This is a genomic window from Pseudomonas sp. AP42, assembly GCF_001728935.1.
In the GTDB taxonomy this organism is placed as follows: Bacteria; Pseudomonadota; Gammaproteobacteria; order Pseudomonadales; family Pseudomonadaceae; genus Aquipseudomonas; species Aquipseudomonas lactis.
Window position 1 is genome coordinate 1 of record NZ_LYSO01000009.1, and the last position, 56,658, is coordinate 56,658.

52 protein-coding genes (1 of these 52 only partly in view) are annotated in these 56,658 nt (G+C 60.6%); 23 read left to right on the top strand and 29 right to left on the bottom strand.

Features of this window, described 5'->3' with window-relative positions; all coding sequences use genetic code 11:
- Window positions 1-336 precede the first annotated feature (336 nt).
- The 4 genes from A7K61_RS30980 (at window position 337) to A7K61_RS05305 (ending at window position 5,970) form a co-directional block, all read left to right on the top strand.
- Window positions 337-525: a hypothetical protein gene (locus tag A7K61_RS30980; RefSeq protein ID WP_003193064.1), complete on the top strand. Its 189-nt coding sequence runs from the start codon at window positions 337-339 to the stop codon at window positions 523-525.
- A gap of 186 nt (window positions 526-711) precedes the next feature.
- Complete coding sequence (locus tag A7K61_RS05295; RefSeq protein WP_069557103.1) at window positions 712-2,637, top strand: IucA/IucC family siderophore biosynthesis protein; 1,926 nt, start codon at window positions 712-714, stop codon at window positions 2,635-2,637.
- A complete protein-coding gene (locus tag A7K61_RS05300; protein ID WP_069557104.1) occupies window positions 2,627-3,847 on the top strand; it encodes an MFS transporter in 1,221 nt (406 codons plus the stop codon). The genes A7K61_RS05295 and A7K61_RS05300 overlap by 11 nt, the downstream gene beginning before the upstream one ends.
- Before the next feature lie 2 nt (window positions 3,848-3,849).
- Complete coding sequence (locus tag A7K61_RS05305) at window positions 3,850-5,970, top strand: TonB-dependent receptor (RefSeq protein ID WP_069557105.1); 2,121 nt, start codon at window positions 3,850-3,852, stop codon at window positions 5,968-5,970.
- 66 nt (window positions 5,971-6,036) lie between these two features.
- Here the strand turns inward: A7K61_RS05305 and A7K61_RS05310 are convergent, their stop codons facing one another.
- From A7K61_RS05310 to A7K61_RS05340, 7 genes are all read right to left on the bottom strand, one after another.
- Complete coding sequence (locus A7K61_RS05310) at window positions 6,037-6,582, bottom strand: DUF2058 domain-containing protein (RefSeq protein WP_003193073.1); 546 nt, start codon at window positions 6,580-6,582, stop codon at window positions 6,037-6,039.
- Window positions 6,583-6,607: 25 nt separating this feature from the next.
- Complete coding sequence (gene mazG / locus A7K61_RS05315) at window positions 6,608-7,441, bottom strand: nucleoside triphosphate pyrophosphohydrolase (protein WP_044275008.1); 834 nt, start codon at window positions 7,439-7,441, stop codon at window positions 6,608-6,610.
- Between the two features lie 153 nt (window positions 7,442-7,594).
- On the bottom strand, window positions 7,595-9,838 hold the full coding sequence (gene relA, locus A7K61_RS05320) for a GTP diphosphokinase (RefSeq protein ID WP_003193076.1): 2,244 nt from the start codon (window positions 9,836-9,838) through the stop codon (window positions 7,595-7,597).
- Window positions 9,839-9,959: 121 nt separating this feature from the next.
- The gene (gene rlmD / locus A7K61_RS05325) at window positions 9,960-11,312 is read right to left on the bottom strand and encodes a 23S rRNA (uracil(1939)-C(5))-methyltransferase RlmD (protein WP_032895882.1); all 1,353 of its coding nucleotides are present in this window, start codon (window positions 11,310-11,312) and stop codon (window positions 9,960-9,962) included.
- The gene (gene cysM / locus A7K61_RS05330; RefSeq protein ID WP_003193080.1) at window positions 11,312-12,214 is read right to left on the bottom strand and encodes a cysteine synthase CysM; all 903 of its coding nucleotides are present in this window, start codon (window positions 12,212-12,214) and stop codon (window positions 11,312-11,314) included. The genes rlmD and cysM overlap by 1 nt, the downstream gene beginning before the upstream one ends.
- A gap of 105 nt (window positions 12,215-12,319) precedes the next feature.
- Window positions 12,320-12,919 carry a tRNA-uridine aminocarboxypropyltransferase gene (locus A7K61_RS05335; RefSeq protein ID WP_069557106.1) on the bottom strand — a complete coding sequence of 200 codons (600 nt, stop codon included), beginning with the start codon at window positions 12,917-12,919 and terminating at the stop codon, window positions 12,320-12,322.
- A 7-nt stretch (window positions 12,920-12,926) separates the two neighbouring features.
- Window positions 12,927-13,820: a LysR family transcriptional regulator gene (locus A7K61_RS05340; RefSeq protein WP_032895879.1), complete on the bottom strand. Its 894-nt coding sequence runs from the start codon at window positions 13,818-13,820 to the stop codon at window positions 12,927-12,929.
- Window positions 13,821-14,077: 257 nt separating this feature from the next.
- Between A7K61_RS05340 and speB the strand changes: the two genes are divergently transcribed.
- Both speB and A7K61_RS05350 read left to right on the top strand, forming a co-directional pair.
- On the top strand, window positions 14,078-15,028 hold the full coding sequence (gene speB / locus A7K61_RS05345; protein WP_069557107.1) for an agmatinase: 951 nt from the start codon (window positions 14,078-14,080) through the stop codon (window positions 15,026-15,028).
- Between the two features lie 134 nt (window positions 15,029-15,162).
- On the top strand, window positions 15,163-16,545 hold the full coding sequence (locus tag A7K61_RS05350) for a sodium:solute symporter (protein WP_069557108.1): 1,383 nt from the start codon (window positions 15,163-15,165) through the stop codon (window positions 16,543-16,545).
- Between the two features lie 177 nt (window positions 16,546-16,722).
- Here A7K61_RS05350 and A7K61_RS33535 read toward each other — a convergent pair whose 3' ends face one another.
- The gene (locus tag A7K61_RS33535) at window positions 16,723-16,845 is read right to left on the bottom strand and encodes a PA1414 family protein (RefSeq protein WP_256557706.1); all 123 of its coding nucleotides are present in this window, start codon (window positions 16,843-16,845) and stop codon (window positions 16,723-16,725) included.
- A 142-nt stretch (window positions 16,846-16,987) separates the two neighbouring features.
- A complete protein-coding gene (locus tag A7K61_RS05355; RefSeq protein ID WP_069557109.1) occupies window positions 16,988-17,881 on the bottom strand; it encodes a LysR family transcriptional regulator in 894 nt (297 codons plus the stop codon).
- Between the two features lie 104 nt (window positions 17,882-17,985).
- On the opposite strand from A7K61_RS05355, the gene A7K61_RS05360 reads away from it, so the two are divergent.
- Window positions 17,986-19,164, top strand: a complete 1,179-nt coding sequence (locus A7K61_RS05360; RefSeq protein WP_069557110.1) for an MFS transporter — start codon at window positions 17,986-17,988, stop codon at window positions 19,162-19,164.
- Here the strand turns inward: A7K61_RS05360 and A7K61_RS05365 are convergent.
- Complete coding sequence (locus A7K61_RS05365) at window positions 19,108-19,506, bottom strand: DUF2177 family protein (protein WP_044275016.1); 399 nt, start codon at window positions 19,504-19,506, stop codon at window positions 19,108-19,110. The genes A7K61_RS05360 and A7K61_RS05365 overlap by 57 nt on opposite strands.
- Before the next feature lie 111 nt (window positions 19,507-19,617).
- Window positions 19,618-20,454, bottom strand: coding sequence for a S1 RNA-binding domain-containing protein (locus A7K61_RS05370; RefSeq protein ID WP_044275017.1), 837 nt, complete (start codon window positions 20,452-20,454; stop codon window positions 19,618-19,620).
- A 323-nt stretch (window positions 20,455-20,777) separates the two neighbouring features.
- Here A7K61_RS05370 and A7K61_RS05375 point away from each other — a divergent pair, with 323 nt between their 5' ends.
- The 3 genes from A7K61_RS05375 (at window position 20,778) to A7K61_RS05385 (ending at window position 22,825) form a co-directional block, all read left to right on the top strand.
- Window positions 20,778-20,957, top strand: a complete 180-nt coding sequence (locus A7K61_RS05375; protein ID WP_003193095.1) for a hypothetical protein — start codon at window positions 20,778-20,780, stop codon at window positions 20,955-20,957.
- Window positions 20,958-21,169: 212 nt separating this feature from the next.
- The gene (locus tag A7K61_RS05380) at window positions 21,170-21,892 is read left to right on the top strand and encodes a TorF family putative porin (RefSeq protein ID WP_044275019.1); all 723 of its coding nucleotides are present in this window, start codon (window positions 21,170-21,172) and stop codon (window positions 21,890-21,892) included.
- Between the two features lie 66 nt (window positions 21,893-21,958).
- Window positions 21,959-22,825, top strand: coding sequence for a DUF6279 family lipoprotein (locus A7K61_RS05385; protein ID WP_069557111.1), 867 nt, complete (start codon window positions 21,959-21,961; stop codon window positions 22,823-22,825).
- 13 nt (window positions 22,826-22,838) lie between these two features.
- On the opposite strand, the gene A7K61_RS05390 is transcribed toward A7K61_RS05385, so the two are convergent.
- The 3 genes from A7K61_RS05390 to A7K61_RS05400 all read right to left on the bottom strand — a co-directional run bounded on the left by A7K61_RS05390 (window position 22,839) and on the right by A7K61_RS05400 (window position 25,914).
- Complete coding sequence (locus A7K61_RS05390) at window positions 22,839-23,666, bottom strand: copper resistance protein B (protein ID WP_069557112.1); 828 nt, start codon at window positions 23,664-23,666, stop codon at window positions 22,839-22,841.
- A 10-nt stretch (window positions 23,667-23,676) separates the two neighbouring features.
- Window positions 23,677-25,398, bottom strand: a complete 1,722-nt coding sequence (locus A7K61_RS05395) for a copper resistance system multicopper oxidase (RefSeq protein ID WP_069557113.1) — start codon at window positions 25,396-25,398, stop codon at window positions 23,677-23,679.
- Between the two features lie 126 nt (window positions 25,399-25,524).
- Complete coding sequence (locus A7K61_RS05400) at window positions 25,525-25,914, bottom strand: transcriptional regulator (RefSeq protein ID WP_069557114.1); 390 nt, start codon at window positions 25,912-25,914, stop codon at window positions 25,525-25,527.
- A gap of 153 nt (window positions 25,915-26,067) precedes the next feature.
- Here A7K61_RS05400 and A7K61_RS05405 point away from each other — a divergent pair, with 153 nt between their 5' ends.
- Complete coding sequence (locus A7K61_RS05405; protein ID WP_044275027.1) at window positions 26,068-26,343, top strand: hypothetical protein; 276 nt, start codon at window positions 26,068-26,070, stop codon at window positions 26,341-26,343.
- Window positions 26,344-26,390: 47 nt separating this feature from the next.
- Here the strand turns inward: A7K61_RS05405 and A7K61_RS05410 are convergent, their stop codons facing one another.
- Window positions 26,391-27,737, bottom strand: a complete 1,347-nt coding sequence (locus A7K61_RS05410; RefSeq protein ID WP_003193110.1) for a DEAD/DEAH box helicase — start codon at window positions 27,735-27,737, stop codon at window positions 26,391-26,393.
- A 192-nt stretch (window positions 27,738-27,929) separates the two neighbouring features.
- Between A7K61_RS05410 and A7K61_RS05415 the strand changes: the two genes are divergently transcribed.
- Window positions 27,930-29,222, top strand: coding sequence for a mechanosensitive ion channel family protein (locus A7K61_RS05415; protein ID WP_047711535.1), 1,293 nt, complete (start codon window positions 27,930-27,932; stop codon window positions 29,220-29,222).
- 16 nt (window positions 29,223-29,238) lie between these two features.
- Here A7K61_RS05415 and A7K61_RS05420 read toward each other — a convergent pair whose 3' ends face one another.
- Window positions 29,239-29,805, bottom strand: coding sequence for a TetR/AcrR family transcriptional regulator (locus tag A7K61_RS05420; RefSeq protein ID WP_032895860.1), 567 nt, complete (start codon window positions 29,803-29,805; stop codon window positions 29,239-29,241).
- Window positions 29,806-29,930: 125 nt separating this feature from the next.
- Here A7K61_RS05420 and A7K61_RS05425 point away from each other — a divergent pair, with 125 nt between their 5' ends.
- Both A7K61_RS05425 and A7K61_RS05430 read left to right on the top strand, forming a co-directional pair.
- Window positions 29,931-30,719 (top strand): SDR family oxidoreductase, encoded by a 789-nt coding sequence (locus tag A7K61_RS05425; protein ID WP_047711536.1) that lies wholly within the window; start codon window positions 29,931-29,933, stop codon window positions 30,717-30,719.
- A gap of 61 nt (window positions 30,720-30,780) precedes the next feature.
- On the top strand, window positions 30,781-31,809 hold the full coding sequence (locus tag A7K61_RS05430; protein WP_069557115.1) for an NADP-dependent oxidoreductase: 1,029 nt from the start codon (window positions 30,781-30,783) through the stop codon (window positions 31,807-31,809).
- On the opposite strand, the gene A7K61_RS05435 is transcribed toward A7K61_RS05430, so the two are convergent.
- The 3 genes from A7K61_RS05435 to A7K61_RS05445 form a co-directional block, all read right to left on the bottom strand.
- Entirely contained in the window at window positions 31,766-32,635 is an 870-nt protein-coding gene (locus tag A7K61_RS05435; protein ID WP_069557116.1) for a carboxylate/amino acid/amine transporter, read from the bottom strand. The two genes, A7K61_RS05430 and A7K61_RS05435, sit on opposite strands and share 44 nt — an antisense overlap.
- 203 nt (window positions 32,636-32,838) lie before the next feature.
- Window positions 32,839-33,438 (bottom strand): FMN-dependent NADH-azoreductase, encoded by a 600-nt coding sequence (locus A7K61_RS05440; protein WP_044275035.1) that lies wholly within the window; start codon window positions 33,436-33,438, stop codon window positions 32,839-32,841.
- A gap of 151 nt (window positions 33,439-33,589) precedes the next feature.
- A complete protein-coding gene (locus A7K61_RS05445; RefSeq protein WP_044275036.1) occupies window positions 33,590-33,904 on the bottom strand; it encodes a 3-phosphoglycerate kinase in 315 nt (104 codons plus the stop codon).
- 49 nt (window positions 33,905-33,953) lie between these two features.
- On the opposite strand from A7K61_RS05445, the gene A7K61_RS05450 reads away from it, so the two are divergent.
- From A7K61_RS05450 to aqpZ, 5 genes are all read left to right on the top strand, one after another.
- Window positions 33,954-34,877 (top strand): LysR family transcriptional regulator, encoded by a 924-nt coding sequence (locus tag A7K61_RS05450; RefSeq protein WP_003193120.1) that lies wholly within the window; start codon window positions 33,954-33,956, stop codon window positions 34,875-34,877.
- Between the two features lie 14 nt (window positions 34,878-34,891).
- On the top strand, window positions 34,892-35,695 hold the full coding sequence (locus A7K61_RS05455) for an alpha/beta fold hydrolase (protein ID WP_069557117.1): 804 nt from the start codon (window positions 34,892-34,894) through the stop codon (window positions 35,693-35,695).
- A gap of 3 nt (window positions 35,696-35,698) precedes the next feature.
- Window positions 35,699-36,262 (top strand): peptidylprolyl isomerase A, encoded by a 564-nt coding sequence (locus A7K61_RS05460; RefSeq protein WP_014719428.1) that lies wholly within the window; start codon window positions 35,699-35,701, stop codon window positions 36,260-36,262.
- A gap of 82 nt (window positions 36,263-36,344) precedes the next feature.
- On the top strand, window positions 36,345-38,177 hold the full coding sequence (locus A7K61_RS05465; RefSeq protein ID WP_003193125.1) for an ABC transporter ATP-binding protein: 1,833 nt from the start codon (window positions 36,345-36,347) through the stop codon (window positions 38,175-38,177).
- Between the two features lie 175 nt (window positions 38,178-38,352).
- Window positions 38,353-39,054 (top strand): aquaporin Z, encoded by a 702-nt coding sequence (gene aqpZ / locus A7K61_RS05470; RefSeq protein WP_044275039.1) that lies wholly within the window; start codon window positions 38,353-38,355, stop codon window positions 39,052-39,054.
- A gap of 148 nt (window positions 39,055-39,202) precedes the next feature.
- Here aqpZ and A7K61_RS05475 read toward each other — a convergent pair whose 3' ends face one another.
- From A7K61_RS05475 to A7K61_RS05485, 3 genes are all read right to left on the bottom strand, one after another.
- On the bottom strand, window positions 39,203-39,451 hold the full coding sequence (locus A7K61_RS05475; RefSeq protein ID WP_032895852.1) for a BrnA antitoxin family protein: 249 nt from the start codon (window positions 39,449-39,451) through the stop codon (window positions 39,203-39,205).
- Window positions 39,429-39,707 carry a BrnT family toxin gene (locus A7K61_RS05480; RefSeq protein WP_003193132.1) on the bottom strand — a complete coding sequence of 93 codons (279 nt, stop codon included), beginning with the start codon at window positions 39,705-39,707 and terminating at the stop codon, window positions 39,429-39,431. Before A7K61_RS05480 ends, A7K61_RS05475 begins: the two co-directional genes overlap by 23 nt.
- Window positions 39,708-39,784: 77 nt before the next feature.
- Entirely contained in the window at window positions 39,785-40,909 is a 1,125-nt protein-coding gene (locus A7K61_RS05485; RefSeq protein ID WP_044275043.1) for a GNAT family N-acetyltransferase, read from the bottom strand.
- Window positions 40,910-41,193: 284 nt separating this feature from the next.
- Between A7K61_RS05485 and A7K61_RS05490 the strand changes: the two genes are divergently transcribed.
- Window positions 41,194-42,516: a putative porin gene (locus A7K61_RS05490; protein ID WP_003193136.1), complete on the top strand. Its 1,323-nt coding sequence runs from the start codon at window positions 41,194-41,196 to the stop codon at window positions 42,514-42,516.
- Between the two features lie 118 nt (window positions 42,517-42,634).
- Here the strand turns inward: A7K61_RS05490 and A7K61_RS05495 are convergent, their stop codons facing one another.
- From A7K61_RS05495 to aceK, 5 genes are all read right to left on the bottom strand, one after another.
- Entirely contained in the window at window positions 42,635-42,868 is a 234-nt protein-coding gene (locus tag A7K61_RS05495; RefSeq protein WP_044275044.1) for an anti-sigma factor, read from the bottom strand.
- Window positions 42,862-43,476 carry an RNA polymerase sigma factor gene (locus tag A7K61_RS05500; RefSeq protein WP_069557118.1) on the bottom strand — a complete coding sequence of 205 codons (615 nt, stop codon included), beginning with the start codon at window positions 43,474-43,476 and terminating at the stop codon, window positions 42,862-42,864. Before A7K61_RS05500 ends, A7K61_RS05495 begins: the two co-directional genes overlap by 7 nt.
- A gap of 145 nt (window positions 43,477-43,621) precedes the next feature.
- Window positions 43,622-44,743, bottom strand: coding sequence for a beta-ketoacyl-ACP synthase III (locus tag A7K61_RS05505; RefSeq protein ID WP_069557119.1), 1,122 nt, complete (start codon window positions 44,741-44,743; stop codon window positions 43,622-43,624).
- A 306-nt stretch (window positions 44,744-45,049) separates the two neighbouring features.
- Window positions 45,050-48,961, bottom strand: coding sequence for an ATP-dependent RNA helicase HrpA (gene hrpA, locus A7K61_RS05510; protein ID WP_044275046.1), 3,912 nt, complete (start codon window positions 48,959-48,961; stop codon window positions 45,050-45,052).
- Between the two features lie 208 nt (window positions 48,962-49,169).
- Window positions 49,170-50,879, bottom strand: coding sequence for a bifunctional isocitrate dehydrogenase kinase/phosphatase (gene aceK / locus A7K61_RS05515; RefSeq protein ID WP_069557120.1), 1,710 nt, complete (start codon window positions 50,877-50,879; stop codon window positions 49,170-49,172).
- A 161-nt stretch (window positions 50,880-51,040) separates the two neighbouring features.
- Between aceK and A7K61_RS05520 the strand changes: the two genes are divergently transcribed.
- Window positions 51,041-51,922, top strand: a complete 882-nt coding sequence (locus A7K61_RS05520) for a DMT family transporter (protein ID WP_044275048.1) — start codon at window positions 51,041-51,043, stop codon at window positions 51,920-51,922.
- A gap of 136 nt (window positions 51,923-52,058) precedes the next feature.
- Here A7K61_RS05520 and A7K61_RS05525 read toward each other — a convergent pair whose 3' ends face one another.
- On the bottom strand, window positions 52,059-52,919 hold the full coding sequence (locus A7K61_RS05525) for a DMT family transporter (protein ID WP_069557121.1): 861 nt from the start codon (window positions 52,917-52,919) through the stop codon (window positions 52,059-52,061).
- A 421-nt stretch (window positions 52,920-53,340) separates the two neighbouring features.
- On the opposite strand from A7K61_RS05525, the gene A7K61_RS05530 reads away from it, so the two are divergent.
- Together A7K61_RS05530 and A7K61_RS05535 are read left to right on the top strand one after the other, a co-directional pair.
- On the top strand, window positions 53,341-54,132 hold the full coding sequence (locus A7K61_RS05530) for a CPBP family intramembrane glutamic endopeptidase (protein WP_069557122.1): 792 nt from the start codon (window positions 53,341-53,343) through the stop codon (window positions 54,130-54,132).
- Between the two features lie 204 nt (window positions 54,133-54,336).
- Entirely contained in the window at window positions 54,337-55,902 is a 1,566-nt protein-coding gene (locus A7K61_RS05535; RefSeq protein ID WP_032895841.1) for a PAS domain-containing methyl-accepting chemotaxis protein, read from the top strand.
- A 77-nt stretch (window positions 55,903-55,979) separates the two neighbouring features.
- On the opposite strand, the gene A7K61_RS05540 is transcribed toward A7K61_RS05535, so the two are convergent.
- Window positions 55,980-56,658: the 3' portion of an alpha/beta family hydrolase gene (locus A7K61_RS05540; RefSeq protein ID WP_044275050.1), read on the bottom strand. It continues 14 nt past the right edge of the window; 679 of the gene's 693 nt are visible here — the last part of the coding sequence; the start codon falls outside the window, past its right edge; the stop codon is at window positions 55,980-55,982.

Sequence of the window (56,658 nt, forward strand, 5' to 3'; positions counted from 1 at the left end):
CGGGGCGCTTAAGATCAAAATCAAAAGCAGATCAAGAGCGGCTCGCTTCGCATCGTGGTTACCGTCTGCTGCTACAGCCTACAAAGTTGTGTAGATACCTATGGCTTGCCTGCGATGGCGGTGCCGAGGTCAACCTGGCCGCCCGGAACATGAAACTTTTGTCATAAAGCCCCGGTGGTGGCGACGCAATGCCTCGGTTTACGCGGCCTCCAGCATTGTTGCGCTTCCTGCAATGAATTATTGCGCGCAAAATCAGTTTACTTAGCAAGCTAACAAATCATATAACAGAGGCCTGCGACGACTTGCCGCAGATCAACCAGAGATTGGAGCAAGCAGATGACTGTAAAAGTAACTGAACGCGACGATGAACATATGTCCCATGAGGCCGTAGGCCACGGGATTCACATCTGGGATGTCCATCAGCAAGACGTATTGGTCGGCATGTTTCACAACGAGAGCGACGCCCATAATTATAAGAACGAGCTCGAAACTCTCGAACTGCAACGCCAGGCAAAAAGCTCCTGAAGCTCTGAAATCATGTTGACGCCCGGCCCACGCAGCCGGGCCGTCTACAAGAAACCGCGCCTTTGGAGCGCGGTTTTTTTGTCAATAATCGCCAAAAATTAATGTAACAAAAACACACACAAATAATGATTCTCGATATCATTCGTTCGCTTTTCATTCAGGCTCACGAATCAGGGAATCAATTTGATGCATGGAAACAGCAGCAAGCCGGAAAACGCGTTACTGAAACGCTGGAGCGAAGCACTTGCCACCGCGCAATTTCAGGCCAGCCACATCAGCCTCCAAGCCCTGATCAAAACGCTGGCACCCGCCGCCGAACGTAGCTTCCAACGCCTGATCCAAGCTTTGTTTCGTGAAAGCCTGCTGGACCCCAGCACCCTCATTTATGACGAACATGGGCATTGCTCACTGACACTGCCTTGCCAGGCCCGACTGCGTTTCGAACATTTGCGTCCTGGCCGCATGGCAAGCTGGGACCTGCGCGGCGAAGTCATCCTGTTGCGCCAAGGCCAGCCCGAACAGAAAATCCAGTTCCCCTCACAGTTGTTGACGTTGCTTAACGCCAGCCTTGAGTCGCCTGCCGACCGGGAAGTGCTCAACCGCCTCAACGTTGAGATCGACGACAGCTTCATCAACGACACCTTGTGCCTGGCCTTCCATGAGCAATGGACGCTCAAGTTGCAGGCGTCCATGGACCCGGTGCATCAAGACAACCTGCTGAGTCATCTCAAAAACAGCCCGAGCGTTATCAACCCGACTTCCGTGCTTGAACAGTGGGGAACATTGGGTCACCCATGGCACCCCAACTACAAGACCAAGCTGGGCCTGAATACCGAGCAAGTCATCGACTATTCGCCAGAGTTCGAAGCACGCTTCCCGGTGCTGCTGTGTGCGCTACATCGCCAGTTTGCCCATGTCGAAAAGTTGGCCGGTACCGCCGATTACTGGCAGTGGTGGAACGAGCACTTCCCGCAAGCGGCACAGCAATTGACCGCAGCCCTGCAAGCACAGGGTCTTGAGGCAGGCGATTATCTGCCATTGCCCGCCCACCCTTGGCAGGCACGCCAGGAGCTGCCCCAACTGTTCGCCAACGAAATCGGCGACAAGCTGCTGGTGCTGACCGATATCGTCGCGTTTACCGCCCACCCCACCATGTCATTCAGGACCGTGTTACCTGAGGGCCGTCGCGATGCGCCGATGGTCAAGCTGCCCGTGTCACTGCGCCTGACCAGCGTACAGCGCACCGTATCGCCGCGCTCAGCGCGCATGGGTCCACGGATCAGCCATCTGCTGCTGAGCATCCTGGAACGCGAACCGGTCATTCAAAAACGCCTGAACATCGTTCCCGAGCGGATCGGCGTGCATTTCCAGCCACAACCGGCCAATGATGAGCACGCTCGCCACCTGGCGGTGCTCTATCGCGACAATCCCCAGAGCCAACTCCAGCCGGACGAAATGGCCGTACCGGTGGGCAGCCTGTTTGCCATTGATCAACACGGCCAGCCACTGCTACGCCAGTGGGTGCGCCTGAGCCAAGGCAAGGATGACGCGGCGGCCATGCTCGCGTTCTTCCATGACTACGCAGCGATCACCGTGCCAGCACTGCTGGGCATGTATTTGCGCTACGGCATCGCTTTTGAGGCCCATCAGCAAAATTCCTTCATGGTGATGGCCGCAGACGGACAATTGAGCCGCCTGTTGCTGCGCGACTTCGGCGATATCCGAATCGACCGCAAGACCTTGCACGCCCACGGCCTGGACATTGAACTGCACGACCCGAAGATGACGCTGTACGACGACGCCGGTTTCGTACGGGACAAACTCCTGCACACCGTATTCATGTGCCATCTGGGCGAGCTCATCCTGCTTGCCGCGCGCCACTTCGACATCCCCCAGGCGCTGCTCTGGGATGAACTATCGGCACAGGTCAGCCAGTGTTTTGACGACCTGCGCTCGCAGGTTGATCCGCAGCGCTGGGCCACCGAACGCGAAGCACTGCTGGAGCACGCGTGGCCGGCCAAGTCGTTCATGCGCATGCGCCTGCTGGAGAGTCATGCCGATATCGTCGGGCGTCTGCCTAACCCGTTGAGCGCGGCCGCCAATGCCGACTAACAACACAGCGCTGCGGCTGCTGGTGGTGATTCAGTTGGTGTCGATGGGAGCGATGGAAATGAGCGGCCCGTTCTGGCCGCTGCAAATCCAGAAGCTGCTGGGCGTTGCCAATGCTCAGTACACCGGCCTGCTGTCTTCGCTGGTGTATGCAGGGCCAATGATGGCGGCGATGATTCTCACACCCATGTGGGGGAAACTGGGCGACCGCACCGGCCATAAGCTCATGATTATCCGCGCGCTGCTGGCGTTAGCGGTGTGCCAGGCGCTGGCTGCAATTACGCCTGATCCATGGTGGCTGGTGGCTATCCGTGTAGTACAAGGCGCATTGGCCGGTTTCATCGCCGCAGCCCAAGCCTACGCGCTGGCCTGCTGCGGTGACGGCGGACGGGGGCACATTCTTGCCCGGCTGCAATCAGCCACCGCCGTAGGTTCCCTGGCCGGGCCGGTGTTGGGCGGCTGGCTGATGGACATATCCGGTTTCGCATTGCTGTGCTACAGCGCCACCGGCGTCTGCCTGTTGTGCGCGATAATCAGCGCGTTCTTACCCAGCGACTCACCACGATCGAGACCCGCCCGCACGTCCCAGCCTGCCGCACTCCCCAAAGGCTGGATTGGCGCGATGCTGGGGATCATCGTATTGATCCAGGCAGCCAGGATGATGCCGCAACCGTTTTACGCCCTGTATGTCGCCGAGGTTTTGCACGCACCCGCGTGGCTGATCGGCGCCAGCTATGGCGCCAGCGCCTTGACCCTGGCACTGTCCGCGCCGTTGTGGGGCCGCCTGTTCGATCGGCATCAGCCAGCCCATACGCTGCGCATCATCGAGTGGGTCACCTGGGCCTGCGCGCTCACGCTGGCCTGCACGGCACTGGCCAGTGAATGGTCGGGTTTTATCGCCAGCCGGCTGCTGTGGGGCGTGTGGCAGGGTGCTTTGTTGCCCGTGGCCTACACACTGATCGCCACTACCGTAGCGCACAACCAGCAGGGTTTTGCCCTGGGCATGGGCAACAGCGCCGCCAAAGCCGGTGCACTGTGCGGCGCACTGTTGGGCGGTATCGGCATGGGATGGGTGGGCCTGGCGCACAGCTTCTGGCTGGTCGCACTGACCTACGCCTTGGCCGCCGTGAGTATCCGCGCCATCCGTTCGTTTGCGCGAGCGCCTGAGACATCCGATTTTTCTGTCAATACTTCTAATAACTCTGAGACATGATCATGAACACATCGCAATGGGCAGTACTGCTGCCACTTCTTGGGTCGATAAGCGCCCCTGCCTGGGCCGATCAGACCGAGCAGACACCGGCAACGCCGACCAGCCTGCAACTACAGGCGACAGTGGTTTCGGCCACGCGCAGCGAAACCAGCATTGCGCAGATTCCAGGCTCGGTGCAGGTGATCAATCAAGAGCAGATCCGCCAGCAGACGGGTGCAGGACGTCGGGTCGCCGATATCCTCGGCCAACTGGTGCCTGGCATTGCGCCTTCCAGCGGCGGCATGAGCAACTTCGGTCAGACGCTTCGCGGGCGTAATACCCTGATCCTGATCGACGGGGTTTCGCAAAACGCCACGCGCGATAACTTCCGCCAGCTCAACAGCGTGGCACCAGAAAGCATCGAGCGTATCGAAGTGATCTCTGGCGCCAGCAGTGTCTACGGCGCAGGCGCATCGGGCGGCATCATCAACATCATCACCAAACGCAACCAAGGTGAAGACCTGGCGTTCAGCAGCAAGATCGGCATGACCGCCGGCAACAACCTCAGCCACAAGGGGTTCGCTTACCAGGCGTTCCAAAGCGCCACCGGGCGCAAGGGCCCGGTGGACTGGTACCTCTCGGGCAACACCGTGCAGCGCAACGATCAGTTCGACGGTAATGGCAAGCGCATTCCCCAGGACACGTCCCAGGGCAGCAACATGGACACCGATACCTACGACCTGCAAGGTCGCTTCGGCTATGAGCTTGATGATGACAAGAAGATCAGCCTGTCGCTGCAAGACTATAAAGACGAACAAGACACCCGCTACACCAAGAACCCACGCATCACCAGCGACGCAGTCGCCGTAAAAGGCCTGGACCTGGGCGACCAACCCTACACCCATAACCAGGCGGTCAACCTCAACTACGCCGACAAGGATTTCTACGGCCAGGGCCTGCAGGTCGAAAGTTACTGGCGGCGGGCCGACGCCCTGTTCTTTCCAGACCTGTCCCGAGGCCGGGCAGGCGTGTCAGACAACAACAGCGTGCAGGACGTCTACGGTCTGCGTGCGGCGATCGATACCCAGATGCCAGACATCGGCCCAGCAACGGGCAACCTGGTATGGGGCGCGGACTACGACCATGAAACCTCACGCCAGCGTGGCGACCAATACCGGGTCAATGGCCTGACCTACACCAAAACCGGTACCACGTTTGAACTGGGCCCAGATATCGAGACCACCACCAAAGCCATCTTTGGCCAACTGTCCTACGACATCGACAACTGGACCTTGCGCGGTGGCGTACGTCGCGAGTGGATTGAGAGCAAGGTCTCCGACAGCATCGCGTACGGCGAAATCGTCCAGACCGGCAACCGCGCGACACTGCCCGGTGGCACGCTCAAATACGATGACACGCTGTATAACCTCGGGGCGGTGTACCACCTGACCGACAACCAGGATGTGTTCGTCAACTTCAGCCAGGGCTTTTCCCTACCGGATATCCAGCGCTTCCTGCGTGATGTGAGCAGCAAATACGATATCCAGGACCTCAATGCCCAGGCCCTTAAAGTCGACAGCTACGAGCTGGGCTGGCGTGGCGATTGGGACAAGTGGCAGGCCAGTGTCACCGCGTATGAAAACACCTCGGATGTCACGCAGTTCTATGATGCCAATGATCGTGTGCTGCGCCTGATCAATCAGAAAGAGCGCGTGCGTGGCGTCGAAACCGGCCTGACCTATAACATCACCGACCAATGGTCCGTCGGCGGTACTTACGCGTACGCCAAAGGCGAGACCCAGCAGAACGGCAAGTGGATCGACTTGCCTGCCACCCGCATCTCTCCCGCCAAGACCACAGCCTTTGTCGGCTATGAGCGTGACGACTACAGCCTGCGCTTGCAGGGCATGCGCCTGGCCAATTACGACGCGGCGGCCAAGGACAACAACGGTCGCGATATCCAGGGCTACACCCTGGTTGACCTGCTCGGCTCGGTAAGGCTACCGGTAGGCCGCCTGGAAGGTGCGGTGTACAACCTCACCAACCGCAACTACCAGAACATGTTCGCCCAGGCCAACGCCCGCGCACCGTACCCGAATGCCGAGGGTCGTACCTTCAGCCTGAGTTACGCCGTGGATTGGTAACAGGCTGACGCTGAACGCTTAAAACACAAACCCCGCCTTTTGGCGGGGTTTGTCGTTTCTAGATGCTTACCACATCAGATCATCAGGGATCTGGTAAGCGGCGTACGGATCGTCCTCATCCGGCACCTGGCTTTCGGTGAGGATGTTGAGCTGCACGATACGCTCCGGCGCGCGCTCCTGGATCTTCAGCGCGGCCTCGCGCGGGATCACCTCGTAGCCGCCACCGTGGTGCACGATCGCCAGGGAACCGTTGCTCAGCTTGTTGCGCATCAGCGTGTTGACCGACAGGCGCTTGACCTTCTTGTCATCCACGAAGTTGTAGTAGTCCTCGGTGGTCAGCTTGGGCAGGCGTGAGGTTTCGATCAGTTGCTTGACCTGGGCGGTACGCGCCTTGGCCTCGGCTTTTTCCTGCTGCTGACGGTTCAGCTCCTGGTCACGCTTGACCTTCTCGGCCTGGGCCTCGGCGGCCAGGCGCGCCTGGGTGTCATCGACTTCGGCCTGGCCTTTGTGGACCAGGCGCTGCTGTTTCTGTTTCTCTTTGCCGACCTGCTTGGCCTGCTTTTGGTTGACCAGACCTGCTTTGAGCAACTGGTCGCGAAGGGAAAGGCTCATGGTGCTTACTCACTTAGGCAACTGCTCAACCGCAGTTGGACACATTCTTTTCCTGACGTTTGGCTTCACCCCAGAGGGCGTCCAACACTTCGAGGGTGCAATCTTCTATGGGTTGGTGTGTATCGCGCAATGCCTGTTCGATAAATCGGAAACGTCGTTCGAACTTGGCATTGGCGCCGCGCAAGGCGGTTTCCGGGTCGACCTTGAGGTGACGCGCCAGGTTGACCGCGGCAAACAGCAGGTCGCCGACTTCATCGGCAATGGCTGCCGAGTCGTTATCGGCCATGGCTTCGAGCACTTCGTCCAACTCTTCGCGCACGTTGTCCACCACCGGCAACGCGGACGGCCAGTCGAAACCGACCTGGCTGGCGCGCTTTTGCAATTTGGCCGCACGGGACAACGACGGTAAGGCGGTGGGCACATCATCGAGCAGGGAGAGTTGCTCGGGGGCGTCGGACTTTTCTGCGCGCTCCTCAGCCTTGATCTGCTCCCAGCGCTGCTTGACCTGTTCTTCGCTCAACTGCGGGATATCCAGCGGCGCGTACAGGTCGCCGGTTGGGAACACGTGAGGATGCCGGCGAATCAACTTACGGGTAATGCTGTCGATCACGCCGGCAAATTCGAAGCGCCCTTCTTCGCGGGCCAGTTGGCTGTAATACACCACTTGGAACAGCAGGTCGCCCAACTCGCCTTGCAGGTGATCGAAATCGCCGCGCTCGATGGCGTCGGCCACTTCATAGGCTTCTTCCAGCGTGTGCGGGACGATGGTGGCGTAGGTTTGCTTGATGTCCCACGGGCAGCCGTACTGCGGGTCGCGCAGGCGGTTCATCAGGTGCAGCAGGTCTTCGAGTGAATACATCAATCTCTTTCCGCTGGAGTGAAAACACTGAAAATCCAATGTGGGAGCGGGCTTGCTCGCGAAAGCGGTGGGCCAGTCGACACATCCGGCACTGACAAACCGCATTCGCGAGCAAGCCCGCTCCCACAGGTTACTGCGTGTTCATTCAGATTTTCATGGTGTGCGGTTGCGCCGGGTTTCGATGATGTTCGGCAACTGGGAAATCCGCCCCAGCAACCGCCCGAGTGCGTCCAAACCCGGAATCTCGATGGTCAGCGACATCAACGCAGTGTTGTCTTCCTTGTTCGAGCGGGTGTTGACCGCCAGCACGTTGATCCGCTCGTTGAGCAGCACTTGCGAGACGTCACGCAGCAGGCCGGAACGGTCGTAGGCACGGATGATGATGTCCACCGGGTACGTGAGCACCGGCACCGGGCCCCAGCTGACCTGGATGATCCGCTCCGGTTCGCGCCCGCCCAATTGCAGCACCGAGGCGCAATCCTGGCGGTGAATGCTCACGCCACGGCCCTGGGTGATGTAGCCGACAATCGCGTCGCCCGGCAACGGCTGGCAGCAGCCGGCCATCTGCGTCATCAGGTTGCCCACGCCCTGGATCTGGATATCGCCACGCTTGCCCGGCTTGTAGCCCGTGGCTTTGCGCGGGATCAGCTCCAGCTGTTCGTTGCCGCGCTCCGGCTCGACCAGTTGCTGGGCCAGGTTGACCAGTTGCGCCAGGCGCAGGTCACCGGCACCGAGGGCGGCGAACATGTCTTCGGCAATCTTCATGTTGGCCTTTTCGGCCAGCTTGTCGAAGTCCACCTGAGGCAGGCCCAGGCGCGCCAGTTCGCGTTCAAGCAAGGTCTTGCCGGCGGCGACGTTCTGGTCACGCGCCTGCAGTTTGAACCAGTGGACGATCTTCGCCCGCGCCCGCGAGGTGGTGATGTAGCCCAGGTTCGGGTTCAGCCAGTCGCGGCTCGGCGTGCCGTGCTTGCTGGTGATGATCTCGACCTGTTCACCGGTTTGCAGGCTGTAGTTGAGCGGCACGATGCGCCCGTTGATCTTGGCGCCGCGGCAGTTATGCCCGATTTCGGTGTGCACGCGGTAGGCAAAGTCCAGCGGCGTGGCGCCCTTGGGCAAGTCGATAGCGTGGCCGTCAGGGGTGAAGATATAGACCCGGTCCGGCTCGATGTCCACCCGCAGCTGTTCGGCCAGGCCGCCGATGTCGCCGAGTTCTTCGTGCCATTCCAGCACTTGGCGCAGCCAGGAAATTTTCTCTTCGTACTGGTTGGACCCGGCCTTGACGTCGGTGCCCTTGTAGCGCCAGTGCGCGCACACCCCCAGCTCGGCCTCTTCGTGCATGGCGTGGGTGCGGATCTGCACTTCCAGCACCTTGCCTTCAGGGCCGATTACCGCCGTGTGCAGCGAGCGGTAGCCGTTTTCCTTGGGGTTGGCGATGTAGTCGTCGAACTCCTTGGGAATGTGCCGCCACAGCGTGTGGACGATACCCAGCGCGGTGTAGCAATCGCGCATTTCCGGCACCAGCACGCGCACCGCACGCACATCGTAGATCTGGCTGAAGGCCAGGCCCTTGCGCTGCATTTTGCGCCAGATGGAATAGATGTGCTTGGCGCGGCCGCTGATATCGGCGTCCACGCCGGTGGCCTGCAACTCCGAACGCAACTGGCCCATTACGTCGCTGATAAAGCGCTCGCGGTCCAGTCGCCGCTCATGCAGCAGGGTGGCAATCTGTTTGTATTGGTCGGGTTCCAGGTAGCGGAAGGACAAATCCTCCAGCTCCCACTTGATATGGCCGATGCCCAGGCGATGGGCCAGCGGCGCGTAGATGTCGAAGACTTCGCGGGCCACGCGGTTGCGCTTTTCGTCATCAGCGGTCTTTACCGCCCGGATCGCGCAGGTGCGTTCGGCCAGTTTGATCAGGGCGACGCGCACGTCGTCGACCATCGCCACCAGCATTTTGCGCAGGTTCTCTACCTGGCCCTGGGTGCCCAGCACCATCGACTGGCGCGGGCTGAGGCTGGCGCTGATGGCCGCCATGCGCAGCACGCCGTCGATCAGCTTGGCCACCACCGCGCCGAAACGCTGGCTGACCAGCGGCAACGCAATGTGCCCTTCGCGCACGCCGCGATAGAGTACGGCGGCGATCAGCGAATCCTGGTCCAGCTTGAGATCGGCGAGGATCTCGGCGATTTCCAGGCCGGTGCGAAAACTTGAAGTGCCTTCGGCCCACAGGTTCTTGGCCGCATTGTCTTGCTGTTCAGACTCACGAGCGAACTCGCAGGCTGCTTTCAAGGCTTCACGGTCCAGTGCCGGGTCGACACTGACGGCATGATCCAGCCATGCCTCGAGATTGATACTGCCGTCGGTGTTGATCGGCTGGTGTGCTCTCACCTGTACCATCTTGCTTACCTTCCCTACGACGCACCTTGGATGCGCCAAAATCATCGCCGACTTTTACTGCGAGCTCCGTGGCAGTGTTCAGGCCCTGGAGAACGCAGGCCAGTCGGATTAAACGGGCATCCTAGCCCGCTTCAAATAACGCCATGGCCTCGACATGCGCGGTCTGCGGAAACATATCGAGGATCCCGGCACGCTTTAGCCGGTAGCCTTGCTTGACCAACTCAACCGTGTCCCGCGCCAGCGTGGCTGGGTTGCAGGACACATACACCAGGCGCTTGGCCCCCAAGGCTGCAAGTTTGCGCACAACCTCCAGGGCACCATCGCGGGGTGGGTCCAAGAGTACCGCAGAAAAGCCCTGTTTGGCCCATTCTGCGTCGGTCAAAGGCTGGGACAAATCGGCCTGAAAAAACTGCGCGTTATGCAAATGGTTGCTGACGGCATTGAGCGCCGCACGCTCCACCATGGCTTGTACGCCCTCCACCGCCACCACTTCGCGCACATTGCGAGCCAGTGGCAGGGCAAAGTTGCCCAGGCCGCAAAACAGGTCCAGTACCCGTTCGTCGGCTTGTGGCGCCAGCCATTGCAGGGCCTGGGCGACCATCGCCTGGTTGACCCCGGCGTTGACCTGCACAAAGTCACCCGGGCGGTATGCCAGCTCCAGATCCCAGGCATCCAGGCGAAAGCCCAGGGCCTGGCCCGGTTCGACGGGCTCCGGCTGCCCTTCCCCGTGCAGCCACAGTTGGGCGTCATGGAAGGCGCAGAATTCCTTGAGGATCTGCAGGTCAGCCTCGGACAACGGTGCCATATGCCGCAGCAACACGGCGATGGACGAACCGCTGAACAATTCGACATGCCCCAACGCCTGCGGTTTGCTCAAGCGACGCAGCATCGTTGGCAAACGCTGCATGATCGGTTGCAAGGCCTGTACCAGCACCGGGCAATCATCGATAGCGACGATGTCCTGGCTGGCCACGGCGCGAAAACCCACTTCGAGTTTCTTCGCCTTGGCGTCCCAACGTACGGCCACGCGGGCGCGGCGCCGATAACCGAACTCCGGCCCGCTCAACGGCGCTGCCCACTCCTGCGGCTCGACGCCGGCCACCCGAGACAATTGCTCGGCGAGCATGCGCTGTTTCAGGGCAAGTTGTTCTTCATGGGGCAGGTGCTGCACGCTGCAACCGCCGCAGCGGCCAACATGGGCGCAGGGTGCCGGGCGACGCAACTCACTGGCCTGGAACACCCGTTCGGTACGCGCCTCGACCACTTTGCCATGGGCGCCCAACACCCGTGCTTCCACCTCTTCGCCGGCCAACGCACCGTTCACAAACCAGGTGCGGCCTTCAAAGAACACGATGCCCCGGCCATCATTGGCCAGGCGCTCGATGGTCAGGCGCTGTTTCTTGCCCACGGGTATCTGTGGGGCCCGGCTGCCGCCCGTCGGTTGGAAGCGCAGGCCTCTCTCGTGCTTGGCCATCAGTTGGGTTCGTCGAAAATGCCGGTCGACAGGTAACGGTCGCCACGGTCACAGATGATCGCGACGATCACCGCGTTTTCCACTTCTTTGGACAAGCGCAACATACCGGCCACGGCGCCACCGGAGGACACGCCGCAGAAAATGCCTTCTTCACGGGCCAGGCGGCGGGTAGTGTCTTCGGCTTCGCGCTGGGCCATGTCGATGATGCGGTCTACCCGCGTGGCGTTGTAGATCTTCGGCAAATACTCTTCGGGCCAACGACGAATACCCGGGATGGCCGCGCCTTCCATCGGTTGCAGGCCGACGATCTGGATCGCCGGGTTCTGCTCCTTGAGGTAGCGCGAGTTGCCCATGATGGTACCGGTGGTGCCCATGGAGCTGACGAAGTGGGTGATGGTGCCCTGGGTCTGGCGCCAGATCTCCGGGCCGGTGCTGGTGTAGTGCGCCTCGGGGTTGTCGCCGTTGGCGAACTGATCGAGCACCACGCCACGGCCTTCGGCGGCCATGCGCTCGGCAAGATCGCGAGCTCCTTCCATGCCTTCTTCCTGGGTCACCAGGATCAGCTGGGCGCCATAGGCGGTCATCGCCGCCTTGCGCTCGGCGCTGCCGTTGTCGGGCATGATCAGCACCATCTTGTAGCCTTTGATCGCTGCGGCCATGGCCAGGGCGATCCCGGTGTTACCGGAGGTGGCTTCGATCAGCGTGTCGCCGGGCTTGATCTGCCCACGCAACTCGGCGCGGGCGATCATCGACAGCGCCGGGCGGTCTTTGACCGAGCCCGCCGGGTTGTTGCCCTCGAGTTTGAGCAACAGGGTATTGCTGGTTTCACCCGCCATGCGTTGCAAGCGGACCAGGGGCGTGTTGCCGACGCAATCGGCGATTGTTGGGTACTGCAAGGTCATGGCGTATTCGCAATCCAGACTGCGGGGCGCACATCATACCGGGAAAGGCCGGCGGGCCATATCACGCAAAGTGCGGTGCTTATGGCTTAAAGGCATAAGCAGCGTTTATGTCGGGTCGCCATGGTTACGCTGGAAAACTTCATCGCCCATTGCGGCAATCTGCCCTTCGATCAGCGCTTCAAAGGGTTTGAGCAGCGGCTCGAACGACGTCGGCGCTTCCAATACCTGCAAGGCTTGCGTGATCGCTTCGACCGTCGACAAGGCGCCAGGCCCCGGCGCTTTGCGCAAGCGATAGCGGGAAACGCCGCTTTCGACCAAGGTCACCCGGGGCAATGCCGCCAGCAAAGGGTTGAGGTGCAACAGCTTGCGTGCCTTGCGCCAAGTGCCATCGGGAACCACCAACAGCAGTGGCTGATCGTCAGGTGCATAGGCGTGCAGCGGCTCGGCATCATCCGCCGGGAACAACAGCCGTGCCCGATAGCCAGGCGGGTTCAATAGCGTCGCCAAGTCATCAAACACCTCCCCCACCACCAACTGCGCATTGTTCAGGCCCAACGCCGCCAACCGCGCCGTATTGAGCGCATGGCCGACCTCGCTCGGGTGCTGCAACAGCAACACGCGGGTGCGGCTGTCGAGGTGGGGGATCAGCGCACAGAGGCAGTGCGTGGTCGGGCGCAGGCAGCGCGGGCAGTGGGGTCGAGACATGGTGTGTTCAGGCCTGGTTGAGCTGGGTCTTGAGCAAATCGCGGAAGGTCTGGATCAGTGGCTCGCGGCTGCGGCCACGGCGCATGATCATCGAAAACGGTGCCTGGTAGCCGAAGGTGGCTGGCAGCAGTACACGCAGGTCGCCCTTGTCTGCCCAGGCCTGGGCGTAGTGCTCCGGCAGGTAGCCAATGTAAGCGCCCGACAGCACCAGAATCAGTTGCGCTTCCATACTTTCCACCGTCGCAGCGCTGTGCTTGAAGCCGTGGCGCGCCAGTTCGGCCTGGCTCCAGTAACCTCGCCCGACCATGCGTTGCTGGGTGATCACTTGTTCCGGGATGCGCCGCTCGTTGAACAATGGGTGCCGGGTGCTGCAATACAACCAGTGCTGTTCGCGGTACAGCGGCATGTAGACCAGCCCGCTCATGCGGTTGGAAAACGCGCCGATGGCCAGGTCCAGACGGTTGTCCTGAACCCCCAGTTGCAATTCGTAGGGGCTCATCACCGACAGGTGCAAATGCACTGCCGGGTGCTCCAGGCTGTAGGCGCCAATCACTTCAGCGAACGGCAAGGCCTTGTCGCTGACGGTGGAGTCGAGCACCCCGAGTTTGAGGGTGCCGCGCAATTCGCCTTTCAACGCAGCGGCGTATTGCTCGAAACCTTCGAGTTCGCCCAACAGGCGCAGGGTTTCCTGATGAAACAGTTCGCCCTTGCTGGTCAGGCTGAAGCCGCCACGGCCACGATGGCACAGCACCAGGCCCAAGGCAGATTCGAGTTGGCTCATGTAGGTGCTGATGGCCGACGTCGACAGGTTGAGTTCGTGCTGGGCATTGGCGAACCCTTGATGGCGCACGACGCTGACGAAGATGCGCAGCAGTTTCAAATCGGGCAAGGCGTTGGCCATGGGGGCTCCATAAACTGCAACTAACTGTAGGAGCGAGCTTGCTCGCGAAAAACCTGAGGACGCCGCGCACATTCTGGGGCTGCGCATCATCGTTGACGTTTTTCGCGAGCAAGCTCGCTCCTACAGGGATCAGGGAGTTTAACTCAGGCTTTAGTTTAGAAAAATCTGAACTAAGTATTTGCCTCTGCCGATTCTTCCCACGCCAGGCTTTTCGCAGAATCGGCCATCAATAAACAAAACAACGATGAGGCAATCCCGTGGACAAGATTCTCCACCAACCACTGGGCGGCAACGAAATGCCGCGCTTCGCCGGCATCGCCACCATGATGCGTCTTCCCCACCTGCAAACGGCCCAGGGCCTGGATGCTGCATTTATCGGCGTACCCCTGGATATCGGCACCTCGCTGCGCGCCGGTACGCGCTTCGGCCCCCGGGAAATCCGCGCCGAGTCGGTGATGATCCGGCCCTATAACATGGCCACTGGCGCCGCCCCGTTCGACTCACTGTCGGTAGCCGATATCGGCGATGTGGCGATCAACACCTTCAACCTGCTCGACGCGGTGCGCATCATCGAAGAGGCCTACGATGAGATCCTCGAGCACGACGTCATCCCCCTGACCCTGGGCGGCGACCACACCATCACCCTGCCGATCCTGCGGGCGATCCACAAGAAACATGGCAAGGTCGGGCTGGTGCACATCGATGCCCACGCCGACGTCAACGACCATATGTTCGGCGAGAAAATTGCCCACGGCACCACCTTCCGCCGCGCCGTGGAAGAAGGCTTGCTCGATTGCGACCGCGTGGTGCAGATCGGCCTGCGTGCCCAGGGGTATACCGCCGAAGACTTCAACTGGAGCCGCAAGCAAGGCTTTCGCGTGGTCCAGGCCGAAGAATGCTGGCACCACTCCCTCGCGCCTCTGATGGCCGAAGTGCGGGAAAAAGTCGGCGGCGGCCCGGTGTACCTGAGCTTCGATATCGATGGCATCGACCCCGCCTGGGCGCCCGGCACCGGCACCCCGGAAATCGGCGGGCTGACCACCATCCAGGCCATCGAAATCATCCGTGGCTGCCAGGGCCTGGATCTGATTGGTTGCGACTTGGTAGAAGTGTCGCCGCCCTATGACACCACCGGCAATACCTCGCTGCTGGGCGCCAACTTGCTGTACGAGATGCTCTGCGTACTGCCTGGCGTCGCGCATCGCTGATACAGCGTCTTCACATTAACAACCCAGGGGATCTAACAGGTCCCCACAACGATGTACCTGACTTTCGCTCGCGTGTTTACCGAGCCAGCTGCCGCCTGATCGCCCATAAAAAATATAATCGGAGAACCGCCGTCATGGCTTTGGATTTATTCGTCGTACTCATCTACGCCGCCGGCATGCTGGTGCTCGGCTACTACGGCATGCGTCGCGCCAAAACCCACGAAGACTACCTGGTCGCCGGCCGCAACCTCGGCCCATCGCTGTACATGGGCACCATGGCCGCCACGGTGCTGGGCGGTGCCTCCACCGTCGGCACCGTGCGCCTGGGGTATGTGCATGGTATTTCGGGTTTCTGGCTGTGCGCCGCGCTGGGCGCGGGCATCATTGCCCTGAACCTGTTCCTGGCCAAGCCCCTGTTGAAGCTGAAAATCTTCACCGTCACCCAGGTCCTGGAAAAACGCTACAACCCCATGGCCCGCCAGGCCAGCGCGGTGATCATGCTGGCCTACGCGCTGATGATCGGCGTGACCTCGATCCTGGCCATCGGCACGGTGCTGCAAGTGCTGTTCGACCTGCCGTTCTGGATGTCAGTACTGGTGGGCGGCGGCGTGGTGGTGGTGTATTCGACCATCGGTGGCATGTGGTCGCTGACCCTCACCGACATTGTGCAATTCGTGATCAAGACCGTCGGCTTGATGTTCATCCTGCTGCCGATCTGCCTGTACCGAGTCGGCGGCTGGGATGAACTGGTGGCCAAGCTGCCCGCGTCGAACTTCAGCTTCACCGCGATCGGCTGGGACACGATCATCACCTACTTCATGATCTACTTCTTCGGCATCCTGATCGGCCAGGATATCTGGCAACGGGTGTTCACCGCCCGTGACGAAAAGGTCGCCCAGTACGCAGGCACTTTCGCCGGCTTCTATTGCATCCTGTACGGCCTGGCCTGTGCGCTGATCGGCATGGCTGCCCATGTGCTGATCCCGGATCTGGACAACGTCAACAATGCCTTCGCCGCGATCGTCAAAGCTTCGCTGCCGGACGGCATTCGCGGCCTGGTCATCGCCGCCGCGCTGGCCGCCATGATGTCCACCGCCAGCGCCGGCCTGCTCGCCGCCTCCACCGTGTTGACCGAAGACCTGCTGCCCCGCCTGCGCGGCGGCAAGTCGTCGAGCCTGCGTATCAACCGCCTGTTCACCCTGTTGACTGGCATTGCCGTGCTGGGTATCGCCTTGGTGGTGAACGATGTGATCAGCGCCCTGACCCTGGCCTATAACCTGTTGGTGGGCGGTATGTTGGTGCCCTTGATCGGCGCGATCTTCTGGAAGCGCGCGACAACCTCGGGCGCAATCACGTCCATGAGCCTGGGCTTTGTAACCGCGCTGGTATTCATGTTCAAGGATGGGTTGGATGCAAACACGCCGATCTACTACAGCCTGGCGGTGGCGCTGGTGAGCTTTGTACTGGTGAGCTTGCTGTCGCGTCGACCCGAGAAAGTGGCGGCTGCGATGGTTTGAGCTATAACAAGGACGGGAATATTTTCTTCAGCGGGCACGACGTCGGAGGTCGCGCCCGTTTTTTTCGCCGGGTACAAAATCATTGTGGGAGCGGGCTTGCTCGCGAAAGCGGTGTGTCATTCAACCTTTTCGTTGACTGATACACCGCTTTCGCGAGCAAGCCCGCTCCCACATTTTTTAGCGGCGACGTGGCCGACGCTGCTCGTCATCCGTGCGGATCGGCACCGGTTGCAGTGGAGGCTCGATCAAGCCCAATGCAACACCAAGGTCGTGGAGCCAGTTTCGGATTTTCTCTTTCATGATTGCCCCCTTTGAGGGTAGTGCTGGCCGGCGTGAGTTCTGTCGCCGTTTCCTACAGTGATAGTAGCCCTAAGTCCTAGGTAATGCTTGAAGGAAACCACAACGAACTATTACTGAATTGATCCGAATCCCGACGGATCGTTCAAGCAATGGCACGTGTGTCTTGCACGCATCGCGGGTTGCCGTCTTGCTGCAGGTCGATCCATGCATTGAGGTTAGCGCCGAGCATACCCTTTCGCCACATCAGCCAGGTGGTCGCAGTGGCAAAAGGCCCGGTCAGCGGATGAACGGACACGCTGTCCTTGCCGGGAAGGCTTGCGAGCATGGACTCAGACATCAACGCCACGCCGGAACCCGCGATCACGCAGGCGAGCATGCCTTGGTAAGACTCGATCTCGATGGCTCGCCCCATCGCCACACGCTCGTGGGAAAACCAGGTTTCCAGGCGCGTGCGGTAGGCGCAACTGCGCCGGAACGTGAACACCGCACGGCCCGCCACATCCTGGGGGCCGCGTACTGGCGGGTGATCAGCCTCGCAAATCAGCACCAGGCGCTCTTCGCACAGCGGTACGCCATCCAGGGTGGCGATGGTCAGCGGGCCGTCGACGAAGGCTGCGTCCAGGCGTCCGGTAATCAGCCCTTCCAGCAACTCCCCACTGGGCGCCGACTGCACCTGCAGGTTCACCATGGGGTAGGTCTTGTGATAGCGCGCCAGCAGCTTGGGCAAATGAACCGCGGCAGTGCTGTACATGCTGCCCAGGACGAAATCGCCGGCGGGCTGCCCCCCTTGTACGGCGCCGTGGGCTTCATCATGCAGCGCCAGCAGGCGAGTGCTGTAGTCCAGCAGTACCTTGCCCGCCGGAGAAAGCTGCAAACGCTGGCGCTCGCGCACGAACAGGTCGACACCCAATTGCTCTTCCATTTGTTTAAGCCGGGTCGACAGGTTGGACGGCACGCGATGCAGGCGCTCGGCGGCGCGGGTGATGGAGCCCTCTTCCGCCACGGCCTGGAAAATGCGCAATTGACTGAACTCCATTACTTTCTCCAAAACTGAACAAGTTACTCACTATTATTCAATTTTACAGAAAGTCAATCCGTCTTAGCCTGCAAGGCATTCGCTTCTTTGCAGGAAACCTGAACATGTCCCCGCTGATTCGTTTACTCGCCAGCTTCGTCGCCCTGATGATGGCCATGGGCATTGGCCGCTTCGCCCTGACTCCGCAAATGCCGCATTTGCTCAGTGAAGGCCAGATCGACCTGACCGGCGCCGGCCTGCTCGCTGCTGCCAATTACCTGGGTTATTTCGTCGGCGCGGTGGACTCGATCTTTGCCCGTAGCCATCAGCATGTGCGCGGGCGCCTCTACGGCGGGTTGTGGCTGTGCGTATTGCTGACCCTGGCGTCCTCCTGGGCTAACGGGTTCTGGCCGCACTTGTTGCTGCGCTTTGGCACCGGGGTCGCCAGTGCCTGGGCCCTGGTGATGATTACCAGCCTGAGCCAGCCACTGGCGATTGCCGCTGGCCGCCCGCGCCTGGGTGCGTTGGTGTTTGCAGGGCCGGGGTTGGGGATTGTGCTGACGGGGCTGCTGGCGTTGGTTTCCAACCTATTAGGGCAAAGCTCTGCCACGCTGTGGTTGCTCTACGGGACGGTAGCGCTGGTGATGCTGCTGGCGATCCTGCCGTTTTTACCCAAGCCGGCCGTCACGGTTACTCAGGTCTCCAGCGCGGGGAGCAACGGCAGCATCGCGCACCTGTGCTGGATTTATTTCCTGTACGGCCTGGGCTACATCATCCCGGCGACCTTTCTTTCGCAGATGGCCAGCGCACAATTCCAAGGCGCCTGGCAGGCCGATCTGTTCTGGCCCTGCTTTGGCTTGGCGGCCGCGCTGGGTGTAGGGGTGGCGAGCCTGCGCCGCAAGCACCCGAATACCACCCGTCGCTGGTTGATGGCGACTTTATGGCTGCAAGCGGCCGGGGTGTTCGCCTGCCTGCTTGGCAATGGCTGGGGCTTGGCGCTGGGCGTGTTGCTGTGCGGTGCGCCATTTCTGGCTTGCATGCAACTGGTGATGGCACGGCTCAGAGAAGTCGCGCCCCATGGCTACCAACGCAGCACGGGGTTGCTGACCGCCAGCTTCGCCGTCGGCCAATTGAGCGGGCCCCTGTTGGCGTCGGTCAGCAGCCACCTCAGTGGCGGCCTGCAACCGGCGCTGGTCGTCGCCGGTACCGGGTTGTTATTAGCCGGTTCAGTACTGATCAACCGCCCGCTACCGGCGCAGCCGATTTGCACACCAGTGGCCAACGGTGCAGCAAATGGCGGTTAGGCAGGTGCCCCACGCCATGTCCATCAGCGCCAACCCGGCAGACCAACCCTGAAGCGTGGCCCAGTTGCTCAGGTCATAGGTGCCGTAGGCCACCAGGCCAAGCAAGGCGCCCAAACGCGCGGCGCGCTGCCAACTGGCGCTGGGCAAGACCACCAATACTACGCAACCGAGGACATACAGGAGATAGAACAATACCGCAGGCAACAGGCGTGGCTGATCAAGCATCAGCGCGCCGAGCAGGGATTTATAGGTGGAGCCCATGAGCACGCCGAGCCAGAGGCCGTCGAGGACCAGGAAGGCGAGCAAGGTGCCGAGGTAGGCAAAAACCGTTCTTTTCGACATGACACAACCCTGTAGAAGCGAGCTTGCTCGCGAAAAACGTACATCCGACGCCACACTGCGCCTGGAATATTTTCGCGAGCAAGCTCGCTTCTACAGGAGAGCAGCCTGTACTCAGCTTAGTTCAATGCGGTCCGCATGAATCACGATCTGCCCTTGCTTGTAGAGCGCGCCAATAGCCTTCTTGAAGTTGCCCTTGCTCACGCCGAACAAGTTGCTGATCACCGCCGGGTCGCTTTTGTCGCTGACCGGCAGGGTGCCGTTGTTGTCGCGCAACTTGGCGAGGATCTTCGAGTTCAGGCTGGAGGCCGCTTCCTGGCCCACCGGTTGCAGGCTCAGGCTGATGTTGCCATCGGCGCGGATCTCTTTGATGAACCCCTTCTCTTCCTTGCCCGGGCGCAGGAACTTGAACACTTCGTTCTTGTGGATCAGGCCCCAGTGCTTATTGTTGATGATCGCCTTGAAGCCCATGTCGGTGGCTTCGGCCACCAGCAGATCGACTTCCTGGCCCACCTGGTAGTTGGCCGGCGTCTTGTCCAGGTAACGGTCAAGGCGAGCGGTGGCGGTGATGCGTTTGGTGTGCTTGTCGAGGTAGACGTGCACCACGCAATATTCGCCCGCGGTCATCTGGCGTTTTTCTTCCGAGTACGGCAGCAGCAGATCCTTGGGCAATCCCCAATCAAGGAACACGCCAATGCTGTTGACTTCCACAACTTTCAAACTGGCGAATTCACCGACTTGAACTTTGGGTTTTTCGGTGGTGGCGATAAGTTTGTCATCGCTGTCCAGATAAATGAAAACGTTGAGCCAGTCTTCATCTTCACTGGGAATATCTTTAGGGATATACCGATTAGGCAAGAGGATTTCCCCATCTTGCGCACCATCGAGGTACAAACCAAAGTTAGTGTGCTTGACCACTTGCAAGCTGTTGTAGCGCCCGACTAAAGCCATTTCCAATACCCTCATTGCGTGGGCGGCATTCTACCCGAGTTGGGCCCTGCACGCGCGCGCGCCTGAAAAATCGCGGGCTGGCATGGCGTTCCAATGGCAGCGCCCCACTCGTCTGATCGTTCGGTTCACTTTGAGCAGGCCACCAGCGGGCCACCCAGGCTGTGGTTTCTTGCTAAAACAGTAAGTTAGCGCGTTATTTCGGCGCTGAACTTCGGCTATTTCCAACGCTGCGTATTAATTCTGAGGGATATTTGCCAAGCAATTGTCAAGTATTTCCTGTACGATGCCTGGCCAAGTTAATTTTCTACAGGTTAGTGGCCGCCATGCGTGTAAAAGCATCCAACAGCAAAGCAAAGCCAGCTCCCGCCGTTGAAACCAGCGAATCGATCAACAGCCAGATCGCTGCGTTCCTCAAGTCCGGCGGCGAAATCCAGCAAATTGCCAAGGGCGTGAGCGGCCAGACTTTCGGCCCGTCCAAGCAGATCAGCCTGGGCAAGAAGTAATAGTCTTACCCGCGCACTGCATCTGGTCCCTAAGCGTCTTGCCTTCAAGGCGCTAGGACTAGAGTTGTAACCCCCTCCTAACACCTTCAATACGCAGCTAATCGACGAACGGGCCTCAACGCCTGGCATTCGCCGGTATCCTTGCACACGTCTAGCACGGGCATCCGCCTGAACCTTTCCGTTACTGCTCCTCGCTTTTCATGGAGTGAAGCATGCTTAAACGCTGTATTTTCGTGGTCAGCATTCTGGTCGCCAGTCCTTTGGCCCAAGCGCATATCTTCCAGCGCGAATTGGGTGACTTCGACCTGAAGTTAGGTACAACCCCCAGCCGTACCATGGCCCAGGGCCTGGTCAAGCCGACCACCCCTGGCAGCGACTCGTTCCACGGTGGCCTGGACCTTACCCACGACAGCGGCCTGTATTTCGGCCAGTTTTCCCCGAACATGGGCCTGTCGTCGGCCAATAACCTTGAAGTCGACTCCTACATGGGCTTCAAGCGTCCGTTCGACCAGACCCTGGGCTACGAAGTCGGCTTGATCCACTACAGCTACCCCAAGGTCAGCCCCCTCGACAGCCAGGAGTTCTACGGCGGGCTGAACCTGCTGGGCAACCGCTTTGGCGTGTCTTTCAGCAACGACCCCGACCGCCAGGACAGCACCCTGTTTGCCGATCTGGGCGGCACCCAGCCTTTTGGCATCGGCGTCAGCATGAAGTACACCACCCATCAACTGGGCACGCCGGTCTCGGTAGAGAACGGCGCCATCAGCAGTTTCAGCGATTGGTCGGTACAGTTTTCCCGGGCCTGGAAAGGCATTGACCTGGACCTGATCTACAGCGGCTCCAGCCTCAGCGGCAGTGACTGCTCGGCCTACTCTGGACACAATTCGCAATGTGATGGGCTGTTGACCTTGAAGGCTGCACGGTCGTTTTATTGATGGGCTGAACTGTCGCACCCCGCGCAGGTTCACATGCATTAACGCCCTCCATGCAAGGACCTGCCCATGTTGCGCCGGCTCAAACTCCTGATGGTACTGCTGACCCTGAGCCTGGTGCTTGCCGGTTGTAATCGCGTGGGCCTGGCCTACCGTAACCTCGACGTGATCATTCCCTGGACCCTCAACGATTACCTGGACATGAATGCCGGGCAGAAGAGCTGGTTCAACGACACCCTCAAGGAACACCTGGCCTGGCACTGCACCACGCAATTGCCTGGCTACCTGGACTGGCTCGACCGCCTGCAGCAGATGGTCGACAGCAACCAGGTCACCGACGCCGCGTTGCAAACCCGTACTGTCGAAGCCAAACAGGCAATTGCCGAGATTGCGCGAGAAATCACCCCATCAGCCGTGCAATTGCTGCAAGGCCTGGACGATCAGCAGGTCAAGGACATGAGCGATGCCCTGGCCAAGGACCTGCGCAAACGCCAGGACGAATACCTCAAGCCGCCGCTGGCCCAGCAAATCAAGGATCGCGCCGAACGCATGAGCAAGCGCCTTGACGCCTGGATTGGCCCGTTGAGCACCGGCCAGCAAAACCGCGTGACGGCCTGGTCCATCGAGTTGGGCGCGCAAAACCAGGCATGGATCGGTAACCGCGCCCATTGGCAGGCGCAATTTATCGAGGCGCTGCAACAGCGTCACAGTGCCGATTTCCCGCAGAAAATCCAGCAATTGCTGGTGGATCGTGAAAGCCTGTGGACCCCGCAATACCGCGCCGCCTATGCCCAGACCGAAGCCGCCGCGCGCAGCTTGCTCGTCGACGTGATGGCCCAAAGCTCTGCAGCGCAGCGCCTGAAACTCACCCAGAAAATCGACAAGGTCCGCAGCGACTTCCAGGCACTCAAATGCCTGAAAAGCGCGCAGTCTTGATGCGAGCCTCCCGTCAGAACCACAGGCGCACGCCAACTACCCAGCGCAGTTGGTGAACGTCCTCGTCTTCGTCCCGTGCATATTGCGCGGTCTGACCATAAGCCCGGTTCCAGCTGACCCCAACGTAGGGCGCAAACTCCCGGCGAATTTCGTAGCGCAAGCGCAGGCCCAGTTCACTTTCTGCCAAGCCCGAACCGATACCGCGTTGCGGATCGTTCTGCGCATAGAAATTGAGTTCTGCGGTGGGCTGCAGGATCAGGCGGTTGGTGAGCAGGATGTCGTAGTCACCTTCCAAGCGTGCGGCGGTATGCCCCGATTCGCCAACAAACAACGTGGCTTCGGCCTCGAAGTTGTAGAGCGCCATGCCTTGTAGGCCAAAGGCCGCCCAGGTCTGGCTGTCACCGGGTTTGAAGTCCTGGCGCACGCCGCCGACCAGGTCCCACCACGGACTGATGGCATGCCCCCATAACGCTTGGGCTTCGGCGCTTTCAGTGCGGCCGGCAATGCGCTCGCCTTCACTGCGTAGCCACAACCGGTCGATATCACCGCCGACCCAACCCTTGATGTCCCAACTCTGCGCGTTGCCGTCGCCGCCCTGCCATTCCAACTGGTTGATCAGCAGCATCGAGTTCACGCCGCTGTCGTGCACCTGATGCCCTCCCGGCGCGTTGTAGACCGCTGCACGGTCTGCGTCGGTCAGCGCCGGAATCGGCGTACGGCTTTCGGTCAGCGCTGGCGTCGCCGGGCTCATGCCCTGAAATTCATCCTCGGCCGCCAACGCCCATGGGGCGAACCCCAGCGCGGCGAAGGCGATGCAAACGGGTAGAACACAACGGTTCATGCTCGCTTCCTTATTCATGCACGCGCACCTCACGGAACATGCCCATTTCCATGTGGTACAGCAGGTGGCAGTGATAGGCCCAGCGCCCCAGGGCATCGGCGGTGACGCGGTAACTGCGACGGGAGCCCGGTGGCATGTCGATCGTATGTTTGCGCACCTGGAACTGGCCGTTTTCGTCCTCCAGGTCGCTCCATAAGCCATGCAGGTGAATCGGGTGGGCCATCATGGTGTCGTTGACCAACACCAACCGCACGCGCTCGCCGTAGGTCAGTTGCAGGGGTTCGGCATCGGAAAACTTCACGCCATTGAACGACCAGGCGAACTTCTCCATATGCCCGGTGAGGTGCAATTCAAGCGTGCGCGAGGGGGCGCGGCCATCGGGGTCTTCGAAGGTACTGCGCAGGTCGGCATAGGTGAGCACCCGGCGGCCGTTGTTGCGCAGGCCGATTCCAGGGTCGTCCAGCTTGGGCACCGGGTTCATCGCTTGCATGTCCACCAGCGGGTTGTTCTGCTCGCTGGCGGGGTGGTTCTGCATCGCCATGCCCATGGCACTGTGATCCATGCCTTCCATGCCTGGCATATCGGCCATCGCGCCGTGGTCCATGCCGCCCATGCCGCCCATGCCCATATCGTCCATGGTCAGCCACGGGCGCGGATCCAGCGACGGTACCGGCGCGGTCGCGCCCTGCTGCCTGGCAAGGGTGCCACGAGCAAACCCTGTGCGGTCCATGGACTGGGCAAACAGGGTGTAGGCGTCTGCTACGGGCTCGACCAGCACATCGTAGGTTTCCGCCACGGCGATACGGAATTCATCGACGCTCACCGGCTTCACCGGCTGCCCATCCGCGGCGATCACGGTCATCTTCAACCCGGGAATACGCACATCGAAATAGGTCATCGCCGAGCCATTGATAAAGCGCAGGCGAATCTTTTCTCCCGGTTTGAACACCCCGGTCCAGTTCTGCCCAGGCGGCTGGCCGTTGAGCAAGTAGGTGTAGGTCTCGCCGCTGACGTCCGCAAGGTCGGTGGGGTTCATCTTCATTTGTGCCCACATCAGCCGGTCGGCAACCGTGGCCGACCAGCCCTGCTCGCCCACATCCCGGATGAAATCGCCCAGGGTGGGTTTGTGCAGGTTGTAGTAATCGGACTGCTTCTTGAGGGTCTTCATCAGGGCGACGGGGTCTTCGTCGGTCCAGTCCGACAGCATCACCACGTAGTCGCGCTGGTAGGCATACGGCTCGGGCTCCTTGGGGTCGATGACCAGCGGACCATACACGCCCTGCTGTTCCTGAAGCCCGGAATGGCTGTGATACCAGTAAGTGCCGTGCTGTTTGACCTTGAACTGGTAGACGTAAAGGCCGCCCGGCTCGATGCCCTTGAAGCTCAGGCCGGGCACGCCGTCCATGGTCGATGGCAGCAGGATGCCGTGCCAGTGGATCGAGGTGGGCTCCCCGAGGCGGTTTTTCACGCGCAGGGTCACGGTGTCGCCTTCGCGCCAGCGCAACAGCGGGCCGGGCAGGCTGCCGTTGACGGTCAACGCGGTGCGCGCACGGCCGGTCAGGTTGACGGGGGTCTGGTCAATAAACAGGTCAAATTCGCTGCCGGCGAGTACCGTGGGCTGGCCGGGGCTGGTCAGTGCCCACACCGGCGGGCGCCAAAGCCCGAGCCCGCCCAGCAGGCCGCCTGCGGCCAGGCCTTTGACGAATGTGCGTCTGGAGGTTGTGGAGTGCATGCCGATTCAAGTCCATGAGTTGAATGGCAGCAGATTAGAAGTCGCCGGCTGTCAGCAACCTTAGCGGCAGATTACCGATTCGACAGGTTCACCCGGCACCCTCGGGGGCGCCGGGGCATAAGAGGATCAGGCGATCTGGGCTTTGGAGGCCACTTCAGCGAAGGTTGCCGGATCAAGCGCGTCAGCCTGCTCATCCAACACCTGGCGCGGATGATCATTGCCCGGAATCGAGCTGTCGATCAGCGCCAGCAATTGCGCACCCAGCGCCGTCAGGATGAAGTTCTCGCCATTGCCGCCCTCTTCTTCCGGCCGCGACTCGATAAAGCCACGCTTGAACAGCAGCGCCTCGTAATCGGCAGCGGTCTTCTTCAGCGCATCCAGTTTGCCAGTGTCCTCGCCGGCCGTCGCCTTCTCGGCCGCTTCCTGCTCGGCGTATTTGCGCGGGGCAAAGCTGCCCTCGCCGTTCTGCACTTCATGCAGCAGACGTTCGATCAGATCCCAATTGTAAGCCTTCATCCTGATTCCTCCTGCAGGCCGATGGAGTTAGCCCGTCTAAGGGAGTGACACGTCCTGGCACTGGCCGTTCAACCGAACGGACGGGCGTCATTTCTCTGAACTTTCCAGAGGTTCGCCACCTCAACTGCACATCACTGCCAAGGAAGTCCGACCATGAAAACCTTGATGAAGCTGACTCTCGCCGCCACGCTGCTAAGCGCCCTGCCCGCCTGGGCCTGCACGCCCGAGGAGGCCACCGCCAAGCGCGAAGAACTCGCCAAGCAAGTGACCAAGCTCACAGAGCAGAACCCGACCAAGGCCAAGGAGATGAATGACCAGTTGCAGAAAATGGACCTGGATACCGAAAGCGCCGAGTTTCCCGACAAGTGCCAGTTGATCGATGCGCGGCTCAAAGAGCTCAAGGAAGCGGCCGCCAAAACCAAAAACTGATGGCGAAAAAAAACCGGACATCGTCCGGTTTTTTTATGCCCGCCTGCTTATTCGGCAGCCGGAGCTTCTGGCTTGCGGCGCTTGAGCGGGGCCATGCCGTCCTTGCTGACGAGCGACAGGTTGTCGGTCTTCGGCCGGTTGGCGATCTTGCGCTTGGTCGGCGACTTGGCGCCGGTTTTCTTCTTGTCGCCCTTGGCGTCGGTCTTTTTCTTCTTCACGCCAACGGCCTTGCCCGACGCCTTGACCTTCTTCGGCCCGGTGTACGTGCCTTTGACTTCCTTGATGGTGCGGCGCTCGAACGACTGCTTCAGGTAGCGTTCGATGCTCGACATCAGGTTCCAGTCGCCGTGGCAGATCAGCGAGATGGCCAGGCCATCGTTGCCGGCCCGGCCGGTACGGCCAATACGGTGCACGTATTCGTCGCCGCTGCGTGGCATGTCGAAGTTGATCACCAGGTCCAGGCCGTCCACGTCGAGGCCGCGTGCGGCAACGTCGGTGGCCACCAGGATCTTCACGCCGCCCGCCTTGAGACGGTCGATGGCCAGCTTGCGGTCCTTCTGGTCTTTCTCGCCGTGCAGCACGAACGCCTTGTATTCCTGCGCAACCAGGCGCCCGTAGATACGGTCGGCGGCGGCACGGGTGTTGGTGAACACGATGGCCTTCTGGTAGGTCTCGTTGGCCAGCAACCAGTTCAGGATCTGTTCTTTGTGCACGTTATGGTCAGCGGTAACGATTTGCTGGCGCGTGGTGGCGTTCAGGTCGCTGACGTTGTTGACCTGCAAGTGCTCAGGGTTGTTCAGCACCTTGGCGACCATGTCGCGCAGGGTCGAACCACCGGTGGTGGCGGAGAACAGCATGGTCTGCTGGCGGTTGACGCACTCGCCGACCAGACGTTGCACATCATCGGCAAAGCCCATGTCGAGCATGCGGTCGGCTTCGTCGAGCACCAGTACTTCGACTTCCTTGAGGTCGAGGTTGCCAGCGTTGAGCTGCTCGATCATGCGCCCTGGGGTGCCGATCAGAATATCCGGCACCTTGCGCAGCATGGCGGCCTGGACCTTGAAGTCTTCGCCACCGGTAATGATGCCGGACTTGATGAAGGTGAACTGCGAGAAGCGCTCGACTTCCTTGAGGGTCTGCTGGGCCAGCTCGCGGGTCGGCAGCAGGATCAGGGTCTTGATGCTGACGCGTACTTTGGCCGGGCCGATCAGGCGGTTGAGCACCGGCAGGACGAAAGCGGCGGTCTTGCCGCTGCCGGTTTGCGCCGTCACCCGCAGGTCACGCCCTTGCAGCGCGAGCGGGATGGCCGCTGCTTGCACAGGCGTAGGCTCGACAAATTTAAGCTCGGCCACGGCTTTGAGCAGGCGTTCGTGCAGGGCGAATTGGGAAAACACGGGTGCTACCTCGAAGAAATACAAAATATCAGCTGCATAGGTTACCGGTTTCGGGCGCCCAAACCGAGTTTCTTTACGCGAACGGGGCTAATCAGCTGCTTTTTTGTCAGCGATTTTGTCCAGGGCGTCAACTTTGTTGCACTTAAATGCTCTAATCGCCCCGTGTTGTCTTAAAGAAGAATCGGTTCACTCATGGATATCAAACAGCTCTGGCTCAACGTCCAAGACCTTTGGGGCGCCCTCGATGAACACCCGGTCCTGCATTCCAGCCTCGGTTTGCTGGTGTTGCTGGTGGTGGCATTGGTGGTGGGACGGATTGCCCGTTACCTCATCCTGCACGCCGTCAAATTGCTCGGCCGGCAACCGGCCCTGCACTGGCTGAACGACCTGCGGCATAACAAAGTCTTCCATCGCCTGGCGCAAATGACGCCGTCGCTGGTGGTCCAGTTCGGCCTGTACCTGGTGCCGGACCTGAGCAAGACCGCCATCCTGTTCATCGGCAACGTGGCCTTGGCGATCAGCATTCTGTTCATGGTGCTGGCGATTAGCGCCCTGCTCAACGCGCTGCTGGATATCTACGCACGCACCGAACACGCACGCACCCGCTCGATCAAGGGCTATGTGCAACTGGCGAAAATGGTGCTGTTCGTGTTTGGCGCGATCATCATCGTCGCTACCCTGATCGACCGCTCGCCGCTGTTGCTGCTGTCAGGCCTGGGTGCGATGTCGGCGGTAATTCTGTTGGTGTACAAGGACACCCTGCTGTCGTTCGTCGCCAGCGTGCAATTGACCAGCAACGACATGCTGCGCGTGGGTGACTGGATCGAAATGCCCCAGGTCGGCGCCGATGGTGATGTGGTGGATATAACGCTGCACACGGTGAAGGTGCAGAACTTCGACAAGACCATCGTTTCCATCCCCACCTGGCGCCTGATGTCCGAGTCGTTCAAAAACTGGCGTGGCATGCAGGCCTCCGGTGGGCGCCGTATCAAGCGCAGCCTGTACATCGACGCCAGCGGCGTACGCTTCCTGAACGATGAGGAAGAAGTGCGCATGACCCAGGTGCACCTGCTCAGCGGTTATATCAGCCGCAAACAGGCCGAACTCAAGGCCTGGAACGAGGCCCAGGGCCACAGCGCGCAACTGTCGGCCAACCGTCGACGCATGACCAACCTCGGCACCTTCCGCGCCTACGCCCTGGCGTACCTGCAAAGCCACCCGGACATCCAGCCGAACATGACCTGCATGGTGCGCCAGATGCAAACCACCGCCCAGGGCGTGCCGCTGGAGATCTACTGCTTTACCCGCACCACGGCGTGGGGCGATTACGAGCGGATTCAGGGCGATATCTTCGATTATCTATTGGCCGTGTTGCCGGAGTTCGGGCTGAGCCTGTATCAGCAGCCGAGTGGCAACGACCTGCGCGCCGGCGTGCTGCCGGCGTTGGCTGGGGCCATGCCGGTGCCCGTCGCCGAAACGGCATAAGGTGATGCGAACGGGATTACGGCAGTGATGCCGTAATCTCCTTGCGGCACACCTCAAGCACTTCATCGGCCAGGGCGGAATCGTCCGGGCACGCCCGCGACAGCATGATTGCGCCGATGGCATGGGCCATGCTGTCGAGCATTTTCGCCCGCACGTCTTCCTGTGGCCCGTCATGAGCCGCGCTGTATTTTGCTTCCAAGGCCTGCAGGGTATTTTCCAAACCCTCGGCGAAGGTCGCCTTCAGCGTGTCCGATTGACGGGCAGCATCGGCACACAACGCCGCCAAGGTGCATCCGCCGCCGCGATGATCGCGGTGCTGCCTGGACAGGTAAACCTCGAAAAACTGCTCCACCTCCATCTCTGCGCTGTCGGCCAGTGACTGCGCCAGGCTGTTGGCGGCTGCTTCCGCCATCAGGTCCGCCTTGGAACCGAAGTGCTTGTAAAAGCCGCCCTGGGTAAACCCGGCCGCGGCCATCAACTCGGCCACGCCCACCCCATCGAAACCCCGCTCGCGGAACAACTCGGAAGCTGTCGCGACGATATGAGCCCGATTGTTCTGTGACTGCGCCTTGGTGATCTTCATGTCAGTGGTCCTGCCAGCTTGCGAGATAGGCATATTACTATGATGTCGATCATAATCAAAACCGTTGACAGCTTTGATTATGATCGACATCATAAAACCTCCTCGCACTCACAGAGCATCACACCATGAGCACTTCCAACACCGTTCTGATCACTGGCGCTTCGACCGGCATTGGCGCCGCCTACGCCGAACGCTTTGCCGCACGCGGCCACGACCTCGTACTGGTCGCCCGTGACGTCACGCGCCTGGAAGCGCTCGCCGCCCGACTGCGTGAACACCACGCCGTCAGCATTGATATCCTCCCGGCCGACCTGACCCAGAGCGCGGACCTGGCAGTGGTTGAAGCGCGCCTGCGCGATGACGCCAGCATTGGCACCCTGGTCAACAATGCCGGCGCCGCGCAGTCCGGCGGTTTTATCGAACAATCCACCGACAGCGTCGCGCAGTTGGTCGCCCTCAACACCACCGCGCTGGTACGCCTGGCCAGTGCCATCGCCCCGCGCCTGGCGGCAGCGGGCAACGGCGCTATCATCAACATTGGCTCGGTAGTGGGCCTGGCCCCGGAATTCGGCATGACGGTCTACGGCGCGACCAAGGCGTTCGTGCTGTTCCTGTCCCAGGGCATGAGCCTGGAACTGGCGCCCAAAGGCGTGTACGTGCAAGCCGTGCTGCCCGCCGCCACACGTACCGAGATCTGGGAACGTGCGGGCATTGATATCAACACCCTCACGGACGTGATGGAAGTGGGCGATCTGGTGGACGCGGCGTTGGTGGGCTTCGATCGCCGCGAGCCGGTGACCATTCCGCCGTTGCAGGACGGCGCCCGCTGGGATGCGTTGCAAGCTGCGCGACAAGGCCTGCTGACGCAGATCAAGCAGTCCCAGGTTGCTGAGCGTTATCTGGCCAACGCCTGATCAACCGGTAGCAGGCGTGCTCCGCGCCTGCCCTTCTCATTAAAGCAACGAGCGTTGAACCATGAAGGCATTTTCCATCGAGCGGTACGGCAAGCAGCCCGGCCGCCTCATCGAGGCCCCCGCGCCTGTCGTGGGTGAGCACGACGTGCTGGTTCAGGTGCGGGCCAGCAGCGTCAATGTGCTGGATGCAAAGATCGCCAAAGGCGAATTCAAACTGATCCTGCCCTATGCGTTGCCGTTGACACTGGGCAATGACCTGGCCGGCGTGGTGCTCAGCGTCGGCGCGGCGGTACGACGCTTCAAGCCGGGGGACGAAGTCTACGCCCGCCCGCCCCAGCAGCGTATCGGCACCTTCGCCGAGTTGATTGCCGTGCGCGAAGACGCACTGGCGCGCAAACCCGACAACATCAACATGGAGCAAGCCGCGTCCCTGCCCCTGGTCGCGCTGACGGCGTGGCAGGTGCTGGTGGAAACCGCGAAACTGAAGAAAGGCCAGAAGGTGTTCATTCATGCGGGCTCAGGCGGGGTGGGCAGTATCGCCATCCAACTGGCCAAGCATTTGGGCGCTTTTGTCGCGACCACCACCAGCACCGCCAATGTGGAGTGGGTCAAGGCGTTGGGGGCGGATGTGGTGATCGACTATAAACAGCAAGCCTTCGAGGCCGTGCTGCGAGATTACGATGTGGTGCTCAACAGCCTAGGCGCGGATGCGCTGGCCAAGTCACTGAAGATTCTCAAGCCCGGCGGTCAACTCATCTCCATCTCCGGGCCGCCGACGCCCGCCTTCGCCCGTGCCCAGAACCTGCCATGGGTATTAGGCCTGGTCATGGGTGTGTTGAGCAGCGGTATCCGCAGGAAAGCACGCAAGCAAGGCGTGAGCTATGACTTTGTGTTCATGCGTGCCAGTGGCGCCCAACTGGATGAAATCACCGCGTTGGTTGAGTCCGGGATTATCCGGCCGGTCATCGACCGTACCTTTCCTTTCGAATCCACGGCTGCGGCCCTGGACTATGTCGAACAAGGCCGCGCCAAAGGCAAGGTGGTGATCACAATAGCGACGGCACCGCCCGACGCACACCCAGCCGGCTGATCCACACCGCCCCCAGAATCACCAGACCGCCCAGGGCCAAACGGCCCAGCGGCTCGTGCTGGTTCCAGATCAGCAGGTTCAGCAGCAACCCCACCGGCACATGCAGGTTGTTCATCACCGCCAGGGTGCCGCCATTGACCAGGCAGGCGCCCTTGTTCCACCAGTACATGCCCAGCGCGGTGCTGACCAACCCGAGGAACACCAGTACGCCCCATTGCAGTGGCGCTTGCGGCAGGAAGTCAGCTTTGCCGAACAGCAGGAACGCCGGCAACACCACCAACAAGGCGCCCAGGTAGAAATAACCGAAACGCCGAAAGTGCGGCTGGTCACTGGGATAACGCGCCACCAGGTGCTTGTACATGACTTGCCCGGCGGCGTAGGTGAAGTTGGCCAATTGCAGGAGCAAGAACCCCATCAAAAAGTGCGGGGTGATCTGATCGAAACGAATCACCGCCGCCCCACCCACCGCCACCAGGGCCGCCACCAGCGCCCAGGGATTGAAGCGGCGATTAAGCGCGTCCTCGATCAGCGTCACATGCAGCGGTGTGAGGATGGTGAACAGCAGCACTTCCGGCACCGTCAGCACGCGAAAGCTCAGGTACAGGCATACGTAGGTCACGCCAAACTGCAATGCGCCGATCACCAACATGCCGCGCATGAACGCGGGCTCCACCGAGCGCCAGCGCGTCAGCGGAATAAAGATCAGCCCGGCCAGCACTACACGCACCAGCACGGCAAAGTAGCTGTCGACGTGACCGGCGAGGTATTCGCCAATCAAGCTGAAGGAAAATGCCTGAATCAGGGTGACACCCAGTAGATAGCCCATGCGCGCCTCATTTCGAATGGGCGCGACATTAAAGCTTTTTGGGGCTTGAAGAAACTCGGCGCAAAAAAAACCCGACCTCGCTAAAGCGGCAGTCGGGCAGGAGCACTCAGGAGCAAAAAGTGCAAAGGGAGGTTCGATACGCGTACTTGAAGGGTTTGCGTGGGGCTATATAAGCAGCACGGGATTATCTGACGATTAACGCCTCAGGCCACCTGGGCCAGCAGTGCCTTGGCATGATTGACGCCCTTCTCCTGGAAGTCGCCGCCCAGGTTGACGCCTTCGGCGTGAATGAAGGTGACGTCATGAATGCCGATAAATGCCATGACCTGGCGCAGGTACGGTTCCTGATGATCCGAGGTAGCACCCGTGTGGATACCGCCGCGCGCGGTGAGCACGATAGCGCGCTTGCCGGTCAACAAACCCTGGGGCCCGGTAGCGGTGTACTTGAAGGTCACACCGGCCCGCAACACGTGATCCAGCCAGGCTTTGAGGGTGCTGGGGATGGCGAAGTTGTACATCGGCGCGGCCATCACCAACACGTCGGCGGCCAGCAGTTCGTCAGTCAACTCGTTGGAGCGGTCCAGGGACACCTGTTCGTCGTCGTTACGCTGCTCCGCCGGCTTCATCCAGCCGCCCAGCAGGTTGGCATCCAGGTGGGGGACCGGATTGAGCGCAACGTCGCGCACGGTGATGTGGTCTGCCGGATGGGCGACTTGCCATTGGCTGATGAACTGTTGGGTGAGCTGGCGGGAAATGGAATCCTGCTGGCGCGCACTGCTTTCGATGATCAGAACATTGGACATGGCTTCGTAGGCTCCATCGGTAATTGCTGTAAGTCGATGGAGAGAAGGTTAACCAGGGCCTATTCGATAAAAAAGCGCAAAAAACTGCTACAACCCATCTAGAAATTTGTTTATATGCGGAGTATTCCTGTGGGCATGCCCCGCTGGTGCTTTATTTTGGCGCGCAGTCCAGGGCAATACGCATCTTGATGATGGCGCGGTTGAACTTGACCGTGGTGTTAGTGTTTTTGCCAGCAGGCACGGTCACGGTACGACGGCGTGGCGATTCCGGGCCGTTGGTGAAGGTTACCGAACACACAGCATCCTGGGTGCCGTAGTTGCTTAGCTGAATCGAACTGATGTCTGCGTCCACATCGGACGCGGTGTAATCAATGCTGACGCCATCGATCTTTTTCGTCACGTCGATAGGATAGGCAAACGCGCTCATCGGCAGCAGCGCCAGCAACACACAACACAATTTTCTCATTCGGCAGTCTCCAATAAGGACCGCCAGCTTAGGACAAGAGGAGCTCATCTTGAAAGCGCCCCGCGTTACCCTCGATCAATGGCGCACCTTGCAAGCCGTGGTCGACCATGGCGGCTTTGCCCAAGCCGCCGAAGCGCTGCACCGTTCGCAATCTTCGGTGAGCTACACCGTGGCGCGCATGCAGGACCAACTCGGCGTCCCGCTGCTGCGCATCGACGGGCGCAAGGCGGTGCTGACCGAGGCCGGTGAGGTGCTGCTGCGCCGCTCTCGCCAACTGGTGAAAAACGCCAGCCAACTGGAAGACCTCGCCCATCACATGGAACAGGGCTGGGAAGCCGAAGTGCGCCTGGTGGTGGATGCCGCCTACCCCAGCGCACGTCTGGTTCGCGCGTTAACCGCTTTTATGCCGCAAAGCCGTGGCTGCCGGGTGCGCCTGCGCGAAGAGGTGCTGTCCGGGGTCGAAGAGTTGCTGCTCGACGGCATGGCGGACCTGGCCATTTGCGGGTTTATCATCCCAGGCTACCTGGGCACGGAAATGAGCGATGTGGAGTTCGTCGCCGTGGCCCACCCCGATCACTCGCTGCATCGCCTCAACCGTGAGCTGAGTTTTCACGACCTTGAAAGCCAGATGCAGGTGGTGATCCGTGACTCAGGCCGCCAGCAACCGCGCGACGTCGGCTGGCTCGGCGCCGAACAGCGCTGGACCGTTGGCAGCCTCGCGACCGCGGCCACCTTCGTCGGCAGCGGCCTGGGCTTTGCCTGGCTGCCCCGGCACATGATCGAGCGCGAACTCAAAGAAGGCGTGCTCAAGCAGCTTCCCCTGGAAAAAGGCGGCAGTCGCAACCCGACGTTTTACCTGTACTCCAACAAAGACAAACCCTTGGGGCCCGCCACGCAGATCCTCGTGGAATTGCTGCGCACCTTTGACACCGCTCCCCTGGACGCGCCCTTTGCCGCTCCCCAACAAGCCTGAAACGGAGTTCACCCATGGCCTGGTTCGACCATGAAGGCTGCAGCCTGCATTACGAAGAATATGGTCATGGCAACCCGCTGATCCTGATCCACGGCCTGGGCTCCAGCAGCCAGGATTGGGAACTGCAAATACCGGTACTCGCCCGGCACTACCGCCTGATCGTGGTTGACGTGCGCGGCCATGGTCGCTCGGACAAACCCCGAGAGCGCTACAGCATCAAAGGGTTTACCTTCGACCTGATCGCGCTGATCGAACACCTCGACCTGCCAGCGGCCCACGTGGTGGGTTTATCCATGGGCGGCATGATCGCCTTCCAACTGGCAGTGGATGAACCCCTGCGGGTCAAGAGCCTGTGCATCGTCAACAGCGCGCCTGAGGTCAAGGTGCGCAGTGCCGATGACTATTGGCAGTGGGCCAAACGCTGGACCCTGGCCCGCGTGCTCAGCCTGGGCACCATCGGCAAGGCCTTGGGCGATCGGCTGTTCCCCAAACCTGAGCAGGCCGACCTGCGCCGCAAGATGGCCGAGCGCTGGGCAAGCAACGACAAACGTGCTTATCTCGCCAGCTTCGACGCCATTGTGGGCTGGGGCGTGCAGGAACAACTGTCGAGAATTGCCTGTCCAACCCTGGTCATCAGCGCCGACCATGACTACACCCCCGTGGCGAAGAAAGAAATCTATGTAAAACTGCTGCCCGATGCGCGACTGGTGGTCATCGAAGATTCCCGCCATGCCACGCCCTTGGATCAACCCGAGGTCTTTAACGCGACCTTGCTCGATTTTCTAAAGACCGTCGAAACCACTACCCAGGATCACTGACCCATGCTGAAAAAAATCGCCTTCTTTGCCGGTTCCGCCTTGTTCGCTGCCAACCTGATGGCGGCTGAGCCGGCCAAGGCGCCACACGTGTTGCTCGACACCACCAACGGCCAGATTGAAATCGAACTGGACCCGGTCAAGGCGCCGATCAGCACCAAGAACTTCCTGGCCTATGTCGACAAGGGCTTCTACACCAACACGATCTTTCACCGCGTGATCCCGGGCTTCATGGTTCAGGGCGGCGGGTTCACCCAGCAAATGTCGCAAAAGCCGACCGAAGCACCGATCAAGAACGAAGCCAGCAATGGCCTGCATAACGTGCGTGGCACCTTGTCCATGGCTCGCACCAATGACCCGAACTCGGCCACCAGCCAATTCTTCATCAACGTGGCCGACAATGCCTTCCTCGACCCAGGCCGCGATGCCGGTTATGCCGTGTTCGCCAAAGTGGTCAAGGGCATGGACGTGGTCGACATCATCGTCAACTCCCAGACCACCACCAAGCAAGGCATGCAGAACGTGCCTATCGATCCTGTGATCATCAAGTCGGCCAAGCGCATCGACTGAGGTCTGCAGGCAGCTTTGCGCGGTGCCCGCACGGCACCGTGCACCTTTGAAAGGAGAGCCCGCCCGGCGGGCGTCAAACCTAATGCTCTATCGTCGTTTTGAACAGCTGATCGATATTTTCCGCGACGCCCCCAGCGCGGCCCCTCCCGAAAAAGTCCTGCCCTTCTATCTCTATTACCTGCGCCAGGTGTGGCCGTGCTTCGCCGCGCTCTTGGTAGTGGGACTGGTCGGCGCCCTGATCGAAGTCGCGCTGTTCAGCTACCTGAGCCGCATCATCGACCTGGCCCAGGGCACGCCGCCGGCGAACTTCTTCCAGATCCACAGCGCCGAGCTGATCTGGATGGCCGTGGTCGCCCTGTTGCTGCGCCCGCTCTTCAACGGCCTGCATGACTTGCTGGTGCATCAGACCATCAACCCCGGCATGACCAGCCTGATCCGCTGGCAGAACCACAGCTACGTGCTCAAGCAGAGCCTGAATTTCTTCCAGAACGATTTTGCCGGGCGCATCGCCCAACGGATCATGCAAACCGGCAACTCCTTGCGTGACTCGGCGGTGGCGACCGCTGAGGCTATCTGGCACGTGTCGATCTACGCCATCAGTGCCCTGGTGTTGTTTGCCGAGGCCGACTGGCGGCTGATGATCCCGCTGATCACCTGGATCGTTTGCTACAGCCTGGCCCTGCGTTACTTCGTACCTCGTGTGAAAGAACGCTCGGTGGTCTCCTCGGAGGCGCGCTCCAAGTTGATGGGCCGAATTGTCGACGGCTATACCAACATCACCACCTTGAAGCTGTTCGCCCATACGCAGAATGAACAGGAATACGCCAAGCAAGCGATCATCGAGCAAACCGAAAAAACCCAACTGGCCGCCCGCGTGCTCACCAGCATGGACACCGTGATCTGTATTTTGAACGGCCTGCTGATCGTCACCACCACTGGCCTGGCCCTGTGGCTGTGGACACAGTCGCTGATCTCCGTGGGTGCGATTGCCCTGGCTACCGGCCTGGTGATCCGCATCGTCAACATGTCCGGCTGGATCATGTGGGTGGTCAACGGCATCTTCGAAAACATCGGCATCGTGCAGGACGGCCTGAAGACCATCGCCCAGCCACTGGCCGTGGTTGACCGTGAAAACGCGCCGCGCCTGACAGTGCCCCACGGCCAGGTGCGCTTTGAGCAGGTGGACTTCCACTACGGCAAAAAGAGCGGAATCATTGGCGGCCTGAACCTTGAGATCAAGGCCGGGGAAAAGATCGGTTTGATCGGCCCGTCCGGCGCAGGCAAATCGACGCTGGTCAACCTGCTGCTGCGCCTTTACGACCTGCAGGGCGGGCGCATCCTCATCGACGGCCAGGACATCGCCGAGGTCGCCCAGGAAAGCCTGCGCGCACAGATCGGCATGATCACCCAAGACACCTCGTTGCTGCACCGCTCGATCCGCGACAACCTGCTGTATGGCAAGCCCGACGCGACTGACGAAGAACTGTGGGCGGCGGTGCACAAGGCCCGCGCCGATGAGTTCATCCCGCTGCTGTCGGACTCCGAGGGCCGCACCGGGCTGGATGCCCATGTGGGCGAGCGCGGGGTGAAACTCTCCGGCGGGCAACGTCAGCGTATCGCTATCGCCCGCGTGCTGCTCAAGGACGCACCGATCCTGATCATGGACGAAGCCACCTCTGCGCTGGACTCGGAAGTGGAAGCGGCGATCCAGGAGAGCCTGGAAACCCTGATGCAGGGCAAGACGGTCATTGCGATTGCGCACCGGTTGTCGACCATCGCACGCATGGACCGCCTGGTGGTGCTGGAAAAAGGCCAGATCGCCGAAAGCGGCAGCCATTCCGAGTTGCTGGCATACGGCGGGCTTTATTCGCGGTTATGGCAGCATCAAACCGGGGGATTTGTCGGTATAGACTGATTTTGTTGGGTAAAGCCCCGCTCAATTCCGAACAATTCTGACAGCTTTCTCTATCTGACTGGTCTTGCGGCACAATCCTGCTGTACTGCAATCAGGCCCCAGGAGGGCCCTGATTTAAGGCGGCAGGGAAGCCACACAGACCGTTAATCAGATAGAGCAATCTAAGGAAGTGTTCATGTCACTGTTCAAACGTTCCGTAACGGAAGGACTGGGTACGTTTTGGCTGGTGTTGGGTGGCTGCGGGAGTGCGGTGTTGGCCGCAGCGTTCCCCAATGTAGGCATCGGCCTGCTCGGTGTGTCACTGGCTTTCGGGCTCACGGTACTGACCATGGCGTTTGCCATCGGGCATATCAGCGGTTGCCACCTTAACCCGGCCGTCTCGGTGGGGCTGGTGGTCGGCGGCAGGTTCCCGGCCAAGGAGTTGCCGGCCTACATCGTGTCTCAAGTGATCGGTGGCGCCATCGCTGCCGCACTGCTGTACTTCATCGCCAGCGGCAAACCCGGGTTCGAACTGGCCTCCGGGCTGGCAAGCAATGGTTACGGCGAGCATTCACCCGGTGGTTATTCCATGGCGGCAGGCTTTGTCTGTGAGCTGGTGATGACGGCGATGTTCGTGCTGATCATCCTTGGCGCCACCGACCGTCGAGCCCCGGCAGGCTTCGCGCCCATCGCCATTGGCCTGGGATTGACGCTGATCCACCTGATCTCCATCCCGGTGACCAACACCTCGGTCAACCCGGCCCGCAGCACAGGGCCTGCATTGATTGTCGGCGGCTGGGCGCTGCAGCAGTTGTGGCTGTTCTGGCTCGCGCCGATCCTCGGCGCGGTGATTGGCGGCATCACCTACCGATGGTTAGGTGCAGAGAAAACAGCTTGACCCACTCCCTGTAGGAGCGAGCTTGCTCGCGAAAAACGCCAACGATGACGCAGTGCTTACAGCTGTGAACACGCGTCGCCTGCACGTTCTTCGCGAGCAAGCTCGCTCCTACAAGGTGTTTTACGGCTTGACCTCTATTGAATGCGCTTCAACCCTGGTGGGCTTGCATGTACTGACGCAACAATTGATTAATACGTGTCTGATATCCGGTGCCTTGACCTTTGAACCACTCCAGAACATCGGCATCCAGTCGAATGGTCACCGCCTGCTTAACCGGAACACGTAACTCGGCGCGTCGGAAAAATTCGGCGTCCAGCTCAGGAATATCGCTGGTGTCGATTTCTTTATCATTCATGTTGGCCAGGCGCTCCCAATCAGTTTTCGATGTTTGCGTCATAGTATTTGGCCTCCTTCTTGGTTGCTTTTCGCGCAGAGATGATACGGATCACATCACCACACCGCTCGGTATATACGACCACACCCATTAACAATTTGATCCAGCCAATACTGATCCAACGCTCTTCGCCATAATCTGCCCGATCATCGCGCAAGGCCAGCATTGGATGCCGAAAAATATCTGGGACGTCGTTAAAGTCGATGCCGTGCTTAGAAATATTGGCTTTGTTCTTAGATTCATCCCACTCAAAATGCATGGCACATCCTGTATGTACGTTTGTACATACAGATTAGCGATTTTATTGTTAGTCAGCACGGTTGCCAGACCGGTGGTTCAGACCTGCCGATAAGGCAAAGCCGCCCTCGCCTCTTCGGCATACGCCAGAACCCCCACCCGCTCTCGCTCAAGAAAATCCTCCACAGCGTTCTTCAAGCCCGGGTGGCGCAAATAGTGCCATGAGCGCGTAATCACCGGTTCAAACCCGCGAATCAATTTGTGCTCCCCCTGGGCACCGGCATCGAAGCGTTGCAGGCCGTGGGCGATGGCGTAGTCCATGCCTTGGTAGAAGCAGGTTTCGAAATGCAGGCGGTCGAATTCCGCCAGGCACCCCCAGTAGCGGCCGTAGATGCTGTCGCCACCAAGCAGGCTGAAGGCCATGGCCACCGGGCGCGTGCCTTGTTTGGCCAAGACTACGCGGATAGCTGCGGGCATGCGCTCAGCCAGCAGGCTGAAAAACGCGCGGGTCAGGTAGGGCGATTGCCGGCGCACCGCGTAGGTGTTGGCGTAGCAGGCGTAGACAAAATCCCATTGGGCTTCGCTCAGCTCGTGGCCTTGCAACCACTCGAACTCGATACCCTGCCCCGCCACTTGTTCGCGCTCTTTGCGCATCTGTTTACGCTTGCGTGAACTCAGGGCGTCGAGGAAATCCTGGAAGTCGCGGTAGCCTCGGTTCTGCCAATGAAACTGACAACCCAGGCGTTGCAACCAGCCGGGGTGTTGGGCCATGGCTTCATCGGCGAGGGCATCGGTAAAGTTGATATGGGCGCTCGACAGGCCTTCGATCTCCAGATACCCCGGCAGGCTATTGAGCAATTCGAAAGCGTCTGCGGCACTGGCAGCCAACACGCGCGGCCCACCGACCGGGCTGAACGGCACGGCCGTCAGCAACTTGGGGTAGTAGTCGATGCCAGCGCGCTCGCAGGCGTCGGCCCAGCCGTGATCGAACACGTACTCGCCATAAGAATGCCATTTTCGATAACCCGGCAATGCCGCCATCAACCGGTCGCCTTCCCAGTGCAGCAAATGCTCCGTCTGCCAGCCCGAATGCGGGCCGACGCTGGCGCTGTCTTCCAGCGCGCTCAGAAACCCATGCTGCATAAACGGCTGGGCCTGTGGCATCAGGGCATCCCACGTGTGCGCAGCGATATCGGACAGGCTGTCCAGGCGTTGCAACGGCATCGGCATCCTCATTGTTTCTTGGCATGAAAACCTGGCGAGTATCGCTGATCACAGCCGCGCGCACATCCTCAAAACACGCGGACAGACCTCAAAACCCTTAGTTCCGTAGCGTAACGATTTGTCATCTAGATGAAATCACTTAGCCACTACTCCGTCATAAACGGTCGCGATACTGACGCCAGTTTTTAGAGCGTCCGGGTCTACCGGGCGACATTTTTCCGTCCGTCATGGGTCGGTTGTGTCCTGGAGGGTGTTGCCCTCCCTCCTCACTTTCGGAGATTGATATGCGTCTTGCTTCCACTAAAACTGCGGCGGTCCTGTGCGGCGGCCTGTTGCTGGCACTGAGCGTTCCGGCCAGCGCTGCAGTCGACGCTAAATTGCTCGACATGCTCAAGGCCAACGGCCAGATCACCGCGGCGCAGTACACCGAACTGCAAATGGAGCTGGCCAGGGATCAGAAAGAACAGCAGATCGCCCGCCAGGCTCAACAAGAGACCAACGAGCAGATCGCGGCCACTGCGAAAAAAACCAACGAGCTGAGCAGCTTCGACCAGAAATTGGCTTGGGCAGCCAAGACCCAGTTCAAGGGTGATGTGCGCTTCCGTCAGGAAACCATCAAGATCGACGGCGAGCCCAACAACGGTGGGCGTGACAAGGACCGTCAACGTATCCGTGCGCGCCTGGGTGCCTACACCGAAATCAACCCGCAAGTGGACACCGGTATCCGTATCGCCACCGGCGGCGGCGACGATGCACGTTCCACTAACCAGGACCAGGATGGTTACTTCGATAAGAAATCGATCTGGCTGGACCTCGGCTACATCGACTACCACCCGGACCAGATCAAGAACCTGCACGTGATCGGCGGCAAGATGCTGCAACCGTGGGTGAACATGGGCGACGTGATCTGGGATAGCGACATCAACCCTGAAGGCCTGGCCGTCACCTACAAATACCCGCTGGGGAGCAGCGCAGAACTGTTCGGCAGCCTGGGTAACTACAACCTCAAGGACAACGTGGACGGTGACGGCGTGCAATTTCGCCATGACCTGCGCCTGACGTCCGGCCAGTTGGGTACGCGTTTCTCGGTCACCGACAACCTGAAAATGACCTTGGGCGGCAGCATCTACGCCTACAAGAATGACGAAGACAGCCGTTGCACAACCACCACCACGCCTTGCGCATTGGCGGTCAACGGCAACTCGGCCAACAACGAATTCCGTTTGTACGAAGGCTTTGCACAAGCAGACATCGGCGGCCTGGCCGTGCCGCTGTCGTTCTACGGTCAGTACGTGAAAAACAACGATGCGGTGACCGACCAGGACACCGCCTGGTTGCTGGGTGCCAAGTCCAAGGTGTTCGGTTTGAACCTGGACTACAACTACCGCGACGTTCAACGTAATGCCGTCGTAGGCGCCTTCACCGATTCGGACTTCGCCAACGGCACCACCGGTTCGCGCGGTCACAAGATGAAAGTCAGCTACGACATCGACAAGAACTTCGCCATCGGCGCCACCTACTTCCTGACCAAGGCTGACTTCGCCAGCCGGACCCAGCGGGATGCCGACACCAACACCTTGCAGCTGGACGCTGAAGCCAAGTTCTGATGCCTAACGTGTAGGAGCGAGCTTGCTCGCGAAGAACCCACAGGCAACGCGGTTCTCCAGGATACCCGCGTTATCGTTGACGTTTTTCGCGAGCAAGAACTAGGCGTCCCCCTCGCTCCTACATATCCTTACGTCGTTCGGCCACCAGTTGGTCGGCCAACGCATCCACACCCTCCACCGGCTCCTGCGGCATACGCTTGAGCGTCGCCTGCATCAGGCGCATCTGACGGATAAAGCGCCGGCAGTTCGGGCAAAACATCAAGTGATGACGCACCATCAGACGCTCGCGAAAGGTCAATTGCCCATCGAGATAGTCACTGGAACGCGCTACTTGCTCTTTACAGGTCAACATTCGCCCGTTTCCTCAAAATGCTCCACCGTGGCGAAGACTTTAAGCCGTGCTCGATGCAACAGCACACGGACGTTGGAGAGTGAAAGGGTCAGAAGATTACAGATCTCTTCCAGCTCCAGGCCCTGGCGTTCACGCAACACCAACACGCTGCTTTGCAATTCGGACAAACTCAGAATCGTATGCTCCAGGCATTTGCGCAATTCATCTTCGGTCAGCAGCGCTTCCGGGGTGTCCTGATGCCAGGCATACGGGGCGACAGCCCAATGGCCATCATCCGGGCTGAAGCGGTCATCACCGATAGTGCCGTGGGGTGAGGGCAAATCATCGAGCAGCACTTCCCGACGATTTTTTTTGTAACGACTCTTTGCGGAGTTGGCAGTTATGGTCAATAACCACGTCTTGAGGCTTGATCGCCCTTCGAACTTGGCCAGGTTGCGCACCACCGAGAGCCAGGCATCTTGCACCACCTCATCGGCATGGCGCTGGCCGACGATGGCATAGGCCACTGCCCGCATTGCACTCTGGTAGGTGTTGACCAAATCCTTATAAGCCCGCTGCTCACCCTTGAGCAGGCGTTGAAGCAGGTGCGTGTCGTCCGCTGCTGCCATCGTTTACCTCAATCTTGCCGTGGAAATACGGTCAATGCGGGAACTGGCTTGCCTGCGATCCAGACAACTCGGTGAATCAGGCACACCGAGCCGATGCCTTCGCAGGCAAGCCAGCTCCCACAGTTGACCGCGTCCGGCCACACACTCAGCGTTTGCGCAGGATCACACTGCCAATCGAATACCCGGCGCCAAAGGAGCTGAGGACGGCAACCGCGCCCTTGGGCAGGTCATCTTGATAAGTGTGGAACGCAATCACCGAGCCGGCCGAGCTGGTATTGGCGTAAGTATCGAGGATCACTGGCGCTTCTTCCACCGACGCGTCGCGCCCCAGCAGTTTCTTCACGATCAGGTGGTTCATGCTCAGGTTGGCCTGGTGCAGCCAGAAGCGCTTCACATCGGTGACACTCAGCTGGTTTTCTGCCAAGTGCTCGCCAATCAATTCGGCCACCATCGGGCAGACATCACGGAATACCTTGCGGCCTTCCTGCACGAACAGCTTGTCGGGGGCGCCGATACCCTCTTCCGCCGTGCGGTTGAGAAAACCGAAGTTGTTGCGAATGTTGTTGGAGAACTTGGTCAGCAGCTTGGTGCTCACCACATCGAACTGATGTTCGGACGTCGCCAGGTCAGCACGCTCCAGGATCACCGCCGTGGCGGCGTCACCGAAGATGAAGTGGCTGTCACGGTCACGAAAGTTCAGGTGGCCGGTGCAGACTTCCGGGTTGACCATCAGGATCGCCCGGGCCTGGCCCAACTGGATGCTGTTGGCCGCGTTCTGGATGCCGAAGGTGGCCGAGGAGCACGCCACGTTCATGTCGAAACCGAAGCCCTGGATACCCAAGGCTTCCTGGACTTCAATGGCGATCGCCGGGTAGGCGCGTTGCAGGTTGGAGCAGGCGACGATCACGCCGTCGATGTCTGCGGCGGTCTTGCCAGCGCGCTGCAAGGCTTGTTCGGCGGCACCGATGGCCATCTGGCAAAGCACCGACCATTCATCGTTGCTGCGCTCGGGCAGGCGTGGGGCCATGCGCTGCGGATCGAGGATGCCGTCCTTGTCCATCACAAAACGGCTCTTGATGCCGGATGCTTTTTCGATGAATGCCGCGCTCGACTCAGTCAGCGCCTGCACATCGCCACATTCGATAGCGGCGGCGTTGTCGGCATTGAACTGTTGTACGTAGGCATTGAAAGACTGCACCAGCTCTTCGTTGGAAATGCTGTTGGCCGGGGTGTACAGGCCAGTGCCGCTGATGACGACGTTATGCACGGTCGTTCCTCTAAATCTGTCAGGCAGAAGATATTGGTACCGTCGTACCAAACTTAAAGTGGTTTGATGTCATCCAGCGGGCATCAAACTGGCAATGCTTTTATTCACTCTTGTAACCGCGAAGTTTGCCACAACCCTGGGGATTTGGCGCTATAGGCCAGACAAACATCCCATTGTGGGATGGGGGCTTGCCCTGATGCCTGTAGGAGCGAGCTTGCTCGCGAAAAACTCACAGGCGCCGCGTTTATTCAGGAAACACGCGTTATCGTTGAGGTTTTTCGCGAGCAAGCTCGCTCCTACAGGGCTTCAGGGCTCCACCTGGCTCCATTGCTTGCTCAGGCGCTTATCGGAAATCGGTACCTTGGTGCCCAACTGCTGGGCAAACAGCGACACGCGGTATTCCTCCAGCCACCAGCGGTAAAGCTCCAGTTGCGGGTCGCGCTTGCCTTCCTGGGTATGTTTGTTCAGGCGGTTCTGGTACTGCGCCCACAAACCGCCCAATTCGCTGCTCCACACCCGGTCCTTTTGCACCTGGCTCGGCAGTTTTTCCAGGCGCAGCTCAATGGCCTTGAGAAAACGCGGCAGTTCCTTGAACCACTGGGCCGGGGTTTCCCGCACAAAGCCTGGGTACACCAGGTTGCTCAGTTGCTGCTTGATATCGTTCAAGGCCACGGCCTGGGCCAGGTCGATCTTGCCCTTGAAGCGTTTTTGCAGGCCGTGCCAGAGTTTCAGCACCTCCAGGGTCAGGCGTGCCAGGCGTTCGGCGTGCTCAGTCCAACTGCCGCGCTTGCGCTCAGCCAAGGCCGCCAAACCCGCGCCATCGCGTGGCAGGCTGTCTTCACCTTCAAGTACACAGGTATCGAGGCTGGCCAGCAGGATGTCTTCCACCAGCGCGTCGATACGCCCCAGTTCACGGTACATCAAGCCCAACTCGGTCAAGCCCGGCAATTTGCCGCGCAGGAATTTCGCCGGTTCCGCCAATTGCTGCATCAGCAGGCGCTGCAAGGCGCGACGGTGCTGGAACTCGGCTTCGGCAGCGGTAGAGAAACGCCCCTCCTTGACCGTGCCGTTCTCTTCCACCAGGGCCGGGTACACCGTCATCGACAGGCCGGCGATGTTCTGCTGGGTTTTTTCCGCCACCGCCGCAAACACCTTGGCCTCTACCGGCTGCTGGCTTTTCGCGGTTTGCGGCACGGCCAAGGCGGCCTGGCTGGCTTCGGCGAACCGTGCGGTCAGCTCGGCCAGGTCGCGGCCTTCGCCGAGGAACTTGCCCTGGCCGTCGACCACTTCCAGGTTCATCTTCAGGTGGTTTTCCACCTGCTGCGCCGCCTCGGCCCACGCCTCATCGCTGACCCGCGCGCCGGTCATGCGCAGCAATTCACGCCCCAGCGCCTGGGGCAGCGAACCCTGGCCGAACTCGATGCGTTGCAGCGCGGCCTTGACGAAGTCCGGCACCGGCACAAAGTTTTTGCGCAGCGCCTTGGGCAAGTTGCGCACCAGGGCGATGCACTTGGCTTCGATCAACCCCGGCACCAGCCACTCCAGGCGCTCGGCTGGCAACGCCGGCAACAACGGCGCCGGCACCCGCAGGGTCACGCCGTCACGGGGGTGGTTGGGTTCGAAGTGGTAACTCAGGGCCAGGGCCAGGTCGCCCAAGTGCAAGGTGTCCGGGTAATGCGCGGCGGTGACTTCGCTGGCCTCGCGGGCCAGTACGTCTTCTTCGCGCATGATCAGCAGTTGCGGGTCTTTCTGGCTGTTGACCTTGTACCAACTGTCAAAGGTGGCGGTCTGGTGAATCTCTGCGGGCAGGCGCGCATCGTAGAAGGCGTACAGGGTTTCTTCGTCGGCCAGGATGTCGCGACGGCGAGCCTTGGCTTCCAGTTCGTCGAGTTGCTCCAGCAGTTTCTGGTTGGCCGTCAGGCATTTGGCCCGGGACTGAATTTCGCCGCGCACCAGGCCCTCACGAATAAACAACTCGCGAGACACCACCGGGTCAATCGGCCCGTAATGCACCGGCCGGCGCCCGACCACGATCAGCCCGAACAGGGTGATCTGCTCAAAGGCCACCACCTGGCCGCGCTTCTTCTCCCAATGGGGTTCGAAGTGGTTTTTCTTGATCAGGTGCCCGGCCAGCGGTTCGATCCAATCCGCGTCGATTTTCGCCACCATGCGTGCATAGAGCTTGGTGGTTTCCACCAGTTCGGCGGTCATCAGCCATTGCGGGCGCTTCTTGCCGATGCCCGAAGACGGGTGAATCCAGAAGCGACGCTGGCGCGCTCCGAGGTAATCGCCGTCTTCGGTCTTCTGGCCGATCTGGCTAAGCAGGCCGGACAACACGGCTTTATGCAGCTTCGGATAATCGGCGGGCTCTTTGTTGAGGCTCAGCTGCATGTCGCGGCAGATCAGGCTCAATTGGCGATGGGAGTCGCGCCACTCGCGCAGGCGCAAGTAGTTGAGGAAGTTCTTGCGGCACCAGTTGCGCAACGGGCTGGCGGTCAGTTCCTGGCGCTGCTCCTCGAAACCGCGCCACAGGTTGACCAACCCGGCGAAGTCCGAATCCGGGTCTTTCCACTGCGCGTGGGCCTGGTCGGCCGCTTGTTGACGCTCTGGCGGCCGCTCGCGCGGGTCCTGGATCGACATGGCGCTGGCGACGATCAACACTTCCTGCAAACTGCCGAGCTTGGCCGCTTCCAGCAACATACGGCCCATGCGCGGGTCCACCGGCAAGCGGGCGAGCTGGCGGCCCAACGGCGTGAGCTGGCTGTTGCGGTCTACCGCCGAGAGTTCTTGCAGCAGGTTGAAACCGTCGCTGATGGCCTTGCCATCCGGCGGTTCGATAAACGGGAAATCGGTAATCTCGCCCAGGCGCAGGTGCAGCATCTGCAGGATCACGGCCGCGAGGTTGGTACGCAGGATCTCCGGGTCGGTAAATTCCGGGCGCCCGATAAAATCCTCTTCGCTGTACAGACGCACGCAAATGCCCGGCTCAACCCGGCCACAACGGCCCTTGCGCTGGTTGGCGCTGGCCTGGGAAATCGCCTCGATCGGCAGGCGCTGCACTTTGGCGCGGTAGCTGTAGCGGCTGATGCGTGCAGTCCCGCTGTCGATCACATAACGAATGCCCGGCACCGTCAGCGAGGTTTCCGCAACGTTGGTCGCCAGTACCACGCGCCGGCCCGGGTGGGACTGGAAAATGCGCTGCTGCTCGGCCGGCGACAGCCGTGCGTACAACGGCAAAATCTCGGTGTGCTTGAGCTGGGCCTTGCGCAGCATGTCGGCCGCGTCACGAATCTCGCGCTCGCCGGGCAAAAACACCAGCACGTCGCCAGGGCTGCGCCGTTCGCTGCGTTCATAGGCGGCGATTTCATCGAGGGTAGCAAGGATCGCCTGGTCGACAGTCAGGTCGTCCTCGACGCGGTTGCCCTCCTCGTCCTGTTCCAGGGTGAGCGGGCGATACCAGGTGTCCACCGGGAAGGTACGGCCCGACACCTCGACAATCGGCGCATCGTCAAAATGCTTGGAAAAGCGCTCCAGGTCGATGGTGGCCGAGGTGATGATGACTTTCAGGTCGGGGCGACGCGGCAACAGGGTCTTGAGGTAGCCGAGCAGGAAGTCGATGTTCAGGCTGCGTTCGTGAGCTTCGTCGACGATGATCGTGTCGTAGCGTTCCAGGTAACGGTCGTTCTGGGTTTCGGCCAGCAGGATGCCGTCGGTCATCAGCTTGATCAGGGTGTTGGCATCGCTCTGGTCTTCAAAGCGCACTTGATAGCCGACCAGAGCGCCTAGCGGCGTGGCCAACTCTTCAGCGACGCGGCTGGCGACACTGCGCGCGGCGATCCGACGCGGCTGGGTATGGCCGATCAGGCCGAACTGGCCGCGGCCGATTTCCAGGCAAATTTTCGGCAACTGCGTGGTTTTACCCGAGCCGGTCTCACCGGCGATGATCAGCACCTGGTGCTTGTTCAGCGCGTCTTTGATCTCATCGCGCTTGGCAGCAATCGGCAGGCTGTCGTCGTAGCGAATCACCGGCAGGCTGGCGCGCCGCGCCGTAACCTGCGCGCAAGATGCCTGCATGCGCGCCACCCACTGCGCCATTTTGTCCTCGTCGGGCTTCTTGCGCAGCTCAAGCAACTGGCGCCGCAAGCGGTGGCGGTCGGCGAGCATGGCGTGATCGAGGGTTTTGAGCAGTTGGTCGAGGGTGGGTGCTTGGTCAGTCATCAGCTATTTCGACGGTCATCTATTTATGCACGGCCGGCAAGTGTGGCAGAAAAGCAGCCGAGCTGGCAGACGGTTGAGCTTCGACGGGTGCAAACCGAACCAAAATGTGGGAGCGGGCTTGCTCGCGAATGCGGTGGTTCAGTTGATCCATCTGTGACTGACACACCGCATTCGCGAGCAAGCCCGCTCCCACAAGGGGGAGAATGCGTTACAGGGGGTCTTTGCGGCGGTAGGGGAAGACGTCGATCACCTTGCCGGCACGAATCGCGTCCTGCAGGCCCTTCCAGTAGTCAGCGTTGTACAACTCGCCATGCAGCTCATCGAACAATCGGCGTTGCCCGGCGTCGGCAAACAGGAACGGCGGGAACTCTTCGGGGAACACGTCCAGCGGGCCGATGGAGTACCAGGGCTCGGAGGCCATTTCGTCCTCGGGGGTGCGCGGCGCGGGGATATGGCGGAAGTTGGCTTCAGTGAGAAAGCAGATTTCGTCGTAGTCGTAGAACACCACGCGGCCGTGGCGGGTGACGCCAAAGTTCTTGAGCAGCATGTCGCCGGGGAAGATATTCGCCGCCGCCAGTTGCTTGATCGCCAGGCCGTAATCCTCCAATGCTTCGCGCACCTGGGCGGGGTTGGCGTTGTCGAGGTAAAGGTTGAGCGGGGTCATGCGTCGCTCGGTCCAGCAGTGGCGGATAAGCACGGTGTCGCCCTCCACTTCGACAGTACCGGCGGCGACTTCCAGCAACTCGGCCAGGCACTCGGGCTCGAACTTGCTCAAGGGGAAGCGGAAGTCGGCGAACTCCTGGGTGTCGGCCATGCGCCCTACCCGGTCGACGCTTTTCACCAGGCGGTACTTTTCGATCACCGTGGCGCGGTTGACGTTTTTTGACGGCGAAAAGCGGTCCTTGATGATCTTGAACACCGTATTGAAACCCGGCAGCGTGAACACGCTCATGACCATGCCGCGCACGCCGGGGGCCATGATGAACTGGTCGTCAGTGGTGGCCAGGTGGTTGATCAGCGCGCGGTAGAACTCGGATTTGCCGTGCTTGTAGAAACCGATGGAGGTGTACAGCTCGGCAATGTGCTTGCCCGGCAGGATGCGCTTGAGAAAGCCGATGAACTCGGCGGGCACCGGTACATCGACCATGAAGTAGGAACGGGTGAACGAGAAGATGATCGACACGTCGGCTTCGTCGGTGATCAACGCATCGATCTGAATGCCACGCCCTTCGCGGTGCAACAGCGGAATCACCAGCGGCCATTGTTCGTCGCGGGTGTAGATGCGCCCCACGAGGTAGGCGCCTTTGTTGCGGTACAGCACCGAGGAAAACAACTCGACTTTGAGGTCTGGGTCCTTGCACACCCAATCCGGCAGATTTTCCCGCAACTGGGCTTCGAGGCGGCGCAGGTCGGCGGGCAGGTCGGCGTAGGGCTCGCTGAAGCTGTAGTCAGAGAACACCTGCGCGAGCATGTCCGAAATTTTACCGGCCGGCGTGTAGATGCGGGTTTGCGCCGCCCGCGCCCGGCGCAGGCTTGGCCGGGTGGTGTGGATGAACATGCAGCCGTCGCTGATCAGGTCATGGCTGAACAAACCGCAGAAGATCGAGTTGTACCAGGTCTCGGACAGCTCATCGTCAAAGCGCAGGTCGATCAAGCCGATATAAGCGTTTTTTACCAAGGGCCACTGGCCGATGTCCTGCAACGTTGCCGCGTCAAAACTGGCGCGCAGGCGGGTCGTCACCTCAGCGACTTTCTCTTCATAGAGGTTGATGCGCGCCGCCGACGCGGCCTGCCCCAGCTGCCACTGGGCCTTCTCGAAGCGCTCACGGGCACCATCGGTGATCTGGCGGAAGTGCTCACGGTAATCGTCGAAACCGTCGAGGATCATCCGGGCGATAGCGAGGGCGGACTGCGACATGCGGGAAACCTCGAACGGGTATCTGGAAGCCCAGAGCTTAGCCAGTGAACCGAGGCAGGAGAAGAATGATTTTGCACGGGGGCGAACTGACTGCAATTAGCCATTGTGCCGACCTGCCCGCTGGGCAACACTTCTGCGCCCGATTGGCGTAGGAGTTTTCCGTGAGACCTGTTGACACCCTGTATCTGCTGGGGCTGGCTGCCATCTGGGGCGCGAGTTTCCTGTTCATGCGCATGATCGCGCCAGAAATCGGCACGGTGCCCACCGCGTTTTTCCGCGTGTCGATTGCCGCCGCGGGCTTATTGGTGATCCTGACGATGCTGCGCGTGAGCTGGGATTTCCAGGGCAAGTTCAAGACGGTCCTGCTGCTGGGGGTGATCAACTCGGGGATTCCCGCGACGATGTACTCGGTGGCGGCGCAGGTACTGCCGGCGGGCTATTCGGCGATTTTCAACGCCACCACACCGTTGATGGGTGTGTTGATTGGCGGGCTGTTCTTCAGCGAACGCCTGACGCCGTCGAAAATCGCGGGGGTGGCCCTGGGGCTGTTTGGCGTGGCTGTCCTGACCCGCGCGGGGCCGGTGGCGTTTGATGCGCCGTTGTTGATGGGCGCGTTGGCGTGCCTGCTGGCAACCACCTGCTATGGCTTTGCCGGCTTCCTGGCGCGGCGTTGGCTGGACCAGCGCGGCGGGTTGGACAGCCGTCTCTCGGCCTTGGGCAGCATGTTGGGGGCGACGTTGTTTCTGCTGCCGTTCTTTGCCTACAGCGCCATCAGCCATCCACCGGCGAGCTGGGGCGGCTGGCAGGTGTGGTCATCGCTACTGGGATTGGGGCTGGTGTGTACGGCGTTTGCCTACATCCTGTACTTTCGCCTGTTGTCATCCATTGGCCCGGTCAAGTCGATGACGGTGACCTTTATGATCCCGCCGTTCGGCGTGTTGTGGGGGGCGTTGCTGTTGGATGAGCCATTGTCCATGGCTCATCTGTATGGCGGGGTGTTGATCGCCGGGGCGTTGTGGTTGGTGCTGCGCCGCACCAAATGACCACCTCATTACTGTAGGAGCGAGGGGGACGCCTAGTTCTTGCTCGCGAAAAACCCGAGAGCCCCTCGTTCACTCAGGATGCCCTCGTTATCGTTGACGTTCTTCGCGAGCAAGCTCGCTCCTACAGGGGTGGTTTTTAGTGCTTACGGAACACGAAGACCAACCCGACGATGATCAACGCCATTCCCAACACGCTCAACAGGGCCAGGCGATTGCCGAAGATCAGGTAGTCCATCACCGCCGTCACCGCTGGCACTAGATAAAACAAACTGGTGACATTCACCAGGTTGCCCCGGGCGATCAGGCGGTACAGCAACAGCGTCGCCAGCACGGACACCACCAGCCCCATCCACAGCACCGGCAGGTAAAAGCCTGCACTGTGCTCGAAGTGGAACGGCTGGAACGGCACGAACACCGCGCATAGCAGCAACCCGGCCAGGTATTGCAGTGGCAGCGTGCCCAAGGGGTTGTCGGTGATGCGCTTTTGCATGATCGAGCCAAACGTCATGCTCGCCAGCGCCAGCAGCCCGAACAGCATCCCCGCCAGGGACATGCCCGCCAGCCCGATGCCCTGGTACACCACCATGATCAAGCCCGCCAACCCCAACCCCAGGCCAAACAGGCGGCGCCAGGAGCGTTGGCGCTCCATCAGTACCACGGTAAGGATCGGCTGCACGCCCATGATGGTCGCCATCACCCCAGGGGTGACGTTGAGGTCCAGGGCCAGCAGATAGAAAATCTGGTAGGCACCCAGCAACACCAGGCCCGTCGCCGCCGCATACAGCAGGGGTTTGCCGGGACGTGGCAGCTTCAACTTGAGGATCGGAACCAACACCACCAACCCCATCAGGGCGATGGCAAAGCGGATCAGCAGAAAGGCAAAGGGCGAAGCATGGGCCAGGCCCAACTTGGAGAAGATCGCCCCGCTGCTCCACAGCAGGACAAACACGCTCGTCGAGGCCGCCGCGGCCACGGATTGTTTTGAAAGCACAGACATGGTTACCACCTGTTATCAGGCCAAAAAGCCGACTCAGTAGAAACTGAATTTCAGTAGGTTTTTTTCAGGCAGGCACGGGGCAACAGCGAATCGCTGATCAGCCCGAAATGCCAACACCCGGCGGTGATACGACTGCGTACACCGGCGTGCTACTGACAGGTGGGGGGTAGTGACTGATCTGCGCAGGCTGCTTGCCACGGCACGGCACGACCACAGCGTTGACCGCTGAATCGACTACCGCTATGCGCTGGGAAGCTGGCATGTGCTGATCTTTTTTGAAGGGATAAAGACGCGACGACTATAACCAGCCGTAAATACATTTTGCAATCCTTTCCCTCTTGCCTTGTACGTGGAGGCGTTTTCATGCCCTAGAACCTGGCCACTCGCTATAATGCCGCCCGGATTTTTCGAAGGATTTCACATGATTGCTTTGCCCTGGCTGTACCTCACCCTACTTTCCATTGGCTATGTCGTGGCCTTGATCTACGGCCAACTGGGCGTACTGGCGGCGGTCTCCATCGCACTGCTGCTGGTGGCCGGGTATGCCGTACGCCAGCAACGCAACCCGTGGGCGCGCTACCTGGGCCACGGCTTGTTTATCGTCCTGGCCCTGGGCCTGGCGATGCACTGGTTGCCGGGGTTCTATAACGGCCGCGGTATCGCGCCCCAGCGTTTCACTCCGGACTCAGTGCCCTTCTCGATGTACCTGAACCAGGACAAACCCCTGATCGGCTTCTGGCTGTTGCTGGCCTGCCCGTGGATTGTGGCGCGGCGCTCATTGCGTCTGTCGATCTGCGTCACGGCCGTGGCCCTGACCCTGGCCGCTATCGCCGCCTTGGGTGGCGCGGCCCTGATGGGGATGATCAATTGGGCGCCCAAGTGGCCGGACGAGGCGTGGCTGTGGGTGTTGAATAACCTGCTGCTGGTGACGCTGGTCGAAGAAGCGCTGTTTCGCGGGTATATCCAGGGCGGCCTGAGCCGACGCTTCAAACACCTGCCCTATGGCGAGAACCTCGCGCTGCTGCTGGCCTCACTGTTATTCGGCCTGGTGCATTTTGCTGCGGGTTGGCAGTGGATGCTGCTGGCGAGTATTGCTGGCGTGGGTTACGGCCTGGCCTATCGCTTTGGTGGCTTGGGCGCGGCGATTGCCACGCACTTTGGCTTGAATCTGCTGCACTTCGGCCTGTTCACCTACCCGATGCTCGCCGGCTAAACCTTTCTTCTGTAGGAGCGAGCTTGCTCGCGAAGCACTTCAACGCTGACGCGGGCATCCTGAATGAACGCGTTGCCCTTGGGTGCTTCGCGAGCAAGCTCGCTCCTACAGGGGCAACGCCGTTCGCAGGATTGTTGCAAAAATAAGTTAAATAAATGCCCCGCATGGCCGATACCCCCTGAAAGCCTTGCGGATTGAACAATCATGCGTAATAACCAACCCGTTACCCAGCGCGAACGTACCTTCCCCGCTCAGCAACGGTTGATCTCCACCACGGATGCCAAGGGTGTGATTACCTACTGCAACGACGCCTTTGTCGAAATCAGTGGGTTCACCCGTGAAGAACTGATCCGCGCCCCACACAACCTGGTGCGTCACCCGGATGTGCCGCCGGCCGTGTTCGCGCATATGTGGTCCACGCTCAAACAAGGCTTGCCATGGATGGGCATTGTCAAGAATCGCTGCAAGACCGGTGACCACTATTGGGTGAACGCCTATGTGACGCCAGTCTTCGACGGTAACCAGGTGATCGGCTACGAATCGGTGCGCATCAAGCCCACCGCCGAGCAGATCCGCCGGGCCGAAGCGCTCTATCAACGCATCAACCAGGGCAAGTCGGCCGTTCCCCAGCGGGACAAGTGGCTGCCGGTGTTGCAGGACTGGCTGCCGTTTATCCTGGTCAGCCAACTGAGCTTCATGATCGGCGCCACCCTCACCTCCCAATGGGGCTTTGCCCTGGCAGCGGCGCTGTCGGTGCCGTTGGGCCTGCTGGGCCTGAGCTGGCAGCAGCGCGGCCTCAAGCGTTTGCTGCGCCTGGCCGAACAGACCACGTCCGACCCGTTGATCGCGCAGATGTACACCGACAGCCGTGGCGCACAAGCGCGCCTGGAAATGTCGATCCTCAGCCAGGAAGCGCGCCTGAAGACCTGTCTTACCCGCCTGCAAGATACCGCCGAGCACCTCAACGACCAGGCCGCGCAATCCAACACCCTGGCGCACAACAGCTCCAGCGGCCTGGAACGCCAGCGCGTGGAAACCGAACAGGTGGCCACTGCGGTGAACCAGATGGCGGCGACCACCCAGGAAGTGGCCAGCCACGTGCAGCGCACCGCCGATGCCACGCAGGAAGCCAACCGCCTGACCGGGCGCGGCCGCGATATCGCCGGGGAAACCCGCGAGGCGATTCAGCGTCTTTCGGCAGCCGTTGGGGAGACTGGCGTGACCGTCACGCAACTGGCCAAGGACAGCGATGAAATCGGCGGCGTGGTCGATGTGATCAAAGGCATCGCCGACCAGACCAACCTGCTGGCACTCAATGCCGCTATCGAAGCCGCGCGTGCCGGTGAAATGGGCCGTGGTTTCGCGGTGGTCGCCGATGAAGTGCGCCAACTGGCGCAACGCACCGCTGAATCGACCGGGCAGATCCATACCCTGATCGCCAAGCTGCAGCAAACCGCCAGCGCGGCCGTGCAAACCATGGACGCCGGGCACCGCCAGGCTGAAGAAGGTGTAGCGCGGGTGATGGAAGCGGACCAGGCCCTGGTGGGCATCAGTGAGGCGGTGGCCAATATCACCGACATGACCACCCAGATTGCCGCTGCTACCGAAGAGCAAAGCGCGGTGGCCGAGGAGATCAGCCGCAACATCAGCACCATTGCGCTGTTGGCGGACCAGACCTCGGAGCAGGCAATGAACTCGGCGCAGTTGAGTGAAGAACTGACTCATACGGCGAATACTCAGTACTCGCTGGTAGAGCGTTTTAACCGATAAACCGCTATCGCAGGCAAGCCAGCTCCCACACTGGACGGTATTTCCAATGTGGGAGGGGGCTTGCCCCCGATAGGGCCCTAACAGGCCCTGAGAAACTCAGCCACCTGCACCGCCGCCGCCTCCAGATGCTGCTCATGGCTGAACCCAGAAGCCTTCAGCGGCTTCAAGTCATGATCCCCCGCCACCAGCCACATCACCTCGATACTCTGTGACAACTGATAACCCTGCACCGCCGCCCGATTGCCCAAGGCATCGCGCTCGCCCTGCACTATCAAGGTGGGCGTCTTCAGCGCAGCCAAATGCTCCACACGGGGTTTCTCTGGCTTGCCCACCGCGTAGAACGGATAGCCCAGGCACACCAACCCATCGGCGCCCAATTCATCGGCCAACAAACTGGCCATGCGCCCGCCCATCGACTTGCCGCCAATCGCCAGTTTCCCAGCGACATGACGTCGCACCTGGGCATACACCTCACGCCACGCCTCCAGCAGTTTCGGCGCCGGATTCGGCGGGCGTTTGCCCCCGTCCAAGCGGCGCTGGGCCATGTACGGGAACTCGAAGCGCAACACGCTCACGCCATGCCCGGCAAGGCGTGCAGCCATGTCGTTCATGAACGCCGAGTCCATCGGTGCGCCGGCGCCGTGGGCCAGGATCAGCGTGACCGGCTCACCCGACGTCGTGCCCGTGGCGACATCCCACAACCAGCCATGTTCCCGTACACACTGCGCCCATTGATCCCCGTCAATACTGGCCTTG

What these genes read in the sequence shown, in the direction of transcription:
- A7K61_RS30980 (WP_003193064.1), top strand. Translation starts at nt 337, where the DNA reads ATGACTGTAAAAGTAACTGAACGCGACGATGAACATATGTCCCATGAG.
- A7K61_RS05295 (WP_069557103.1), top strand. Translation starts at nt 712, where the DNA reads ATGCATGGAAACAGCAGCAAGCCGGAAAACGCGTTACTGAAACGCTGG.
- A7K61_RS05300 (WP_069557104.1), top strand. Translation starts at nt 2,627, where the DNA reads ATGCCGACTAACAACACAGCGCTGCGGCTGCTGGTGGTGATTCAGTTG.
- A7K61_RS05305 (WP_069557105.1), top strand. Translation starts at nt 3,850, where the DNA reads ATGAACACATCGCAATGGGCAGTACTGCTGCCACTTCTTGGGTCGATA.
- A7K61_RS05310 (WP_003193073.1), bottom strand. Translation starts at nt 6,582, where the DNA reads ATGAGCCTTTCCCTTCGCGACCAGTTGCTCAAAGCAGGTCTGGTCAAC.
- mazG (WP_044275008.1), bottom strand. Translation starts at nt 7,441, where the DNA reads ATGTATTCACTCGAAGACCTGCTGCACCTGATGAACCGCCTGCGCGAC.
- relA (WP_003193076.1), bottom strand. Translation starts at nt 9,838, where the DNA reads ATGGTACAGGTGAGAGCACACCAGCCGATCAACACCGACGGCAGTATC.
- rlmD (WP_032895882.1), bottom strand. Translation starts at nt 11,312, where the DNA reads ATGGCCAAGCACGAGAGAGGCCTGCGCTTCCAACCGACGGGCGGCAGC.
- cysM (WP_003193080.1), bottom strand. Translation starts at nt 12,214, where the DNA reads ATGACCTTGCAGTACCCAACAATCGCCGATTGCGTCGGCAACACGCCC.
- A7K61_RS05335 (WP_069557106.1), bottom strand. Translation starts at nt 12,919, where the DNA reads ATGTCTCGACCCCACTGCCCGCGCTGCCTGCGCCCGACCACGCACTGC.
- A7K61_RS05340 (WP_032895879.1), bottom strand. Translation starts at nt 13,820, where the DNA reads ATGGCCAACGCCTTGCCCGATTTGAAACTGCTGCGCATCTTCGTCAGC.
- A7K61_RS05350 (WP_069557108.1), top strand. Translation starts at nt 15,163, where the DNA reads ATGGCTTTGGATTTATTCGTCGTACTCATCTACGCCGCCGGCATGCTG.
- A7K61_RS33535 (WP_256557706.1), bottom strand. Translation starts at nt 16,845, where the DNA reads ATGAAAGAGAAAATCCGAAACTGGCTCCACGACCTTGGTGTTGCATTG.
- A7K61_RS05355 (WP_069557109.1), bottom strand. Translation starts at nt 17,881, where the DNA reads ATGGAGTTCAGTCAATTGCGCATTTTCCAGGCCGTGGCGGAAGAGGGC.
- A7K61_RS05360 (WP_069557110.1), top strand. Translation starts at nt 17,986, where the DNA reads ATGTCCCCGCTGATTCGTTTACTCGCCAGCTTCGTCGCCCTGATGATG.
- A7K61_RS05365 (WP_044275016.1), bottom strand. Translation starts at nt 19,506, where the DNA reads ATGTCGAAAAGAACGGTTTTTGCCTACCTCGGCACCTTGCTCGCCTTC.
- A7K61_RS05370 (WP_044275017.1), bottom strand. Translation starts at nt 20,454, where the DNA reads ATGGCTTTAGTCGGGCGCTACAACAGCTTGCAAGTGGTCAAGCACACT.
- A7K61_RS05375 (WP_003193095.1), top strand. Translation starts at nt 20,778, where the DNA reads ATGCGTGTAAAAGCATCCAACAGCAAAGCAAAGCCAGCTCCCGCCGTT.
- A7K61_RS05380 (WP_044275019.1), top strand. Translation starts at nt 21,170, where the DNA reads ATGCTTAAACGCTGTATTTTCGTGGTCAGCATTCTGGTCGCCAGTCCT.
- A7K61_RS05385 (WP_069557111.1), top strand. Translation starts at nt 21,959, where the DNA reads ATGTTGCGCCGGCTCAAACTCCTGATGGTACTGCTGACCCTGAGCCTG.
- A7K61_RS05390 (WP_069557112.1), bottom strand. Translation starts at nt 23,666, where the DNA reads ATGAACCGTTGTGTTCTACCCGTTTGCATCGCCTTCGCCGCGCTGGGG.
- A7K61_RS05395 (WP_069557113.1), bottom strand. Translation starts at nt 25,398, where the DNA reads ATGCACTCCACAACCTCCAGACGCACATTCGTCAAAGGCCTGGCCGCA.
- A7K61_RS05400 (WP_069557114.1), bottom strand. Translation starts at nt 25,914, where the DNA reads ATGAAGGCTTACAATTGGGATCTGATCGAACGTCTGCTGCATGAAGTG.
- A7K61_RS05405 (WP_044275027.1), top strand. Translation starts at nt 26,068, where the DNA reads ATGAAAACCTTGATGAAGCTGACTCTCGCCGCCACGCTGCTAAGCGCC.
- A7K61_RS05415 (WP_047711535.1), top strand. Translation starts at nt 27,930, where the DNA reads ATGGATATCAAACAGCTCTGGCTCAACGTCCAAGACCTTTGGGGCGCC.
- A7K61_RS05420 (WP_032895860.1), bottom strand. Translation starts at nt 29,805, where the DNA reads ATGAAGATCACCAAGGCGCAGTCACAGAACAATCGGGCTCATATCGTC.
- A7K61_RS05425 (WP_047711536.1), top strand. Translation starts at nt 29,931, where the DNA reads ATGAGCACTTCCAACACCGTTCTGATCACTGGCGCTTCGACCGGCATT.
- A7K61_RS05430 (WP_069557115.1), top strand. Translation starts at nt 30,781, where the DNA reads ATGAAGGCATTTTCCATCGAGCGGTACGGCAAGCAGCCCGGCCGCCTC.
- A7K61_RS05435 (WP_069557116.1), bottom strand. Translation starts at nt 32,635, where the DNA reads ATGGGCTATCTACTGGGTGTCACCCTGATTCAGGCATTTTCCTTCAGC.
- A7K61_RS05440 (WP_044275035.1), bottom strand. Translation starts at nt 33,438, where the DNA reads ATGTCCAATGTTCTGATCATCGAAAGCAGTGCGCGCCAGCAGGATTCC.
- A7K61_RS05445 (WP_044275036.1), bottom strand. Translation starts at nt 33,904, where the DNA reads ATGAGAAAATTGTGTTGTGTGTTGCTGGCGCTGCTGCCGATGAGCGCG.
- A7K61_RS05455 (WP_069557117.1), top strand. Translation starts at nt 34,892, where the DNA reads ATGGCCTGGTTCGACCATGAAGGCTGCAGCCTGCATTACGAAGAATAT.
- A7K61_RS05460 (WP_014719428.1), top strand. Translation starts at nt 35,699, where the DNA reads ATGCTGAAAAAAATCGCCTTCTTTGCCGGTTCCGCCTTGTTCGCTGCC.
- A7K61_RS05465 (WP_003193125.1), top strand. Translation starts at nt 36,345, where the DNA reads ATGCTCTATCGTCGTTTTGAACAGCTGATCGATATTTTCCGCGACGCC.
- aqpZ (WP_044275039.1), top strand. Translation starts at nt 38,353, where the DNA reads ATGTCACTGTTCAAACGTTCCGTAACGGAAGGACTGGGTACGTTTTGG.
- A7K61_RS05475 (WP_032895852.1), bottom strand. Translation starts at nt 39,451, where the DNA reads ATGACGCAAACATCGAAAACTGATTGGGAGCGCCTGGCCAACATGAAT.
- A7K61_RS05480 (WP_003193132.1), bottom strand. Translation starts at nt 39,707, where the DNA reads ATGCATTTTGAGTGGGATGAATCTAAGAACAAAGCCAATATTTCTAAG.
- A7K61_RS05485 (WP_044275043.1), bottom strand. Translation starts at nt 40,909, where the DNA reads ATGCCGTTGCAACGCCTGGACAGCCTGTCCGATATCGCTGCGCACACG.
- A7K61_RS05490 (WP_003193136.1), top strand. Translation starts at nt 41,194, where the DNA reads ATGCGTCTTGCTTCCACTAAAACTGCGGCGGTCCTGTGCGGCGGCCTG.
- A7K61_RS05495 (WP_044275044.1), bottom strand. Translation starts at nt 42,868, where the DNA reads ATGTTGACCTGTAAAGAGCAAGTAGCGCGTTCCAGTGACTATCTCGAT.
- A7K61_RS05500 (WP_069557118.1), bottom strand. Translation starts at nt 43,476, where the DNA reads ATGGCAGCAGCGGACGACACGCACCTGCTTCAACGCCTGCTCAAGGGT.
- hrpA (WP_044275046.1), bottom strand. Translation starts at nt 48,961, where the DNA reads ATGACTGACCAAGCACCCACCCTCGACCAACTGCTCAAAACCCTCGAT.
- aceK (WP_069557120.1), bottom strand. Translation starts at nt 50,879, where the DNA reads ATGTCGCAGTCCGCCCTCGCTATCGCCCGGATGATCCTCGACGGTTTC.
- A7K61_RS05525 (WP_069557121.1), bottom strand. Translation starts at nt 52,919, where the DNA reads ATGTCTGTGCTTTCAAAACAATCCGTGGCCGCGGCGGCCTCGACGAGC.
- A7K61_RS05530 (WP_069557122.1), top strand. Translation starts at nt 53,341, where the DNA reads ATGATTGCTTTGCCCTGGCTGTACCTCACCCTACTTTCCATTGGCTAT.
- A7K61_RS05535 (WP_032895841.1), top strand. Translation starts at nt 54,337, where the DNA reads ATGCGTAATAACCAACCCGTTACCCAGCGCGAACGTACCTTCCCCGCT.